Annotated in this window: 58 protein-coding genes (2 of these 58 cut by a window edge); 22 read left to right on the top strand and 36 right to left on the bottom strand. The window is 55.9% G+C overall.

The annotated features are described in order from the left end of the window. Together tatC and OCA8868_RS03650 are read left to right on the top strand one after the other, a co-directional pair. A protein-coding gene (tatC, locus tag OCA8868_RS03655) for a twin-arginine translocase subunit TatC (protein WP_093995152.1) crosses the window boundary here: on the top strand, window positions 1-198 show its 3' end. The gene continues 735 nt to the left of window position 1, outside the view; 198 of the gene's 933 nt are visible here — the last part of the coding sequence; the start codon falls outside the window, past its left edge; its stop codon occupies window positions 196-198. Next, a complete protein-coding gene (locus OCA8868_RS03650; RefSeq protein ID WP_093995151.1) occupies window positions 195-1,034 on the top strand; it encodes an ATP-binding protein in 840 nt (279 codons plus the stop codon). The genes tatC and OCA8868_RS03650 overlap by 4 nt, the downstream gene beginning before the upstream one ends. Before the next feature lie 50 nt (window positions 1,035-1,084). On the opposite strand, the gene OCA8868_RS03645 is transcribed toward OCA8868_RS03650, so the two are convergent. From OCA8868_RS03645 to pyrC, 20 genes are all read right to left on the bottom strand, one after another. Further along, the gene (locus OCA8868_RS03645; RefSeq protein ID WP_093995150.1) at window positions 1,085-2,299 is read right to left on the bottom strand and encodes a peptidoglycan DD-metalloendopeptidase family protein; all 1,215 of its coding nucleotides are present in this window, start codon (window positions 2,297-2,299) and stop codon (window positions 1,085-1,087) included. Between the two features lie 60 nt (window positions 2,300-2,359). Further along, window positions 2,360-3,001, bottom strand: coding sequence for a protein-L-isoaspartate(D-aspartate) O-methyltransferase (locus OCA8868_RS03640; RefSeq protein WP_093995520.1), 642 nt, complete (start codon window positions 2,999-3,001; stop codon window positions 2,360-2,362). A 5-nt stretch (window positions 3,002-3,006) separates the two neighbouring features. Next, window positions 3,007-3,792 carry a 5'/3'-nucleotidase SurE gene (gene surE / locus OCA8868_RS03635; protein WP_093995149.1) on the bottom strand — a complete coding sequence of 262 codons (786 nt, stop codon included), beginning with the start codon at window positions 3,790-3,792 and terminating at the stop codon, window positions 3,007-3,009. A gap of 102 nt (window positions 3,793-3,894) precedes the next feature. After that, complete coding sequence (locus tag OCA8868_RS03630; RefSeq protein ID WP_093995148.1) at window positions 3,895-4,533, bottom strand: SDR family NAD(P)-dependent oxidoreductase; 639 nt, start codon at window positions 4,531-4,533, stop codon at window positions 3,895-3,897. A 48-nt stretch (window positions 4,534-4,581) separates the two neighbouring features. Next, window positions 4,582-4,842: a hypothetical protein gene (locus OCA8868_RS03625; RefSeq protein ID WP_093995147.1), complete on the bottom strand. Its 261-nt coding sequence runs from the start codon at window positions 4,840-4,842 to the stop codon at window positions 4,582-4,584. Between the two features lie 179 nt (window positions 4,843-5,021). Next, complete coding sequence (gene purF / locus OCA8868_RS03620) at window positions 5,022-6,479, bottom strand: amidophosphoribosyltransferase (protein ID WP_093995519.1); 1,458 nt, start codon at window positions 6,477-6,479, stop codon at window positions 5,022-5,024. A 121-nt stretch (window positions 6,480-6,600) separates the two neighbouring features. Then, window positions 6,601-7,095, bottom strand: a complete 495-nt coding sequence (locus tag OCA8868_RS03615) for a hypothetical protein (protein WP_093995146.1) — start codon at window positions 7,093-7,095, stop codon at window positions 6,601-6,603. A 20-nt stretch (window positions 7,096-7,115) separates the two neighbouring features. Beyond that, a complete protein-coding gene (locus OCA8868_RS03610; RefSeq protein WP_093995145.1) occupies window positions 7,116-7,706 on the bottom strand; it encodes a CvpA family protein in 591 nt (196 codons plus the stop codon). A 30-nt stretch (window positions 7,707-7,736) separates the two neighbouring features. Further along, a complete protein-coding gene (gene radA, locus OCA8868_RS03605) occupies window positions 7,737-9,104 on the bottom strand; it encodes a DNA repair protein RadA (protein WP_093995144.1) in 1,368 nt (455 codons plus the stop codon). A 49-nt stretch (window positions 9,105-9,153) separates the two neighbouring features. Beyond that, window positions 9,154-10,095, bottom strand: coding sequence for an alpha/beta hydrolase (locus tag OCA8868_RS03600; RefSeq protein ID WP_093995143.1), 942 nt, complete (start codon window positions 10,093-10,095; stop codon window positions 9,154-9,156). Further along, the gene (locus tag OCA8868_RS03595) at window positions 10,092-10,544 is read right to left on the bottom strand and encodes a paraquat-inducible protein A (protein ID WP_093995518.1); all 453 of its coding nucleotides are present in this window, start codon (window positions 10,542-10,544) and stop codon (window positions 10,092-10,094) included. The genes OCA8868_RS03600 and OCA8868_RS03595 overlap by 4 nt, the downstream gene beginning before the upstream one ends. Window positions 10,545-10,600: 56 nt before the next feature. Then, the gene (locus OCA8868_RS03590; RefSeq protein ID WP_093995142.1) at window positions 10,601-11,227 is read right to left on the bottom strand and encodes a hypothetical protein; all 627 of its coding nucleotides are present in this window, start codon (window positions 11,225-11,227) and stop codon (window positions 10,601-10,603) included. Between the two features lie 3 nt (window positions 11,228-11,230). After that, window positions 11,231-11,989, bottom strand: coding sequence for a DNA repair protein (locus OCA8868_RS03585; protein ID WP_093995517.1), 759 nt, complete (start codon window positions 11,987-11,989; stop codon window positions 11,231-11,233). 341 nt (window positions 11,990-12,330) lie between these two features. Beyond that, window positions 12,331-12,537, bottom strand: coding sequence for a hypothetical protein (locus OCA8868_RS03580; RefSeq protein ID WP_093995141.1), 207 nt, complete (start codon window positions 12,535-12,537; stop codon window positions 12,331-12,333). An 18-nt stretch (window positions 12,538-12,555) separates the two neighbouring features. Continuing rightward, complete coding sequence (locus tag OCA8868_RS03575) at window positions 12,556-13,302, bottom strand: ABC transporter ATP-binding protein (RefSeq protein WP_093995140.1); 747 nt, start codon at window positions 13,300-13,302, stop codon at window positions 12,556-12,558. After that, entirely contained in the window at window positions 13,299-14,075 is a 777-nt protein-coding gene (locus OCA8868_RS03570) for an MlaE family ABC transporter permease (RefSeq protein ID WP_093995139.1), read from the bottom strand. Before OCA8868_RS03570 ends, OCA8868_RS03575 begins: the two co-directional genes overlap by 4 nt. Beyond that, window positions 14,072-15,109 (bottom strand): alanine racemase, encoded by a 1,038-nt coding sequence (gene alr / locus OCA8868_RS03565; RefSeq protein ID WP_093995138.1) that lies wholly within the window; start codon window positions 15,107-15,109, stop codon window positions 14,072-14,074. Before alr ends, OCA8868_RS03570 begins: the two co-directional genes overlap by 4 nt. Before the next feature lie 42 nt (window positions 15,110-15,151). Beyond that, window positions 15,152-16,639, bottom strand: a complete 1,488-nt coding sequence (locus OCA8868_RS03560) for a replicative DNA helicase (RefSeq protein WP_093995137.1) — start codon at window positions 16,637-16,639, stop codon at window positions 15,152-15,154. 190 nt (window positions 16,640-16,829) lie between these two features. Then, the gene (locus OCA8868_RS03555) at window positions 16,830-17,504 is read right to left on the bottom strand and encodes an orotate phosphoribosyltransferase (RefSeq protein ID WP_093995136.1); all 675 of its coding nucleotides are present in this window, start codon (window positions 17,502-17,504) and stop codon (window positions 16,830-16,832) included. A 52-nt stretch (window positions 17,505-17,556) separates the two neighbouring features. After that, window positions 17,557-18,606 (bottom strand): dihydroorotase, encoded by a 1,050-nt coding sequence (gene pyrC / locus OCA8868_RS03550; RefSeq protein ID WP_093995516.1) that lies wholly within the window; start codon window positions 18,604-18,606, stop codon window positions 17,557-17,559. Between the two features lie 106 nt (window positions 18,607-18,712). Between pyrC and OCA8868_RS03545 the strand changes: the two genes are divergently transcribed. Then, the gene (locus OCA8868_RS03545; protein ID WP_093995135.1) at window positions 18,713-18,994 is read left to right on the top strand and encodes a hypothetical protein; all 282 of its coding nucleotides are present in this window, start codon (window positions 18,713-18,715) and stop codon (window positions 18,992-18,994) included. Here OCA8868_RS03545 and OCA8868_RS03540 read toward each other — a convergent pair. Further along, window positions 18,991-19,929, bottom strand: coding sequence for a hypothetical protein (locus OCA8868_RS03540; protein WP_093995134.1), 939 nt, complete (start codon window positions 19,927-19,929; stop codon window positions 18,991-18,993). The genes OCA8868_RS03545 and OCA8868_RS03540 overlap by 4 nt on opposite strands. Before the next feature lie 100 nt (window positions 19,930-20,029). Further along, a complete protein-coding gene (locus OCA8868_RS03535) occupies window positions 20,030-21,250 on the bottom strand; it encodes an acyl-CoA dehydrogenase (protein ID WP_093995133.1) in 1,221 nt (406 codons plus the stop codon). Between the two features lie 237 nt (window positions 21,251-21,487). Between OCA8868_RS03535 and OCA8868_RS03530 the strand changes: the two genes are divergently transcribed. Next, a complete protein-coding gene (locus tag OCA8868_RS03530) occupies window positions 21,488-23,305 on the top strand; it encodes an ABCB family ABC transporter ATP-binding protein/permease (RefSeq protein ID WP_093995132.1) in 1,818 nt (605 codons plus the stop codon). A 359-nt stretch (window positions 23,306-23,664) separates the two neighbouring features. On the opposite strand, the gene OCA8868_RS16465 is transcribed toward OCA8868_RS03530, so the two are convergent. The 3 genes from OCA8868_RS16465 to OCA8868_RS03510 all read right to left on the bottom strand — a co-directional run bounded on the left by OCA8868_RS16465 (window position 23,665) and on the right by OCA8868_RS03510 (window position 29,101). Then, window positions 23,665-24,069, bottom strand: a complete 405-nt coding sequence (locus tag OCA8868_RS16465; RefSeq protein WP_143849484.1) for a hypothetical protein — start codon at window positions 24,067-24,069, stop codon at window positions 23,665-23,667. Window positions 24,070-24,134: 65 nt separating this feature from the next. Further along, the gene (locus OCA8868_RS03515) at window positions 24,135-27,893 is read right to left on the bottom strand and encodes an efflux RND transporter permease subunit (protein ID WP_093995129.1); all 3,759 of its coding nucleotides are present in this window, start codon (window positions 27,891-27,893) and stop codon (window positions 24,135-24,137) included. Continuing rightward, complete coding sequence (locus OCA8868_RS03510) at window positions 27,890-29,101, bottom strand: efflux RND transporter periplasmic adaptor subunit (protein ID WP_093995128.1); 1,212 nt, start codon at window positions 29,099-29,101, stop codon at window positions 27,890-27,892. The genes OCA8868_RS03515 and OCA8868_RS03510 overlap by 4 nt, the downstream gene beginning before the upstream one ends. A gap of 247 nt (window positions 29,102-29,348) precedes the next feature. Here OCA8868_RS03510 and OCA8868_RS03505 point away from each other — a divergent pair, with 247 nt between their 5' ends. The 4 genes from OCA8868_RS03505 to OCA8868_RS03490 all read left to right on the top strand — a co-directional run bounded on the left by OCA8868_RS03505 (window position 29,349) and on the right by OCA8868_RS03490 (window position 34,249). After that, complete coding sequence (locus OCA8868_RS03505) at window positions 29,349-30,041, top strand: tetratricopeptide repeat protein (protein ID WP_093995127.1); 693 nt, start codon at window positions 29,349-29,351, stop codon at window positions 30,039-30,041. A gap of 34 nt (window positions 30,042-30,075) precedes the next feature. Then, the gene (locus OCA8868_RS03500) at window positions 30,076-31,404 is read left to right on the top strand and encodes a PQQ-like beta-propeller repeat protein (protein WP_245848014.1); all 1,329 of its coding nucleotides are present in this window, start codon (window positions 30,076-30,078) and stop codon (window positions 31,402-31,404) included. A 49-nt stretch (window positions 31,405-31,453) separates the two neighbouring features. After that, complete coding sequence (der, locus tag OCA8868_RS03495; protein WP_093995126.1) at window positions 31,454-32,935, top strand: ribosome biogenesis GTPase Der; 1,482 nt, start codon at window positions 31,454-31,456, stop codon at window positions 32,933-32,935. Window positions 32,936-33,007: 72 nt separating this feature from the next. Continuing rightward, window positions 33,008-34,249, top strand: coding sequence for a phospholipase effector Tle1 domain-containing protein (locus tag OCA8868_RS03490; RefSeq protein WP_093995125.1), 1,242 nt, complete (start codon window positions 33,008-33,010; stop codon window positions 34,247-34,249). On the opposite strand, the gene serS is transcribed toward OCA8868_RS03490, so the two are convergent. Next, the gene (gene serS / locus OCA8868_RS03485; RefSeq protein ID WP_093995514.1) at window positions 34,246-35,538 is read right to left on the bottom strand and encodes a serine--tRNA ligase; all 1,293 of its coding nucleotides are present in this window, start codon (window positions 35,536-35,538) and stop codon (window positions 34,246-34,248) included. The two genes, OCA8868_RS03490 and serS, sit on opposite strands and share 4 nt — an antisense overlap. Before the next feature lie 226 nt (window positions 35,539-35,764). Between serS and yajC the strand changes: the two genes are divergently transcribed. The 9 genes from yajC (at window position 35,765) to OCA8868_RS03440 (ending at window position 42,670) form a co-directional block, all read left to right on the top strand. Further along, entirely contained in the window at window positions 35,765-36,046 is a 282-nt protein-coding gene (gene yajC / locus OCA8868_RS03480) for a preprotein translocase subunit YajC (RefSeq protein ID WP_093995124.1), read from the top strand. Next, window positions 36,043-36,816 carry a preprotein translocase subunit SecD gene (locus OCA8868_RS03475; RefSeq protein ID WP_093995123.1) on the top strand — a complete coding sequence of 258 codons (774 nt, stop codon included), beginning with the start codon at window positions 36,043-36,045 and terminating at the stop codon, window positions 36,814-36,816. Before yajC ends, OCA8868_RS03475 begins: the two co-directional genes overlap by 4 nt. A 105-nt stretch (window positions 36,817-36,921) precedes the next feature. Next, complete coding sequence (gene secD / locus OCA8868_RS03470) at window positions 36,922-39,561, top strand: protein translocase subunit SecD (protein WP_093995122.1); 2,640 nt, start codon at window positions 36,922-36,924, stop codon at window positions 39,559-39,561. Between the two features lie 12 nt (window positions 39,562-39,573). Next, entirely contained in the window at window positions 39,574-39,927 is a 354-nt protein-coding gene (locus OCA8868_RS03465; protein WP_093995121.1) for an Mth938-like domain-containing protein, read from the top strand. Window positions 39,928-39,948: 21 nt separating this feature from the next. Next, window positions 39,949-40,566: a heme ABC exporter ATP-binding protein CcmA gene (gene ccmA / locus OCA8868_RS03460; RefSeq protein ID WP_093995120.1), complete on the top strand. Its 618-nt coding sequence runs from the start codon at window positions 39,949-39,951 to the stop codon at window positions 40,564-40,566. Beyond that, complete coding sequence (gene ccmB / locus OCA8868_RS03455) at window positions 40,563-41,219, top strand: heme exporter protein CcmB (RefSeq protein ID WP_093995119.1); 657 nt, start codon at window positions 40,563-40,565, stop codon at window positions 41,217-41,219. Before ccmA ends, ccmB begins: the two co-directional genes overlap by 4 nt. Before the next feature lie 41 nt (window positions 41,220-41,260). Then, entirely contained in the window at window positions 41,261-41,989 is a 729-nt protein-coding gene (locus tag OCA8868_RS03450; protein WP_093995118.1) for a heme ABC transporter permease, read from the top strand. Next, a complete protein-coding gene (gene ccmD, locus OCA8868_RS03445; protein WP_093995117.1) occupies window positions 41,986-42,147 on the top strand; it encodes a heme exporter protein CcmD in 162 nt (53 codons plus the stop codon). The genes OCA8868_RS03450 and ccmD overlap by 4 nt, the downstream gene beginning before the upstream one ends. Next, the gene (locus OCA8868_RS03440; RefSeq protein ID WP_093995116.1) at window positions 42,140-42,670 is read left to right on the top strand and encodes a DsbE family thiol:disulfide interchange protein; all 531 of its coding nucleotides are present in this window, start codon (window positions 42,140-42,142) and stop codon (window positions 42,668-42,670) included. The genes ccmD and OCA8868_RS03440 overlap by 8 nt, the downstream gene beginning before the upstream one ends. Here the strand turns inward: OCA8868_RS03440 and OCA8868_RS03435 are convergent. After that, complete coding sequence (locus OCA8868_RS03435) at window positions 42,667-43,455, bottom strand: arginine deiminase-related protein (protein ID WP_093995115.1); 789 nt, start codon at window positions 43,453-43,455, stop codon at window positions 42,667-42,669. The genes OCA8868_RS03440 and OCA8868_RS03435 overlap by 4 nt on opposite strands. A 129-nt stretch (window positions 43,456-43,584) precedes the next feature. Continuing rightward, window positions 43,585-46,272, bottom strand: coding sequence for an aconitate hydratase AcnA (gene acnA, locus OCA8868_RS03430; RefSeq protein ID WP_093995114.1), 2,688 nt, complete (start codon window positions 46,270-46,272; stop codon window positions 43,585-43,587). Between the two features lie 129 nt (window positions 46,273-46,401). Between acnA and OCA8868_RS03425 the strand changes: the two genes are divergently transcribed. After that, entirely contained in the window at window positions 46,402-47,106 is a 705-nt protein-coding gene (locus OCA8868_RS03425; protein ID WP_093995113.1) for a DUF1223 domain-containing protein, read from the top strand. Here the strand turns inward: OCA8868_RS03425 and nthA are convergent. The 5 genes from nthA to OCA8868_RS03400 form a co-directional block, all read right to left on the bottom strand. Further along, on the bottom strand, window positions 47,103-47,744 hold the full coding sequence (nthA, locus tag OCA8868_RS03420; protein ID WP_093995112.1) for a nitrile hydratase subunit alpha: 642 nt from the start codon (window positions 47,742-47,744) through the stop codon (window positions 47,103-47,105). The genes OCA8868_RS03425 and nthA overlap by 4 nt on opposite strands. Continuing rightward, window positions 47,734-48,006 carry an SH3-like domain-containing protein gene (locus tag OCA8868_RS16850; protein WP_093995111.1) on the bottom strand — a complete coding sequence of 91 codons (273 nt, stop codon included), beginning with the start codon at window positions 48,004-48,006 and terminating at the stop codon, window positions 47,734-47,736. The genes nthA and OCA8868_RS16850 overlap by 11 nt, the downstream gene beginning before the upstream one ends. Further along, window positions 48,003-48,365 (bottom strand): SH3-like domain-containing protein, encoded by a 363-nt coding sequence (locus OCA8868_RS16845; RefSeq protein WP_281253583.1) that lies wholly within the window; start codon window positions 48,363-48,365, stop codon window positions 48,003-48,005. Before OCA8868_RS16845 ends, OCA8868_RS16850 begins: the two co-directional genes overlap by 4 nt. 39 nt (window positions 48,366-48,404) lie before the next feature. Further along, window positions 48,405-49,442 carry a FliG C-terminal domain-containing protein gene (locus OCA8868_RS03405; RefSeq protein ID WP_093995110.1) on the bottom strand — a complete coding sequence of 346 codons (1,038 nt, stop codon included), beginning with the start codon at window positions 49,440-49,442 and terminating at the stop codon, window positions 48,405-48,407. A 188-nt stretch (window positions 49,443-49,630) separates the two neighbouring features. Beyond that, the gene (locus OCA8868_RS03400; protein ID WP_179214760.1) at window positions 49,631-50,113 is read right to left on the bottom strand and encodes an autoinducer binding domain-containing protein; all 483 of its coding nucleotides are present in this window, start codon (window positions 50,111-50,113) and stop codon (window positions 49,631-49,633) included. Window positions 50,114-50,253: 140 nt separating this feature from the next. On the opposite strand from OCA8868_RS03400, the gene OCA8868_RS03395 reads away from it, so the two are divergent. Continuing rightward, window positions 50,254-50,862, top strand: a complete 609-nt coding sequence (locus OCA8868_RS03395) for a helix-turn-helix transcriptional regulator (protein WP_093995512.1) — start codon at window positions 50,254-50,256, stop codon at window positions 50,860-50,862. Between the two features lie 139 nt (window positions 50,863-51,001). Then, window positions 51,002-51,628: an acyl-homoserine-lactone synthase gene (locus OCA8868_RS03390; protein WP_093995108.1), complete on the top strand. Its 627-nt coding sequence runs from the start codon at window positions 51,002-51,004 to the stop codon at window positions 51,626-51,628. 59 nt (window positions 51,629-51,687) lie between these two features. Here OCA8868_RS03390 and purB read toward each other — a convergent pair whose 3' ends face one another. Further along, window positions 51,688-52,989 (bottom strand): adenylosuccinate lyase, encoded by a 1,302-nt coding sequence (gene purB, locus OCA8868_RS03385; RefSeq protein WP_093995107.1) that lies wholly within the window; start codon window positions 52,987-52,989, stop codon window positions 51,688-51,690. Between the two features lie 146 nt (window positions 52,990-53,135). Beyond that, window positions 53,136-53,702, bottom strand: a complete 567-nt coding sequence (locus tag OCA8868_RS03380; RefSeq protein WP_093995106.1) for an outer membrane protein — start codon at window positions 53,700-53,702, stop codon at window positions 53,136-53,138. Between the two features lie 136 nt (window positions 53,703-53,838). Between OCA8868_RS03380 and OCA8868_RS03375 the strand changes: the two genes are divergently transcribed. Both OCA8868_RS03375 and OCA8868_RS03370 read left to right on the top strand, forming a co-directional pair. Next, entirely contained in the window at window positions 53,839-54,258 is a 420-nt protein-coding gene (locus OCA8868_RS03375; RefSeq protein ID WP_093995105.1) for a DUF6314 family protein, read from the top strand. An 84-nt stretch (window positions 54,259-54,342) separates the two neighbouring features. Next, on the top strand, window positions 54,343-54,948 hold the full coding sequence (locus OCA8868_RS03370; RefSeq protein WP_093995511.1) for a biotin transporter BioY: 606 nt from the start codon (window positions 54,343-54,345) through the stop codon (window positions 54,946-54,948). Window positions 54,949-55,105: 157 nt separating this feature from the next. On the opposite strand, the gene OCA8868_RS03365 is transcribed toward OCA8868_RS03370, so the two are convergent. Next, window positions 55,106-56,299: the 3' portion of a bifunctional alpha/beta hydrolase/OsmC family protein gene (locus OCA8868_RS03365; protein WP_093995104.1), read on the bottom strand. 15 nt of this gene lie beyond the right edge of the window; only the last 1,194 of its 1,209 coding nucleotides appear in the window; its start codon lies beyond the right edge, outside the window; it ends in the stop codon at window positions 55,106-55,108.

Below are 56,299 nucleotides of genomic sequence, written 5' to 3'. Positions count from 1 at the left end.
GCCGCACTTGTAACGCCGCCAGATATCATCACGCAGATGATTTTGTTTGTAGTCGTCTACGGTCTTTACGAAGTTTCGATTTTCTTGGTCACACGGGTTGAAAAAACACGTGAAGCGAAATTACGGGCCGAAGGTCTTTGGTTCGAGGACGAAGAAGAAGGCGAAGACATCGATGAAGACGATGAGGCCAACACGTGAACGATGAAGCCTTAGGACGCATTGCAGAAGCGCTGGAGCGATTGGCCCCAGCGCCGGCTGCCGCCCCGGATTTCACTGCTTCGGCCTATGTTTGGCACGCTGACCCAGACAGTCTACAGCCCGTTGAAACCGTGAACCGCGTTGATCTCTCCTTGCTTGTTGGCATCAACCGATCTCGCGACACGCTGCACGCCAACACCGTACAATTTGCCAAAGGTTTACCCGCCAACAACGCGCTTCTTTGGGGTGCGCGGGGTATGGGAAAGTCTTCGCTTGTCAAAGCGATACATGGCGATGTTCAGGCGATGCAGAAGGACCTGAAGATCGTCGAAGTACAACGTGAAGACCTGCCAAGCATTGGTCGATGTCTTGCCTTGCTACGTGGCCGCCCTGAGCGGTTTATCATGTTCTGCGACGACCTCAGCTTTGGCCATGACGACGCCCATTACAAATCGCTGAAAGCGGTTTTGGATGGCGGGATCGAAGGGCGCCCCGAAAACGTCGTGCTTTATGCCACGTCCAATCGCCGCCACCTGATGCCCCGCGATATGATTGAAAACGAACGTTCAACCGCAATCAGCCCGTCTGAGGCTGTTGAGGAAAAGGTATCGCTATCAGATCGCTTCGGGCTGTGGCTTGGTTTCCACCCCTGTGATCAAGACGAATACCTCACGATGATCCGCGGCTATTGCGATGCCCATAGTGTGAAGATTGACGATGAAACTTTGCGTGCGGAAGCCATTGAGTGGCAAGCGACGCGCGGGAGCAGGTCCGGTCGCGTCGCTTGGCAGTATTTCGTTGACCTAGCTGGTCGTAAAGGCGTGTCGCTCGGGTAGCGATTTCTTAAGAGGAAATCAGTCGATATCTTTTAAAGATTTCGTCCCCGTTACGGCAGGTAGTCTGCTGGATCGACGCTTTCCAACCCATCACGTACTTCAAAGTGTAGGAAGCTTGGTGAACCTTCCGCGACAGAGGCCATGCCCCGCCCCTGAGTAACGGTATCGTCCTTGGACACGGTCAGATTGCTGACATTCACGTAGACCGTCAGGATGTTTCCTGTGTGGCGCACAACGATAATCTGCGCGCCGTTGGTGTTCTGGGTGATCGCAGCAACTGTTCCCGCAGCAGCGGCTTTAACGGTTGTGCCGGCGGGCACCCCGATGTCGATGCCTTCATTGCGGCCCGCATTGTACTCACGGATGATCGATCCGTTTACCGGCAGGATGAAGGGTGCGCTCGTGGCTGGGGACGGGGTCGTCACTTCACCGATATCCGGCGCTGGAGGGGCTTCCGGTGCGGTTTCGGGCGTTTGGGGCGTCACATCAACGGGTGGAAGAGGCACAACCGCGCTTGGCGGGGTGGGTGTTTCCGAACCTGCACCGGGGGCTTCGACCACGGGCGCGGCGGCGGCGGGGCTCGGTGGCGTCGCGCCTGCGACGGGGATCAGCAACTGCTGGCCTTCGCGCACGGTCAGTTCGCTTCCCAATCCGTTCCATTCCGCCAAAGCGGCGACGGGCACATCGTATAGACGCGCAATCTGGAAGGCTGTTTCGCCACGCGCGACGCGGTGCAGGCCTGGCTCGCGGCCCGTTTGTGGGGCTGGCGTTATGGCGGCAGGTGTCGTCGTTTGCTCACCTGCGCGGTCAATCGCGTCAGAGGCCAGCGTGGTGACGTTCACTTCTGGCGGCTGGATTGGCCCCGTTGTGATCGCGCCTGTCGCTGGCGATGGCTCAGCAACGCGGGCAGGGAGGGCGACAATTTCATCGCGGCGTAATGGGACATCAGCGTCGACGCCGTTGAAGGCGGCGAGTTCGTTTGCATCAAGGTTCAAACGGCCAGCGATCTGGCGCACCGTTTCACCACGCTCAGCCACAACCACTTGATAATTTGGGTAGGAAATAACGCCGCGATCATCAGGACGTGGGCGCGCGGCTAAATTGCGGGCCGCTTCGGTCGTATCAAAGCCGCCGCCCAAGTTGCGCAAGTCCCAGTCAAAATCTTGACTGCGGATGTTGCCGTCTTCATCGCATGCAGCGAGCGCCAGTAGCGCGACCGATACGAACATTACACGCCGTGAATTTGGAAAACGCGGGTTGCCCATGTCTTGCTCCTCAAATGTGTCAGGTCTTTTGCCCAACTTTTGCAGCCTTATAACGCCGTTTTAGTCTTTTCCCAAGCCCTCAAGCAGGGGAACGAAGCGCACTGGGCGTAATTCCTCGTATTCAAAGCCTGTTTCGGATCGTGTGACGCGGATAAGCGTCTGAACGGAGTCCGATTGTCCAACTGGTAAAACCATAATGCCACCCACCTTAAGCTGCGCCAAAAGCGGGCCCGGCGGGTCCTCGGCGGCGGCGGTGACAAGGATGCGATCAAACGGGGCTTGGTCTGGCAACCCGTGTGAACCGTCCGCGGTGAACGCGGTTAGGTTTGTGATATCAAGGGTTTGGAACACTGCTCGTGCTTCATTCATCAGCGTTTTGTGACGATCAACCGTATAGACCCGCCGCGCAAGGTGGCTGAGGATGACGGCCTGATAGCCCGATCCTGTCCCCACTTCGAGAACCTTGTCGCGTGGGTTCACCTGCAAGGCCTGCGTCATCAACCCGACCACAGACGGCTGGCTGATGGTTTGGCCGCAAGCAATCGGCAGCGGCATGTCTTCATAGGCGCGATCGGCGAAATGGCCCGTTACGAACATTGCACGATCGGTTTTTTCCATTGCCGTCAAGACGCGTGCATCCGTTACACCCTTGGAACGCAGGGCGAATAGAAACTGCATTTGGTGTTCTGCACGGGTGGTCATTGCGTTCATTTCAATCGCTCCGTCAGGTCAGAAAGCATGTCATGCGCAGTTAGGTCGGCCCGCATCGGCGTGACTGACGTGTAACCATCAAGGTTGGCAGTGACGTCAGTACCCGCACCTGTGGGTTCATCCTGTGGTCCACCTGTGACCCAAAGAAAGCGGCGGCCATTTGGGGCGACATCCGGTTTCATGCCAAAGCGTGTGTTTTCGCGAAACCCTTGGGACGCCACGCGCATTCCTTTGATGTCCGCTGCTGCTACAGGCGGGAAATTGACGTTGTAAAAGACTTTATAGGCGTCTGTGGTCCAGATGCCCTTGTCGAGAATAGCACGCACAGTTGCCGCGCCATGTTTTGCAGCCGCCTCAAACGGATCATCAAGATCGCGGTTTTCTGGGCCAAAAAACTGGCTCAGTGCGATGCCCTTCACGCCCTGAATGGCAGCTTCAATAATCGCACCGATGGTGCCGGAATAAAGCGTGTTATCAGCCGCGTTGTTCCCGCGGTTTACACCGGACAGAACCAAATCAGGTTTTGCGTCTTTCATCACGTCATAGAGTGCAGCAAGCACGCAATCGGCAGGGGACCCTTCGGCGGCGTAGCGACGGTCCGACAGTTTGGCGATCATCGTGGGGGCTGCGTAGCTGATGCAATGGCCGACGCCGGATTGTTCAAACGCTGGCGCGACAGTCCAAACTTCGCCCTCTGGGCCGGCGACCTCATGTGCAATGGCTGCAAGTGTCGCAAGGCCCGGGGCGTTGATACCGTCATCGTTTGTAATGAGAATACGCATGAATTGCCCCTTTTTATGTCTTGTTATGACAGGGGGCAGAGTCCGGCAATGGCCCAACGTGAGAAGGAGGCAAGCGCCCCGCAAGGCGTTGCATCAAAGACTCTAGGAGAGGATTTCGGGCAAAAGGCGCGCGGCCTCGGATTTTGGGTCCGCCAATGGGTCACGGTCTTCACCTGGGAAGAAACGTGCGCGGGTCGCTGTTGGCATCGGATTTGGGGATAAAATTTGAACCCGTGGGCCTGTTTTGGCCGTTTCGACTTCCCATGATCGCGCCAGTGCGATTTGCGCTGCTTTCGTTGCGCCGTAGCTGCCGTAAAAGGCCTCACCGCCGCGTGCATCTTCAAAGAACACAGCCTTGCCGTTTTCTCCCAGCAAGGGGGCGACATAGGAAATCATCCGCGACGTCGATGTAACGTTGATGTCCGTGGATTTGTTGAAATCTTTAGGATTGATGTGGCTTGCAGGGGTCAATGGTGCCGCGTGAATGGCCGCGTGGGCCCACAAATCAAGGCTGCCCCAGCGATCATAGATCGAGCGGCACAGCTGCTGCATCGCCGCGTCCACGGTGATGTCCATCGGCGCGAGTGTCGTATCGCCACCCTTGGCTTTGATCCGGTCATCAAGGTCTTCTAGCGCACCAGTCGTGCGTGCAACTGCAATGATGTGGTGAGTAGGGGCAAGGGCTTCAGCCAATGCCGCGCCAAGACCGCGCGATGCGCCTGTGATAAGAGCTGTTTTCATGGCGTCTCATTAGGCGTGAAGGCGGGGCTTGGCAATCCCGCAGCGCGTTTAGGCGGGCAAAGTCAGGCGGCGAATGGTCGCGTCCTCATCGCGCAGCAGCACGTAGGTATCCGTGATCGCGATGACTTCGCCAAGTGGGGTCACATCTGCGACGGATGCGGTGACGATTGTCCCGTCGGGGCTGCGCAGCAAGGCACGCGGGCCGTCGCCGCCGCCAAACAATCCCAGAAGTTGGGGTTTGGACAAATCAATGGCGTCGACATGTGTCGCGCTAAGTGCGGTTTCAGGACTGGTTGTTTCGGTCGACATGTTTCTGGCCTTTATTAACAGGAGGCGCAGGTAATGCTGCATTGCAGCAATGTCGAGCTTGGCGGCTTTACGTCGGCGTAAACTAGCCGATGAGCTGGCAGTTAGATGCAAAGCGTGCGCAACAACCCAGAGGTATCGCGGGACGCTCAACTGTAAGATTTACTATAAAGAGTAACGGGTTACTCAGCAGCGGTGTTCATCTCAAAGCCCTGTTCGACCATGTCGGCAGGTTTAACCGGATATTCACCGCTAAAGCACGCATCGCAATACGCGGGCGCTTTGGGGTCACGGCCATTTGCCTCGCCCACTGCGCGATAGAGCCCGTCAAGCGAGATGAACTTGAGAGAATCAACACCCAAATGGGAGCGCATTTCTTCTTCGGTCATTGTCGCGGCGAGAAGCTTTTCCCGCTGTGGCGTGTCGACGCCGTAAAAACAAGGCCACGCCGTAGGGGGCGATGCGATGCGGAAGTGAACTTCGGCAGCGCCTGCTTCAAGGATCATTTCCTTGATCTTGCGCGAGGTCGTGCCGCGGACAACGCTGTCATCCACAAGGATGATACGTTTGCCCTTCACCAGGGCGCGGTTCACGTTCAGCTTAAGGCGAACACCCATGTTGCGGATGCTTTCGGATGGCTCAATGAATGTGCGGCCCATGTATTGATTGCGGATTATGCCCATCGCGTAGGGAATGCCCGATTCAAGGCTATACCCAATCGCCGCTGGGGTGCCGGAATCCGGTACGGGGCAAACAAGATCGGCGTCTACTGGATTTTCTTTAGCCAGCTCGCGGCCAATGTTTTCACGGGTCTCATAGACAGAACGGCCGCCGAGAATTGAATCTGGGCGGCTGAAATAGACGTGTTCGAAAATGCAGAAGCGAGACTTGGCGCGGCGGAACGGGAAATGCGATTCAACGCCCTTTTCTGATGCGACAACCATTTCGCCCGGTTCAATCTCGCGGATAAACGTGGCGTTGATGATGTCCAGCGCACAGGTTTCCGAGGCCAGAACCCAACCATCGCCAAGCTGCCCAAGAACCAGTGGACGTACGCCCAATGGGTCACGACAGCCAATAAGTTTGGTTCGGGTCATGGCAACGACGGAAAACGCGCCTTCGACTTTGCGTAGGGCTTCTTCCATACGATCCGGAATCTTTTTGCCCATGGAACGCGCCATTAGGTGAATGATGCATTCACTGTCAGAAGAGCTTTGAAAAATGGAACCGCGTTCGACCAGTTCTTTGCGAAGTGCAAGCGCGTTGGTGATGTTGCCGTTGTGCGCAATCGCGGCGCCGCCCATGGAGAACTCACCAAAGAAGGGCTGCACGTCGCGGATCTGTGTCGCCCCCTTAGAACCCGCTGTGGAGTAGCGCACGTGGCCAATTCCGATCGGGCCGGGCAGGGTGGCCATGGTTTCAGCGTCCGTAAAGTTATCGCGGACATATCCAAAACGGCGCGCTGAACTGAACCCGTGGGCGAAATCGTGGGTAACGATACCGCCCGCTTCTTGACCGCGGTGTTGCAGGGCGTGAAGGCCAAGGGCAACGACAGAGGCTGCGTTTTCAACCCCCACGGCGCCGAAGACACCACATTCTTCCTTTAATTTATCGTCATCAAAGGGATGGGCAGGGGGCATTTGGTCGCGAAGGCTCATGGGCTTGCTAATTGGCACGGGGGGCAGCTCCGAATCCGAGGGTCTAGCGTTGAGGGGGGTTTAACCCTTTGTCGTGAAAGTGTCACGCAATCATGGCGACAGTTTACTTGTTATCTGTTGGCGGCGGCAGAGGGCGACACCGAAGGCTGAGTGCCATGGGGATGCGAATGACGCAAACATAGGCCGCAACGCCAGCCGCACTGAGCATAAAACTCTGCCCGAACAAGACAGTGACGGTATATCGCTTATCAATCGGGGCAAACAGAACTTCGCGAAAAGTGATCTCGATGCTTTGGAACAGCGCGAGAAACAGAAAACTGGCCTCAACAAATGCTGCAACACAGGTTGTACCCAATACGCCAATGAGCGCGAACACGATATGTTCCTTGCTGCTGAACTTTTCCGGCTTTGCTGTAATCAGCTTTTTCAAAATGAGGTTTGAGAAAAATAACGGCGCGAGGGCCGCTGCGGGCAAAACATACCGAGGATAACTGCTAAATTCAAAAGCGCGGCCTGCAGCCATAAACACCATAGCAGCACCATAGAGGCCCGCGCAGATCGCGATAAAAAGAAGGCTATATTTGACGTCACGCGACATAATAGTGGGCTTTCTTGGCCTTAGTTCTCGGCAGGTGCGGCTTCGACGTCCTCAACAGGCTCACCGCATTCACCGACAAGTTGTTCATACTGCGTTGTGATCCAGCCAAGCGCGGCTTCAGGGTCGCGCTCTTCGATGCTGCCCGTCATTTTTGAAAACACAGCAATCGCGCGGCTGTTTTCGACCATCGGGATGTTCTGGCTTTGCAGCACGGTGGAATAGACAAAGAACGCCACGGCAACCAACAAAATACCGCGCAGCGCACCAAACAAGAACCCAAGGCCTTGGTCCAATCCGCCTAGAACGGAGCGTTGGATCAGGGATGAAAACAGTGGTGTGAAGATTGAGACAATCACGAGGACCACAGCGAACACGGCAGCAAAGGCCGCGATCACGCTGAGTTCACAGCTGTCCCCGATGAAATCGCCGACAACGGGGATCTGTTTGACCAGTGGTTTCACCTGATCCGCAAAGATAAATGCCATGACCGTTGCAACGATCCAACCCATGATGGCCAGTGCTTCGCGCACGAACCCGCGGGAGTAGGCCAGCAGTGCTGACAGAATAATAACAATGGCGACCACGCCGTCGATGATGGTGAAATCGCCCATGTGTTTGTCGCCTTGTCTTGCTCTGCGGGGTTATCGTTCCCCGAATACCTGTTCCACGAAGCTGTGCAAGTCGCGCATCTCGCGCATGCTTACACCGCTGTCCCCGCCACGTTTCGCACGAACCGGAGTGATTGCGGAGGTAAAACCAAGTTTTGACGCTTCTTTCAACCGATTTTCCGTCTGAGGTGCGGCCCGCAGGCCACCTGAGAGGCTTAATTCGCCAAAAACAACACAATCTTTGGGCAGGGCTGCATCTTCGCGGGCGGAAATCAGCGCAGCGGCAACGGCCAAATCGGCCGCAGGTTCGCTCACGCGCAGGCCTCCGGCGACGTTTAGATACACATCAAGGCCAGTAAACGGCACGCCCGCGCGGGATTCGAGGACAGCGAGGATCATCGCAAGGCGCGAGCCGTCCCAGCCAACAACTGTGCGGCGTGGTTGCGAATGGGGGGAGGGCGAGACCAACGCCTGAAACTCGCACAGCATGGGCCGCGACCCTTCGATGCCAGCAAACACCACCGACCCCGGCGCAGGGTCGCCGCGTTCAGAGAGGAACATCGCCGACGGGTTCTTGACCTCAGCCAGCCCTTTGCCGGTCATTTCAAACACACCGATTTCGTCGGCTGGGCCGAAACGGTTTTTGACAGCGCGCAGAATACGGAACTGGTGGCCACGCTCGCCCTCAAAATAGAGCACCGTATCGACCATATGTTCCACAACGCGCGGCCCTGCGATGGTGCCTTCTTTGGTGACATGACCCACAAGAACCACGGCGATGCCATTTTGCTTGGCAAATGTCGTCAGCTCATGCGCGGCGGAACGCACTTGGGACACAGACCCCGGGGCCGCCTCGACCGTGTCGAGCCACATGGTTTGAATGGAATCGATGATCACGAAGTCGGGCTTTTCCGCCTCAAGCGTCGTGAGGATATCGCGCAGGTTTGTTTCACTGGCGAGTTTCACAGGGCTTTCCGTTAGGCCAAGCCGCCGCGCGCGCATTTGCACTTGAGAGGCGGATTCCTCGCCTGAAATGTAAAGAACCTTCAGCCCGTTGCGGGCAAACCGTGCGGCCGCTTGCAATAGCAGTGTCGATTTCCCGATGCCCGGATCTCCACCCACCAAAATAGCGGAGGCTTTCACCAATCCGCCGCCCAAGGTGCGATCCAGCTCACCCACGCCAGACAGCGTGCGCGGCGGTTCGGGTTCAAGGGTTGCAAGATCGGTGAGGTTGATCTGCTTGCCACGTCCGCCGCCCATCGCCTTTTTGGACTTAGGGCCGCCAGTCAGGGGCTTTACTTCTTCAATGGTGTTCCATGCTTCGCAACTGTCACAGCGCCCTGACCATTTGGTTGTGGACGCATTGCACGCGGTGCAGGTGAAGGTGATATCTTTTGCCATGTTCACGTTTTATTCTATTTTAAATGTAACGCAAGTGGGCAGGTCTACGTCAGCTGCCGATGTTATTGCGCAGAAAGTCCAACACGGTGGGCGAGGTCAGCGCGACAAGGTGGTTGTCCTCTGCGTCGCGCACGTCCGTTAGGTCAACAACGCGAAAGCCCAAGGCCTCGTAGCGGTTAATATCATCCACATCCGCGCCAACACGATTTCGGGTTTGCGCCAGTCGCGCTGACAAGAACAGCGCAGGGTCGCGGCCTGACACAACGAGCAAAGAACTATTGGGAAGCGGTGAAATATCGTTCACCTGCGTCGTGAAAACGTCAGGCGCAATATCGGGCTGCAAAAGGATCAGGCTGTCCAGCACGACGGGTTGGTTTTTCAGGCGCATCCGCACCAAGGCTTCCATCGCCAGCATGCACCCGAGCGAATGGGCCACCAAGGTTATGGACCCAGCCCAAATGCGCCCTAAATGAATGAACAGGTCTTCGAGTGCGGATCGTGATTGCAAGGCACTGTCACGATCAAACAGATAGCCGCTTGCTGTGGTCGCGGAAGGCCACACGAATGACAGTTGCGGCCCTCGCATGCCGGTGTCCTGCACCATCTGCGCTTGTCGATAGACGGCTTCGGCGGATGTGTTGTTGAACCCATGCACCCAAATCACCAGCGGTTCCGCGCCAGCAGGCCCAAGTGCGCGTTTCAAGTCTTGGTCAGATGTCACCTGACGTTGACGCGACAGGGCAAAGGCGTTGTCACCCTCAACAGGCACTTCACCGGGAATACGGTTGCGTGGTACGGCGACATCAAGGTCATAAAAATTCAGACCGTCGATATGTTCCTTGCTGTCAAAAGACGCGCGGTTGGTCGCCATTAGGATCGGCTGATTATCAAAGACCGTTCCGATGATCGGCGCCGTGAAAAGTCCGCGGGCCTCACAACCAGACATCAGCGCCACTGAGCTGGTCGCCATGAAGGTGCGGCGGTTCATCATGCTGTCGTCGCCTTGATGTGGCGGGCTGTGAATATGGACACAAGGATTGATGCCAGAACGCAGCCCGTAAACAAATAGAGCCCCCAGCCGCCTTCAACGGTCACACGTCCGGCGCCTTTTACGACAACCACGTAAAGCGCGATTAAGAAGATGTCTGCCATTGCCAGCTTGCCCAAGTACCCGAGCACGGGAAGGACCTTGGCCTTCAACAGGTCAAAATGCACCAAGGCCAATCCGATGGTTTTCAGGTAAGGTGCGAAGATCGCGAAGGCGGTGACGATCAGGGCAAGGAACACATCGCTCCCCCAAAGGCTTTGCAGACCGGAAATGACCGAGATTTCGTCCATCCCGAAAATCGGCAGCAACGCTGCGCGCAAAAGCGGGGCAAACCACGCGATTGGAAACAGGATCAGCAGGGCGAGGTTGGCGATACGTAAAACGTTGAGCATGAAGCGTCCTTTGTCGTTACGCACTGTTTGAACGCCTCGTCGATTGCTCGCAAGGCTTAGTCGTCCGCGCAGGGAATCCGGTCCGCTGTTTGTGTCCCAAGCACACGGTCAAGCAGCCCCGCGCCATCGCGCACAGCTTGTTCTGCGCCATCAGAAATACGCTCATCAGCCTGCGCGCAAAGCTTTTCAGCGAGCGATGCTTCGTGGCGTTGGGACGTTACCCCGCTGAAGATCGCGCCAATCACCAAGGCCAAGAAGATAAGCGCGACGATGCCCGCACCGTGACGGGTCGGCGGGGACGTGACGGGGCCAGTCGTATGTGCCGGGGCGAGCTCGTCTGGTTTGAAGGCATGCATGGTCGGGTCGGGGTCGTAATAGTTGACGTCCCATTCGCTCATCGTGAAACCGACGAGGCAGGCAATCAGTGCAAATATGATAACGGGCCACTCGTAAAGCAGCGTCAGCCACGGTGTTGCAAGGGCAGGCACGGCTGCGCGTACAACCCCAAGTGTCAGATAGACGACCATCACTACCGTTAGGGCAACACCCCAGTTGCGCACGGTTTCCGCGTGGTTGGCGATCCATGTTTTGGAAAACCCGAACCCGATCAGGCGCATAACTACGCGCATCACGCCGATGACGAAGCGGATGAAAAGTGCCGCGAGGTCCGCTAAAACGTCCACGCTTTATTCAGCGGCAGGTTTTTGTGGCAGCGGAACAATCTCGGCGCTTTCTTTGCCGAGGGTGTAGCCCAGAGACGGCAAGGTTGCCTCAAGCTGTTCTTCAAGTTGGGACAATTGGGACGCCACAACGCTTTCTTCAAGCTCAACCTGCTGGGACCATTTGCGGATGTCGCGCAGGTTGTGGTGGGCTTCAACGATCAGCTGTTGCTGGCGTTCCGCTTCTTCCTGACGCTGGCGTAGGAAGGTTTTGGCGCGGCGGACCTTTTCATCATTGTAGATATCGGACAGCTCGCGGGACTGATGGGACATTTGCGCGGCAACTTCCAAAACGGATGGTTCAAGGCTGTCCAGATCAGGGTGATCGCGAAGATAGGCGAGGCGTTCGCGTACTGCGTCAAATTCGGATGACATCGTGAAAACACCGGCGCGGTCAGCGGTATGACACAGGTGGTATGCGCGGGCGACGTCTTCCATGCTCAGTTTGAAGTTCCGGTGCGACCGTTCAAGCGACATGATGCGGCCTGCGCTGGGCATAAAGAAGAACAGGGATGCAAGGATAATGGTCACAACGATCTGTGTGTACATTCCAGCAAGCGGCACGAAGAAATCGCCGAAGGTTGCGGTGAACGTGAGCCACGGTGCAAACCCAAGTGCGCAGGCAAGCGTATAAACGAGGGCAGATAGCCCGATCACAAGTATCAGAACCATTGAGATAGAATGCAGTACACGGTGGCCACTTGCCACCAAAGACGAATTCGACACGTTCACCCCCAGGCTGTGATGTCTTTACTAAAATGTTAACCATATCTTAGGCGGAAAGCTGCCTACGACCCAAGGGGAAAAACCGAAAATTTACTGCAAGGTCAGGAAAACCGGAACAATAACAGGATATTGCGGGCATTGTGTTCGAAGCGTTCTGGATATTCCGGTGATCCCCACAACGATAGAAGATCATGATGATGTAGGAGGCTTATGAAATGGCCATATATTCTGTGTCGGGCACAGGACCTAGCTAAAACACGGTCTGAAATGGCCAGTTCCCGATTCGCGCGTCGGATGAATTGAGCTTTCAGGGTTCGCTTTGGTTGGCATGGTGTGGTCGATCAAAGGCCGAAATTCGTTCTTGAAAGCTCAAGCCCCAAGATGCCAGCAATAACGATCAAAATGATCCCCACAATCAGTACAAAACCCATCCAGCCGTATTCCCCAGGGGTCTTTCTTCGCCAAACTCCGATCGCGCCGATCAGAACCAGCAGAAGACCTAAGGGACCACCAATGTAGACCGCAGCGAGTGCAAGAATAAGCTCCATTATCGGCCTCCGTTTTCCTTAGCGCACGGCTTCAATCGGGCCTTCAGCGCGGCCATGGATAAATTGGTCAACATAAGGGTCGGTTGACGCATCCATGTCTGCAACTGGTCCAGTCCAGCGGATTTTACCCGCATGCAGCATCGCGATTTTGTCGGCGATGGCGCGCACGGATGTCATGTCATGGGTGATTGTTATGGCGGTTGCGCCCATCTCGGTCACGATCTCACGGATGAGGTCGTTGATGACGCCGGACATGATCGGATCAAGGCCCGTTGTCGGTTCGTCAAAGAAGATGATCTCAGGTTCAGCGGCGATGGCACGGGCAAGGCCGACGCGTTTTTGCATGCCACCGGACAGTTCAGCCGGAAGGCGGTCTGCAACATCAGCGGACAGCCCGACACGGCGCAGTTTTTCAATTGCGATGTCGCGGGCCTCGTCCTTGGGCTTCTTCAATGATCCGCGCAGCAAACGGAACGCGACGTTCTGCCAAACGGGCAAGCTGTCAAACAGTGCAGCCCCCTGAAACAACATGCCAAAACGGGCGAGGAACGCGTCGCGGTCGCCTTTGTTCACGTCCTTGCCATCGACGGTAATCGTGCCGGTTTCTGGTGTAACAAGGCCCAGTATCGATTTGATCAGAATGGATTTTCCGGTGCCGGAGCCGCCGATCACAACCATGCTTTCGCCCTGAGGCACCGACAGGTTCACACCGCGCAAGACGTGGTTGGATCCAAATGATTTATGTACGTCTGTAAGCTCAATCATGCGGAGAAAAATGCCTCCGTCAGTAGGAAGTTTGCCGCCAATATCAGGATCGCGGCGGCGACCACGCTAGACTTGGTTGCGCGTCCAACGCCCATCGCGCCGCGGTCGGAATTCATGCCGTAGTAGCACCCCATGAGGGCTGCGATGAAGCCAAAGACCGCGCCTTTGACGAGGGATGAAATGATGTCGAGCGGTTCAAGGAAATCGGCGGTGTTTTGCAAGTAAGCGGACGCATTGAAACCCAAGCGTTCGGTGCCAACGATGTAGCCGCCATAAATGCCGATAATGTCGCCAACACCCACAAGAAGCGGCATCACCAAAGTTGCCGCCAAAACGCGCGGCAGGGTGAGGTATTTCATCGGGTGGGTCGACAGCGTGACAAGCGCGTCGATCTGTTCTGTGACTTTCATCGTCGCGATTTCCGCCGCGATTGAGGAGGTCACACGCGCCGCGATCATCAAGCCAACCAAAACGGGCCCAAGTTCGCGCACCATGCCGATGGCGACAATTTGCGGCACAACGGCCTCTGCCGAAAAACGCGCGCCGCCGGAATAGATTTGCAACGCCAATGCGCCGCCCGTGAAGAAGGCTGTTAGGCCAACAACAGGAAGCGAGAAATACCCGATTTGCAAAAGCGCGTTACCAAATTCACGGCCATAAAATGGCGGGCGCACCAAATGGCTGATTGTTTGCCCCGTGAACAAGGCCAAACGCCCGATCGCGGCCAGAAACCCCAAGACCGCCGCGCCAATTGAGGCCAGTAGCGTGCTCATCCGCCGGCGTACCGGCGTTGGTAGCGCGGGCCAAGCGAGGTGAGGATTTCATAGCCAATAGTGCCCGCACGTTCCGCCAAGGCGTCTACGGATTGATCCTGGTTCAGTACGGACAAGACGCCGGGAAGTTCTGGCAAATCGGTTACGTCAGCAGTGATCAGGTCCATTGAGACACGGCCCACCAGCGGCACTGACTGATCGCCGTGCCAAAGGCTTGCGCCACCAGACAAAGCGCGGATCAATCCGTCTGCATAACCGCCTGAAACAGTTGCGATTTTTGATGGGCGTTTTGCTGTCCATGCGTTGGCGTAGCCAACGGTTTCATCGATTCCTACGTCGCGGACTTGGATAACAGGCAAGTCCAGATAGGCCACTGGACGCGCATCCAAAAACGGCGCACCACCATACAGGCCAACACCCGGCCGCGTCATGTCGAAATGGTATTCTGGCCCAAGCAAGATACCACCAGTCGCCGCCAAAGATCGCGGAACTTCGATGCCATCGGTCATCAGGTGGAACTGCTCAAGCTGTTGGCGGTTCATCGCATGCTCAGGCTCATCCGCGCAGGCGAGGTGGGACATCACGAGACGGCAATTCTGCGACAAGGCAATTTCAGCAACCGAGGCCCATTCACCCATCTCAAGCCCGAGGCGGTTCATGCCCGTATCAAGTTGCACTCCAAACGGGTGGTCGGGCAGGGCCTCAAGGTGGCGGGTAAGTTGGCCGACGGTGTTGACCAGTGGGGTCAACATCATGTCGCCAATCATGTCGGTATCGCCGCGCATATGGCCGGCGAAGACGAAAATTTCCACATTGGGACCAACGGCTTGGCGCAATTCAGCGCCTTCTTGCGCCACTGCGACGAAAAAGCGTTTTACACCCGCCTTCATCAACGCGCGGCCCACTTTTGCGAGGCCTAGACCGTAACCATCTGCCTTAACCACGGCAGCGGTTTCCACGCCTGTCATACCATCAAGCGCCCGCCAGTTGCTGGTCAGCGCATCTAAATCAACTGTTAAAAAACCTGTACTCATGGCCCGTTCATGCCAGCCCGCGCGAGGGGGGGCAAGTGGGGTTTAGAATTCCTGATCGCCGTTCTGCTGCCACGGTTTCACAAGATTGCCAAAGCGGGTGAATTCCGGCGTGAACGATAGCTCGACCGTGCCAATCGGACCGTGACGTTGCTTGCCAATAATGACTTCGGCCTTGCCGTGCAGTTCTTCCATCTTTGCGACCCAACCGGCCATCGCTTCCATGTTGCTGTCATCGGGCTTTTCACGCTCGGTATAGTATTCGCCGCGATATACGAACATCACGACGTCGGCGTCTTGCTCAATCGATCCAGATTCGCGCAAGTCACTGAGTTGTGGGCGTTTATCTTCTCGGTTTTCCACCTGACGCGACAGCTGGGACAGGGCGATAACGGGGATTTGCAGTTCTTTCGCGATGGCTTTTAGGCCCATCGAAATCTCGCCGATTTCCTGCACACGGTTTTCAGACGTACCGCGCACCAGCTGCAAATAGTCCACGATCAGCAGGTCCAAACCATGGGTCCGTTTCAAACGACGCGCACGCGCAGACAACTGGCTAATTGGAATGGCGGCAGTGTCGTCGATATAAAGCGGGCAGGCTTCAAGCTGCTTGGCGGCATCCACGAAACGGCGGAATTCGCCCTCGGTCATGTCACCTTGGCGGATTTTGTGGCTGGAAATTTCGGACGCTTCGGCAAGGATACGGCCCGCCAATTGTTCCGCCGACATCTCTAGTGAAAAGAACCCGACAACGCCACCGTCAACAGAACCTTCGGTGCCATCCGCCAGCTTGCCCTTCTTGTAGGCCTTGGCGACATTGTAGGCGATGTTGGTCGCAAGTGATGTCTTCCCCATTGACGGGCGACCTGCGAGGATCAGAAGGTCAGACTTGTGTAACCCACCGAGTTTATTGTCCAAATCGATCAGGTCAGTCGCGACACCCGCCAAACCACCATCACGCTGATAGGCGGAGTTCGCGACATTTACCGCATCTGTGACGGCCTTCAGGAAGGACTGAAATCCGCCCTCAGTGGAACCCTGTTCGGCCAGTTTATAAAGCGCCTGTTCTGCCTCAACGATCTGTTCTTTGGGCTCGCTTTCGACATCAACCTTGCCAGCTTTGGCTGCGATGTCCTGTCCGACTGTAATCAACTGGCGGCGCACCGCGAGGTCATAGATCATCTGGGCGTAGTCGCGTGCGGCAAAGGCGGAAATCGCAGCACCAGCAAGACGCGCAAGGTAGGCTGGTCCACCGAGTTCTTTCAGCCCTTCGTCATCCTCAAGAAACGCCTTCAGCGTCACAGGGGAGGCGAGGTTATTTTTGGCGATACGCGCAGCAGCCGTTTCAAAAATCCGTGCATGGACGGGATCGTAGAAATGGTCTGGCCCGACGATCGCGGACACACGGTCAAAAATGTCGTTGTTGGTTAGGATCGCACCCAGAAGCTGCTGTTCAGCCTCGATAGAGTGGGGGGCGGAATCGACATTGGCTTCGAGTGTGCCTGTCGCGTTAAATGTCGTAATCTCGTTCATATACCTGTCCCCTCAACCCGCGAACCACCGCTCGGCTGTCATACAAAACACGCAGAGCTTGCGCAAATTGTATAAAGCTGTGGATAGGCTGTGTGAGGGGATAATGGCACAAAATGCAGCCCGCGCAAAGCGCAGACCGCAAGATATTGTGCTTAGATGTCTCGAATTTCTGTTAACTCTTTTGCAAGAATTAAGCGTGCGCGGCCGACCATGCTGCCGGATCGCGCAGGTAGGCTTCGACTTCGGTTAAAGTTGCTGCATCAAAAGATTCGGATGCTTTGGCTTCTGCTAGAACGTCCCACCACGTGCACAGGTGCAGCAATTGCACACCATGATCGGCGAGATTTTGTTCCACGCCCTCAAAGATGCCGTAGAAGAAAATCACGGCCGTTGCGTTGCACGTGGCACCAGTTTCACGGATCGCATCTACGAAGGACAGCTTTGAGCCGCCGTCGGTGGTGAGGTCTTCGACCAAAAGCACGCGTTGGCCCTCCGACATCACACCTTCGATGCGTGCATTGCGGCCATAACCCTTCGGTTTCTTGCGAACATATGTCATCGGCAAGGCGAGACGTTCGGCCATCAGTGCGCCGAACGGGATGCCAGCGGTTTCGCCACCGGCGACATTATCAAACGCCTCAAAACCACATTCGCGCATGGTTGTGACGGCTAGAAAGTCCATCAACGTGCTGCGGATGCGTGGAAACGAAATCAGCTTGCGGCAATCCACATAGGTCGGGGCCTTTTTGCCGTTCGAATGGGTGAACGGGTCAGCGGAATTGAAATCAATCGCGCCGATCTCAATCAACATGCGTGCTGTTAGGCGGGCGATTTCCGCTTTGTCAGGAAACGAGGTGGGGATCATCTGTCTTGTCTCTTTTTTGTTGCGAAAGCCCGTCTAAGGGGCATTGAATTGGTTATTCGACGCGCCAATGTAGTGGGAAACCCGGATCAAACACTGTTACGGGGCCATCTGCCGTTTCAACGCAGGCCGGATATTCAACTGGATCACCTTTGATCAACGTGACCGTGTCCTCATTCGGTTCTAGCCCGTAATAGCGCGGCCCTGCGAGGGACGTGAAGTTTTCCAATTTGTCTATTTTTCCAGCCGCATCAAAGACTTCTGCGAGGCAAGATAGGGTGTTTATTGCTGTGAAGCACCCAGCGCATCCGCATGGCAAAAGCTTATTTGCGTCCGTGTGCGGGGCTGAATCCGTGCCAAGGAAAAACCGCTTGTCGCCAGAAATCGCAGCCTGAACCAGCGCGATGCGGTGCTTTTCGCGTTTAGCAACGGGCAGGCAGTAATAGTGCGGTTTTATGCCGCCCGCGAGGATGTGGTTGCGGTTGATAATCAGATGGTGCGTCGTGATCGTTGCCGCGAGGTTTGAGCGGCTGTCGCGCACATAATCCACCGCGTTCTCGGTCGTCACATGTTCCATGATGACCTTCAGATCGGGAACTTTCTTGCGGATCGGTTTCAGGACCCTGTCGATAAACACGGCCTCGCGGTCAAAGATATCAACGTTCGGATCCGTGACTTCGCCATGAACGCATAGGGGCAGACCCATGTCGGCCATGCGTTCCAACACAGGGCGGACTTTATCAAAGTCGGACACACCGGAGGCAGAGTTGGTCGTGGCGCCAGCTGGGTAAAGCTTAACTGCTGTGATGATACCATCACGGTGCGCGATTTCCAGATCGTTGGCGTCGGTGTCTTCCGTTAGATAACATGTCATCAACGGGCGGAAAGGGGTGCCTTCGGGCAGGGCGGACATGATCCGTTCGCGGTAGGCTGCGGCCTGCGCACCTGTTACAACAGGGGGCACAAGGTTTGGCATAATAATCGCACGGCCAAAATGGGCGGCGGTGTGGGGCGCTACGGCCTGCATCATCGCACCATCACGAAGATGAAGGTGCCAGTCATCTGGTCGAACGATTGTGAGGCGGTCTGGGCTTTGCTTGGGCATACTGCCCATTACACCGCGAAGGGGGAACTGACCAGAGGGTTCCCCTTGCCAAACTTCCAAGGGTTTGAAACAGCGGTGCCAATACCGCCACATAAGGGAGTTTTACATGTTCGGTTTTTTGATTGCAGTTCTTGCGGGCGCCGCGACGCCAATGATCGAAGCACCATTGGCGCGCCCAGTGGCACGCATGATGGGTGAGGGGTTTGATGTAAAGGATACGGAAATGCGAGCACTGGCATTTATGATCGCAATGATCATTGCTGGTATTTTGTGCGCAGTTTTCAGCTCTGGTTCGGCACTCGGCCTCGCGGTGGGTGGCTCCGTTGGATATTTCGCAATGCGTCTTCTGCGCACAGCTCAACGTATGATCGAAGACAAACGCAGTTAATCGCTCACGCCACGCGCCTCGAGTTCAGCAAGTTTCTTTTTGAACGCGGGGCGTTTGTTGATTGCATCCACATTGCGGCATAAGCGCATGAGCAATCGTTCGTGCCGATCATCTGCATCCAACCTATGCATTAGGGTGCGCAGGTATGGACCGTAGCTTTGACGCGCCCGCCAGAGCGTGGCAAAGCTGCCCTGATCCAACTCACTGTCCATCGCGAGCTCGATTATCTCGGGCAATACGTCCATTGCGTTTAACGCGCGATCAGCATTTGGACCAAGATAGGGGCAGGCAAAATGCGTCGTGTTTTCACCCCGAAAGAGTGAAGCATGCATTGCGTCTTCAATGACGGACGGATCATGCACAATAGAAACGGTTTCCGCAGTTTCCACCATCATCGGTGCATAGCCAAAGCGGGTTTTAAAATCTAAACGGCGGGTTTCCGGATGACGCTGATCCCAACGGGCAAGCGCCGGATCAAGCGTGGCCTGCGGCTGGATTGCCAAAACCTGTGCATCAGGTGCTGCAACCGAATAGGCCGCCGCGGCGTATCCCGCTGCGCCTGAACCATAAAACAGGATCTGATCGAAATCATCGAAGAACCCATCATCGATCAGACGGTCAAAGTAGCCAAACACCGCCGGGTGACGAAACCAGTCTGTTCGAGCATCAGCCAATAACGTCAGGCTAGACCATCCGTGGCTTTGCACGAATCCCCAGCCCAATGGCGCGTGACCGTCATTGTGTTTACGCACATTCGGGGCCGTTTCGAAGGTCACAAGAAGTGTGTGGCCTGCGTCTATCAACACAGCAGAATGGTTTGGCCCTACAGGTTCAAAGTATCCGAAATCTTCGGCGATTGTATCGACCTGATCTAGCCAAGCAGAGCGGTCCAGCTCGTTAAGGTCATAGTCAAACGTGGTGGCAGTATCTTTCATTCACTCGTCTCGTTCAAAAGGTAATCCCACTCACCGCGTTCAGCGCTAAGGACGCAATGAGGCACAATTTGGCAAGGGATGAGGCGAATGTAGGAAACCATTAAAAGAATGCCTGCAATCCAGTCTGCGCACGCCCAAGGATCAGCGCGTGGACATCATGCGTGCCCTCATAGGTGTTCACAGTCTCCAGGTTCACCATGTGGCGCATAATCTGGAATTCATCCGAAATGCCGTTGCCGCCGTGCATATCACGGGACGCGCGCGCGATATCGAGGGCTTTGCCGCAGTTGTTGCGTTTCATCAGGCTGATCATCTCAGGTGCGGCTTTGCCCGCATCCATTAAACGGCCAAGCTGCAAGGCCGACTGAAGTCCGAGCGTGATCTCGGTCTGCATATCGGCCAGTTTTTTCTGGAACAGCTGGGTTTGCGCCAATGGCTTGTTGAATTGCTTGCGATCCAGCCCGTAGGTGCGGGCGGCATGCCAACAGAATTCGGCCGCGCCCATGACACCCCAAGCGATGCCGTACCGCGCGCGGTTCAAGCAACCGAACGGCCCTTTTAGACCTTGGACGTTTGGCAGTAGCGCGTCTTCTCCGACCTCAACGCCATCCATCACGATCTCGCCTGTGACAGACGCACGCAGCGAAAGTTTGCCAGCAATCTTTGGCGCGGTCAGGCCTTTCATTCCTTTTTCAAGGATAAAGCCGCGAATTTTTCCATCGTGTTCTTCGGACTTGGCCCAAACCACGAACACATCCGCGATGGGTGCGTTCGAGATCCACATCTTTGAACCGCTGATTTTATATCCATTCGCCGTCTTAACCGCTCGGGTTTTCATGCCTGCGGGGTCGGACCCAGCATCAGGCTCGGTCAATCCGAAACAGCCAATCAATTCACCGGATGCCAAGCCGGGAAGGTATTTTTTACGTTGCTCTTCAGAGCCATAGGCGTGGATCGGGTACATCACCAGTGAGGATTGAACTGACATCATGGAACGATATCCGCTGTCGACACGCTCAATTTCACGCGCGACCAGGCCGTATGTTACGTATCCAGCACCCAATCCGCCGTATTCTTCTGGGATCGTAAGGCCGAGCAATCCAGCATCACCCATCTCACGAAAGATTCCGGCGTCAGCAGTTTCGTCGCGATACGCATCGCGGACCTTAGGTTGAAGCGTGCTCTGAGCAAACGTAGAAGCCGCGTCGCGCAGCATGCGCTCGTCCTCGGTTAGCTGATCTTCAAGACGCAAGGCATCCGTCCAATCAAACTCTGATAACTCAGGGCCGTGCCCCGTTCGTATCGCTGACGACTCGTTCATTTTAGACCCCACATAATTTCTCAGTCAGCTTAGCGTGCCGATTGGCGGCGAACAATGCGTGCCATGATCGGACTACCATTCGAGCGGAATATTGAAACAATCCTTGGCTCAGTTGGGGGTCATTTCCTTTGTGCAAACAATCGGTTCTGTGAAAGGCGCAACTCTGTGGCCTGCAGAGGCTGGCAATGCCCACGTTCAACCACTAAGTAAACAATCCTGTTCGAAAGAAAGCACCTTATGCGCGGCCTGACCAAGACTTCCGAAAACCTCGATGGTACGAAAATCCAAGGTTGGAAGGTCATTAAGCGTGTCGTTCCATACCTTTGGCCAGATGATCAGCTTTGGGTGAAGCAACGGGTTGTTGCGGCGCTGTCGGTGCTGTTCTTGGCAAAGCTAATCGCGGTCGGCACGCCACTAATATACAAAGGCGCGGTTGATGCGCTGGCTGGTGAAGGGTCTGCTTCGATGCTGGCGATCGGAGCGGTGGGCCTGACGTTGGCCTATGGCTTCGCCCGTTTGATGAATGTCGGCTTTCAACAGTTGCGTGATGTGATCTTTGCCAAGGTGGGGCAGAGGGCGCTACGGGCGCTGGCGCTTGAGACTTTCACCCATATTCACCGCCTGTCCATGCGCTATCATATCACGCGCAAAACCGGCGGGCTGAGCCGGATTATTGAACGTGGTGTTAAGGGCGTGGAATTCTTGCTCCGCTTCTTGCTGTTCTCTATCGGACCCTTGCTGATTGAGCTCGTGATGATCGCTGTGGTTTTGTTTTTCCTGTTTGATGTCTGGTACTTGGCTGTCGTAGTCGGCACCATCGCACTCTACATTTGGTTCACGTTCACTGTCACTGAATGGCGCGTCAAAATCCGCAAAGTAATGAACGACCAGGACACGGATGCGAACCAAAAGGCCATTGATAGCCTGCTGAATTTTGAGACGGTAAAATACTTTGGCGCAGAAAAGCGCGAGGCTGATCGGTATGATGGCGCGATGGAGCAGTATGTGGCTGCGGCGCTTAAAACGTCTTACTCGTTGGCATTCCTGAACTTTGGTCAATCTGTATTGATCACGGGTGGTTTGGTTGCCGTGATGGTAATGGCCGCGATGGGGGTTGAAAGTGGGGCATTGACGGTTGGCGACTTCGTTATGGTCAACGCCTATATGATACAGATCACCATGCCGCTTAACTTTTTGGGCACGGTTTACCGTGAAATTCGTCAGGCCTTGGTAGATATGGGGGCAATGTTCGATTTGTTAGAGCAACCAAGCGAAGTTACCGACAAACCGGACGCAAATGTTCTAAATGTGCAAGGCGGCGAGGTGGTTTTTGACGGTGTTTTCTTTGGCTATGACGCCGAACGCCCGATCCTGCGCGGTGTGGATTTGCCGATCCCAGCGGGGCAGACGGTTGCGATTGTTGGATCATCGGGTTCGGGGAAATCCACCATCGGGCGGTTGTTGTTCCGCTTTTATGACGTGGGCGACGGCGCGATCCGCATTGACGGGCAAGACATCCGCGATGTGACCCAAGTCAGCCTGCACGAACAGATCGGCGTGGTGCCGCAAGACACGGTGCTGTTTAACGACACGATCCGCTACAACATCGCCTACGGGCGCGAAGGTGCGAGCTTTGAAGACATCGTCGCCGCAGCAAAAGCCGCCAAAATCCACGACTTCATCGAAAGCCTTCCCGATGGATATGAAACCACCGTGGGCGAGCGCGGGCTAAAGCTGTCTGGCGGCGAAAAGCAGCGGGTCGGCATCGCGCGTACGCTGCTAAAGGACCCGCCAATCCTGATTTTGGATGAAGCGACCAGCGCACTTGATACTGAAACCGAAATGGAAATTCAGAACGAGCTCAAGGCGATGGGGCAGGGGCGCACGGTTCTAACAATCGCGCACCGTCTGTCCACTATCGCGGATGCTGACCGCATTGTGGTGCTTGAGAACGGCGTGGTTGTGGAACAGGGAACGCATGACGCGCTGCTGAGCAGTGATGGGCGATATGCTCATTTGTGGAACCGCCAGCAACAAGATGAAGACGCGGCTTAGTTGGGACAGACGCCGTTAGGCAAGAAAGCGGTCCAGACTGCTGTTTGTTAGCTGTTTCTGTTGGCGTCTAATACCCAAAGCCTTCGAGAGAGTTTCATAGCCTAGGGTTTGTGGCACAGCCATTGCCACGGAACTTAACTACTGATTGCCGACGACAGGCATCAAATGAAAGTGTTCCACACCAGGGACTTCATCCAATGCGCGCTTTAGCCTGTCCGAAAAAAATAATACTTGAGTCAAATAGGGGTCACACCAAAGATCGACATCTTGCCTTATTTTGGGCAGCACCTTGATCGGCATTTCTTTATAGCTTTTCGATCGCAGACGTGCCTGCCTTGCAGGAAACCGAGGATGCGGCTTCATCCAGCCTTCTTCGATACCCTTACTGCGATCAGCCGTTTCGCGAGGTTCCTGAATAACGATGGCCCAGTACGGTTCCACCGGAATTGGCTGTCCTTCGAAATCACAAAGAATGGTTTTGTGGAAAACGATTGACCGATATCAAACTGCTCGATGACCGCCTTAAATGGCTCGGTGACACAGCGATGTGCAAGAGAAATGACTGGGGGCAGCGGCAAGCTATCACTCAGTTTTGTGGCGCCGGTAAAATTGTACTGGTCCGCTATCAGTTCTGGGTTGACCTTCCTGCCCAAGGAACACTCGACGATGGCATCGCGATACTCTTGCAGGCGAAAATGCTTAGGTAGAAACGACTGATTTGTCCGAACATCACTCACATTCGTCGCCCAAATCTGTTCACTCATCGCTTAGCGCCCATCTTTTCCAGCGTTTCATTAACGTTCCCAAATCCACCATTTTTAAACTGCATTTATTCGGCTGCTTTCATCGGCACTTCGACTGGGGAACTTAGAACGGTGTAGGGTTCGTCACCCCAGATAATCTCAGGCGCTTTAACCCGCTTGGCCTCGCGTGACAGCGCCCAGTCTTGTGCAGCGCGGCTGGAATTACCCATCGAAAGCTTTGACAATAGTTGCGCGCCCCAGCGGGCATAGGTTGTGACCCAGACCCGCAGCGCCAGCATGGAAGGCGTGAATACCAATGTCAGAACAGTTGCGATACCAAGACCGAACACAACAGCCGTCGCCAGTTGTTTCCACCAAAGCGACGTCGGGCTGTCGATGGAAAAGCCACCGCCAATGAAGTCGAGGCTGAGGCCGAACATCATGGGGGCAAGGCCGGCCATTGTGGTGATCGTCGTCAGCAACACGGGGCGAATGCGATCTTCGGCGGTGCGGGTAATGGCCTCGGTGCGGGGCATGTAGCGCTCATATTCTTGGTAGGTGTCGATCAGCACGATGTTGTTGTTCACAACGATCCCCGCCAAGGCGACGATGCCTGTCCCCGTCATGATGATCGAGAACGCCTGATCCATAACTAACATTCCGATCAGCACGCCTGTGGTGGACAGGATAACCGCCAGCAGCACGAGGACAGAGTTATAGACCGAGTTGAACTGCGCCAGCAGGATGATGAACATCAGCCCCAACGCGCCCGCAAAGGCTTGCATGAGGAACGCACCGGATTCAGCTTGGTCTTCTTGGTCACCCGTCCATTCAAAGTTTACAGACGCCGGAAGCGGATTGGTGTCGAGCCATTCTGTGAGACGCTCAATGCGTTCATTCCCGTTCACCGCAACTGGCGTCGTATCGCCATCAATGATCGCGTTTTGAACGTCGACGATTGTGGCCGCATCATGAAGTTCAATCAGTTCGAAAATGGAACCGTCTGATGCTTCAACAGTGCGGGCCGCATCAACTGTCGCTTCACCGTCTTGCACTTCACGGAAAAGGCCAAGCACAGAAAGATCGTCGCCTTCTCCGATTGTGAACTTCGTCAAGTCTGCCTCAACATCCGCCTTCACATCAAAGTAACGGTTCTGGTCGATCCGGTCGATCTGCGCCAGTTCGGGCACAGGCGTGCGGGTGATGAAGTTGGACAGGGGCACAAGGCCAGAGGTGGTACGAACACGCAGAGAGTCGAGCGTCGACAGCACGCGGTCCGATTCAGGCAATCGCACGCGGATTTCGATTTCCTCGTCCGAGGTATCAACCCGCATCGTGTCCAGTAAAATACCGCGCGTTACAAGCTGAACCATGCCGCCAACCGTGGCGACATTGGCGCCGTAGCGCCCCGCTTTTTCAACATCGACGGTGATTTCCCAATCAATGCCGGGCAGGGGGCGGCTGTCTTCGATTAGTGTCAGACCTGTTGTGCTTTCAAACTGCGCCCGCACGGTTGCGGCCGCCGCCTGTAGGTCGTCCCAATTGCCGCTCGTTAACCGCAAATGAACGGGCTTTGCGGCACCCGGACCACGTGACAGGTTCAGGATCTCAGTACGAATGCCGGGGATTGTGTTAAGCTCGCTTTGAAGGCGTTCCATTACCAAATCACCGTCCAAAGTCGCCAAATCGATGTCGTTGGCACGTGCGAATGCTGGGCGGTCTTCCCACGGAACAAGCTCAAGTTGCAGCTGGCCGATGGTGTCCTTCGGGCTTTCGCCGCCGCCTGTGTTCTGGTTCAGCCCACCGGCGCCTGCGAAGGCAAAGACGGACTGGATGCCCGGCTCGGCAAGGGCCATTGCCTCGGCTTGTGCAACGAGCGCGTCCTTTTCAGAAATGCTCAGGTTGCCGCGCGCTTGGACGTAAACAATGGCCTGTTCCGGTTCGGATTCAACAAAGAACTCAACGCCATTGTTGTTAGCCCCAAAGATGCCAAATACCGTCATGACGATAAAAATGATCCCAGCAATCGACACGATCGGCATGATCGGATTACCCGCAATGAAATGGATCACGTGGCCAAAGATGGAGCGACGATAGCCCGCTTTGATGTTTTTGGCAGGGCGTTCGATCTTGGCGGCACCTACGGTAATGGACACTGCAATAGCGCCAAGCAGGAATAGGATCATCCCGGGGAGGGATGCAAAGAAGCCACCATCATTGACCTGCGCGCCGGACAGGTAACCGGGGTTCAATGTCAGCATCGCGCCGATAAACACCGTCATGATCGCGGGGAAGATGAGGGCAACATTTACCACCCAAGGCAAGCGGGCCTTGAGGAAGTCTGATGTGTTGCCGAATGCGCGGCTCATCCGGCCTGTGACGCCGCCTAAGACGGGCAAGTAGATCAACGCCACAACAAGGGATGCAGAGAGAACGAAGATAATTGTAACCGGCAACATGCCCATGAATTGCCCTGGAATGCCGGGCCAGAACAGCATCGGCAGGAAGGCGCATAGTGTTGTCGCGGTGGACGATACGATGGGCCAGAACATGCGCTTGGCGGCATCCGTGTAGGCTTCCATCGGGCCTGCGCCCTCTTTCATACGTTTGTCGGCAAATTCGACCACAACAATCGCGCCATCCACCAACATGCCCACAGCAAGGATCAGGCCAAACATCACGATGTTGGAAATGGTGATTTCCATGACGGCAAGGAAGGCGAAACACAGCAGGAACGATGTCGGGATCGCAAAACCAACCAGCAGCGCTGGGCGCGTGCCAAGGGCCGCAAGAACCACGATCATCACCAGCGCAATCGCGGTCAGAACGGACCCTTCCAGCTGGCGCACCATGGAATCCACGTTGCGGGATTGGTCGTTAGACACGCCAACTTGCACGGAATCGCGCAGATCTTGCGGCCATGCGGCAAGTTCTGCGTCAATCACTTCACGGACTTCTTGCGCCGTATCGATCAGGTTAAAGCCACGGCGTTTGACCACTTGTAGGGCAACCGTGGTGGTCCCATTAAAACGTGCGGTGCTGCGGCGGTCTTCGAATGTCAGGCGAATTTCGGCAAGGTCGCCAAGGGTGATCACGCTGTCGCCGTTGGTTTTGACGGGCAGGGTGTAGATGTCGCGCGGCTCATCAAAGCTGGACGGGATTTTGACAGCGAAGGAGCCTTGCTCGGTTTCGACTTCACCGGCTGCAATCAGAAGGTTGTTTTGCGTCACGACATCGATCAACTCGCCGGCGGTGACATTGTAGGCCTCCAGCTTGAGCGGATCGATGATCACTTCGATCATCTCATCGCGCTGGCCCGTCAGGGATGCCTCTAGGACGCCGTCAATACCTTCAACCACTTCCTGCAAGTCTTCAGCTACACGAATAAGCGTGCGTTCTGGAACGTTGCCCGTCAGGTTGACGATAACGATCGGGAACTCGGAAAAGTTGATTTCATTGACAGAATAGTTGTCCGCGCCGGCGGGGAACTGCCCTTCGGCAGCGTTCATCGCATCACGGATGTCGGCCATTGTGTCGGTTTTGTTCCAACCGAAATCAAATTCAAGCGCAACGCCCGCGTAGCCTTCGGAGGCCGTGGCGGTCATGTTTTCAAGACCATCTAGGTCCTGCAACTCGGCTTCCATCGGTTTAACAAGAAGCGTCTCGGAATCCTCAGCAGAAATGCCTGGGAAGGGCACCGAGACGAAGACAATCGGAATTTCGATATCCGGCTCGCCCTCTTTGGGCAGGCCAAAATAAGCCATGCTGCCTGCCAGAAGCGACAGGATAATAAAGGCAATGACCATCCGCGCACGCGCGGCGGCGACGTCGATGATTTGTATCATCCGTCAGCCTCCTGCATCGTCGGCACGACGGGAACGCCGTCTGTTACATATTCTTGGCCCACAACGATGACATCGACCGTTTCAGGCAGGCCGGTTACCCAGATGCCGTCGACAGTATCTCGCATGACGCTGACCGGCAGGAAGCGTGCAACGTTGCCGTCACCGACAGCACGAATGCCGATGTTTCCTTCGTCATCCAGCGTCAATGAGGACGCGGGCAGCAGGTGTGCTGTGCGTCCATCAGACGCGACAAGAATTTCTGCCGTTTGTCCGTCACTGATATGAAGGTCCGCATTCGGAACGCGTACTTCAACGCGGAATGTGCGGGTTAGCTCATCCGCAGATCGCGACAGGAACGTCACTTCACCAACGACTTCTTCACCCGATGCAAGGCGGGCACCCGCCATTGCGCCAACTGTGATCTTGCTGACGTCTGTTTCTGGAACAAAGCCGACCAGTTTGATCGGGTCGAGTTGGATAATTGTGGCGCAGGGCGCACCCGGCTGCATCAATGAACCAATTTCTGCTGTGTCGCTTTCCAGCAGGCCCGCGAAGGGGGCGGAAATGTTCAGCCGTTCAATTTCACGTTCAGCCGCGGCAACACCTGCTTGTGCGGCCTCAATCCCAGCCTGTGCAGATGCAACTTGTGTTGAAGCGCGTTGCACGCCTGCATTCGCGGCCTCTAGCGCGGCTTCTGCTGACACAAGGCGCGTTTCGGATGCGAATCCATCTTCGCTGAGTTCGCGGGCGACGTTCACGTTGATTTCAGCCTCGCGAACGCGGGCACTTGCTTCGATGACTGTCGCTTGTGCCTCAGGGACGCGACCCTGCGCTTCGGCCAGTCGTGCGCGTGCTTCGGCGAGGGTTGCTGCCCGTGTTCCAGGGTCGAGCTGGCAAAGAAGCGCACCTTCTTCAACAAATGCGCCTTTACGGATGGGTTCTGACACCACAAGCCCTGACGTTTCAGACGCAACGGTCACCTGACGCGCCGCTTCGGTGCGACCGCGCAGAATAACGGCGCTATCCGCTGTTTCGGCAACAGACTTCATGGCGACCACACTGATCGGATTTATGACATCTTCTTCGACTCCAGCGTCAGACGCGCTTGGGTCAACTTGCGCAAAGACCATCAATGCCTCTCTCTCAAACACGAGGGCATAGAGCGCGACTGATACAACAATCGCAGTTAACAGGGGCATGAAACGCATTGGGCTCTTTCGCAGTATCTAGGGGGCTCGTGGTGGCTGATTTATGGCCTGACTTGTCTGAACTAACCAGTTCAGATTAGTAAAATAGTGACCTACCGGCAAGTCCAAAATGTTAAAGGTTGTTACTTTTGCGGTAAGTCTCCTGAATTGCCCGTTTTTCCGTACGAATTAGGCATCGTTTTCGCCCGCCTCTTGTCCCCCCTTATCCCTTCACGATAAGAGGGGCGGGAAACTGCGTGAGGGCACTATGAGCAATTCAGAAAGCTTCATTGAAGAAGTCACCGAAGAGGTCCGCAAGGATCAGCTGTTTGGCTATATGCGCAAGTACGGCTGGATCGCTGTATTGGTTGTTTTGCTGATTGTTGGCGGTACAGCTTATTCCGAATACCGCAAGGCGCAGGTTACCAATGCTGCGCAAGCTGCCGGCGATGAAATCCTTGCGGCGCTTGAGATAGATGATGACGCAGAACGCGCGGCTGCCCTGCAAGCGATTGAGGCCACAGGTCCAGCTGCAGCAATTACTGGTCTTTTGACGGCATCAAACCTAACCGAAACGGGTGACATTGCAGGGGCGGCTGCGGCGTTAGAAGCCGTTGCTCTGGATGAAGAAGCACCGCAAGTTTATCGAGACTTGGCCGCGCTGAAATCGGTGATGGTGCAAGGCGATACACTGCCGATTGAAGAGCGTCGCGCGGTTCTGACAGGACTGGCTGCCGCTGGTGCGCCGTTCCGTTTGGTGGCGCAAGAACAGATCGCATTGCTTAGCGTTGAAGCTGGCGACATAGACGCTGCAACAACGCAATTCCTTGCCATCGCACAAGATGCGGAAACCACACGCGGCTTACGCGTTCGCGCTTTCAGCATGATTGAAGCAATGGGCGGTGACATTGAAGAACTTCTCGGCAATAGTGCCGCAACTGACGACGCGCAAGACAACTAAGAACCCCACCAAGGGGCCCGAAAAGGGGAATGATGTGACACGCAAGATTGTATCAGGCTTAAAGACGAAAACGCTTATCGCGTTGGCCCTAACGACCGCTTTGGTCGCGTGCGGCGAGAAGGACGTTATTTTGCCGGGCGAACGGCTTGATATTCGTGGTGATGCAGCAGAAGTGACTGCCTTTGTAAATGAAGCGCGCCCGATCTCATTGCCTGCTGCTTCTTTGAACACATCTTGGACGCACCGGAATGGCAGCCCGACGCACCGCATTGCGCATCCGACACTGGGTACCGCGCTTTCGCCGGTCTTTGCTGCAAACATCGGGGCAGGCGACAGCCGCCGTCTTCGTATTACGGCTGACCCTGTTGTGACAACGAATGCGATCTATACGCTTGATGCGCAAAGTCAGGTCGTTGCAACGTCCCCATCCGGCGCGCCACTTTGGGCACGCAGTGTTATTCCGGCATCTGACAATCCGCGCGATGCATCCGGTGGTGGCTTGGCCGTTACTGGAAATGTTTTGCTGGCGACCACTGGCTTTGGTGAAGTCGTAGCGCTTGATGCAGCGTCTGGTGGCGAGCTTTGGCGTCAGGATCTTGATGCGCCGGGAACATCCGCACCCACCATCCAAGGCGATCTGGCCTATGTCGTGGCCCGTGATGGCCGTGCTTGGGCGCTTGATCTGGACACAGGCCGCATCCGCTGGACACAAAGCGGAACACCGCCGACGTCTAACTTTTCTGGCGGTGCGGGCGCCGCGGTGAACGGCGAGTTTGCGATTTTCCCATTCCCGACAGGCGAAGTCCTCGCGGCGTTTCCCGAGGGCGGCTTGCGTCGTTGGTCCACTGTTGTGACAGGCCAACGTCCGGGGCAGGCGGCATCGAACATTTCTGACATTGCTGGTGATCCGGTGATCGATGGTAACCGCGTTTATGTTGGCAACTTCTCTGGCCGTGTTGTGGCGCTGGAAATCGCCAACGGCGGCCGCATCTGGACCGCAACAGAAGGCGCCGTTGGCCCTGTCTGGCCTGCTGGTGGATCCGTGTTCATGGTCAATGACCTTGGTGAATTGCTGCGTTTGGACGCAGATGATGGCACCGCAATCTGGCGTGTTGAGCTTCCCGGCTTTGAAGAAAACCGCGAGCGCCGTCAAAAAACCCGTTTCGCGCACTATGGCCCGATCCTTGCGGGTGGTCGTTTGATTGTAGCGTCTTCGGATGGCTTGGTCCGCCAGTTTGACCCAACGTCGGGCACGCTGGTTGGCACCATCGAAATCCGTGGCGGCGCTGCGTCTAACCCTGTTGTCGCGAATGGCACGCTTTACGTTGTGTCCAAGCGCGGTGAATTGCTGGCTTTCCGTTAAGCCCTAAACGGTGTAGTGCGCGTCTCTAACCTTATAGAGTCGTAATCCCATGTCTTTCACACTCGCCATTGTCGGCCGCCCGAATGTTGGCAAATCCACTTTGTTCAACCGCCTTGTCGGTAAGAAACTCGCGCTGGTCGATGACCAGCCCGGTGTCACGCGCGATTTGCGCGAAGGCCCAGCGCGCCTTGGCGATCTGCGTTTTACGGTGATTGATACCGCTGGCCTGGAAGAGGCCACGGACGAATCCCTGCAAGGCCGCATGCGTCGCCTGACGGAACGCGCCGTGGAAATGGCCGATGTCTGCCTGTTCATGTATGACGCGCGCACGGGCATTATGCCTGCTGACGAAGTGTTTGCCGATATCCTGCGCAAGAAAAACGCCAACGTCATTTTGGCGGCGAACAAGTCCGAAGGCAAAGCCGCCGATGCGGGCGTGATCGAAGGTTTCAACCTTGGTCTTGGTGAACCCATCCGCTTGTCCGCTGAACACGGCGAAGGTCTGGGCGAAATGTATGATGTGCTGATGCCGTTGTCTGATGCGTTTGAAGAACGCGCTGCCGCGGATACGCCAGAAACCGACGTTGATGTGGACGACGACGATCCGGACGCGCCACGCATTCCAACCAAAGCCAAGCCGCTACAAATCGCCGTTGTTGGCCGCCCCAATGCGGGCAAATCCACGCTGATTAACCAGATCCTTGGCGAGGACCGTTTGCTGACGGGGCCAGAGGCGGGCATCACCCGTGATGCGATTTCCGTGCAAATGGAATGGGACGACGTGCCTGTGCGCATCTTTGACACCGCAGGCATGCGTAAACGCGCTAAGGTGCAGGAAAAGCTGGAAAAACTGTCAGTCAGTGACGGACTTCGTGCGGTGAAATTCGCCGAAGTTGTCGTCGTTTTGCTGGACGTGGAAATTCCGTTCGAACAACAGGATTTGCGTATCGCTGACCTTGCTGAACGCGAAGGCCGCGCTGTGGTTCTTGCCGTGAACAAGTGGGACGTTGAACCCGAAAAGCAGGCCAAGCTGAAAGAGCTGAAAGAAGAATTCACACGCTTGCTGCCACAGCTAAAGGGCGCACCGCTGATTACGGTGTCCGCCAAAACGGGTCGCGGAATTGACCGTCTGCAAGAGGCCATCATGCGTGCGCATGAGGTTTGGAACCGTCGCGTCACGACTGCAAACCTGAACCGTTGGCTTATGGGCATGACCGAAGCGCACCCCCCCCCCGCACCGGGTGGCCGTCGCATCAAAATGCGCTATGCCACGCAGGTCAAAACGCGCCCGCCGGGGTTTGTTGTGATGTGTTCCCACCCCGACATGCTGCCGGAAAGCTATTCGCGTTACCTCGTGAACGGGTTGCGCCTTGATTTCGATATGCCGGGGACGCCGATCCGTCTGCATTTCCGATCACAGGCAGATAAAAACCCGTATAAAAACAATACGAAGTCAACGCCATCTCGTTTGCGTAAGCACTTGGGCAAGGCCCCAGCTGATCAGAAAAAGCGGTTCCGCGGGAATTCCTAAAGTCAGGTTTAGCTGACTTGACGTGAGGGTAAGTGCGCTTCAGCCTCTGGGTAAGCTGAAGAGGACAAGCCCATGAAACGCATCGCTATTTTTATTGATGGCACTTGGAACAGACCAGACGCCGAGCATCCGACGAATGTTGTGCGCCTGTCGCGATGTGTTGCGTCCCATGCGGTTGGCGGAATGCCGCAAGTTGTGTTGTATTCACCCGGTGTTGGGTCTGGGCGCGGCAATAACTGGGCTGCACGACGGATGGATCGGCTGCTGGGCGGGGCGCTTGGTTGGGGGCTAACGGATATCATTGAGGAGGCCTACCGCAACCTCGTGTTTTTGTATGAACCCGGCGACGAGATCATGGTGTTCGGCTTTTCGCGGGGTGCCTTCGCGGCGCGGTCTTTGGTCGGGTTGATCCGGTCCTGCGGTATTCCTGCGCGTGATAAATTGGCTGAAATCCCAGAAGCGATGCGGCGCTATCGAAGTCGTGCACCGGAAACACACCCTGATCATCCTGAAAGTCTGGCATTTCGCGCGTCGTTCGCGCCGCGTGTCTATGTGAACGACACAGAAGCCAAATGGCGGCGCAAGAATGGCGCACCGATCAACGACGCCGTGCGCCTTGGCATCGCCTATTTGGGGGTTTGGGATACGGTTAGCGCCCTTGGTTTGCCTGCGTTTCTACCTTTTGCCGAACGGTTTAATGCGCAGTATCGGTTTCACGATGCAGTGCTGACCAGCATGGTTCTCGCGGCGCGACATGCGATTTCAATTGATGAACGCCGCAAGACATTCCCCAGCTACCCGTGGTCCAACATGTTGGATTTGAACGTTAGATATAACAGCGAGTTGATCCCGACCCACATGCAGCAATGGTTTCCGGGCAATCATGGCTCGGTTGGGGGTGGGGGCTCACGTGTTGGGTTAAGCTCGATTTCTCTCAATTGGATTGCGCTTGGTGCGCAGCAAGCGGGGCTGCGGTTGGACTGGTCCGAAATGGACCGCGTGGCGACGCATTTTGATGTGACCGAACGCTTGGACAACAAATTTGGACCGGTCGGTTTGTCAGGGGCGATGATGAGCGCGATCTCAAATGATCGCGAAGGGCCGTCTGGTTTGGACGAGCTTTCTATGGCCGCAATTGACCGCTGTAAGGCTGATACAGATTACGAACGCAATCCGTCTTTGCGCCAGATTTACCATGAAATTCATGGTGTTGATGACGTACAGCGTGACTCCATTCGTAAAGCGCGAAAATGGGCAGATGGCGGGCACACCCATCTGCCTGATGAAATTTTGCGACCGCGTGAGTGGCTTTAGCTAAGTGAGCCGTCTGCGTTGATGGTCGTTTCGCCACCCATATAGCCGTGCAAGACCTTCGGAAGTGCTACTGAACCGTCCGCTTGCTGGCCGTTTTCCAACACCGCGATCAGGCAGCGCCCAACGGCTAGGCCGGAGCCGTTCAGCGTGTGAACGAACTGCGGTTTGCCACCCTCAGTCGGCTTGAAACGGGCGTTCATGCGGCGGGCCTGAAAATCACCTGTGGTAGAGACCGAACTGATCTCACGGTAGGCGTTCTGACCGGGCAACCATGCTTCGATGTCAAAAGTGCGACGCGCGCCAAAGCCCATGTCGCCAGTGCACAGCAGAACGGTTCTGTAAGGAATTTCAAGGCGTTCCAGCAAATCCTCGGCGCAACGCAGCATGCGTTTTTGCTCAGCGTCAGACTGATCTGGATGGGTCACGGAGACCATCTCGACCTTTTCGAACTGGTGCTGGCGCAACATGCCGGACGTATCACGGCCCGCGCTGCCAGCCTCGGAGCGGAAGCATAGCGAATGCGCGGTGTAGCGACGGGGTAGGTAGGATTCGTCGATTACGTGGTTCGCTGCGATGTAGGTCAGCGGGATTTCAGAGGTGGAAATCAGCCACATGCCCTCAGTCGTCTGGTAGCTGTCTTCGGCGAATTTCGGCAGCTTGTCGGTGCCATACATCGCGTCGTCGCGTACGAGGACGGGCGGGTTCACTTCGGTCAAGCCGTTCTCAAGTGTATGAATATCCAACATAAATTGGGATAGCGCACGGTGCACGCGGGCCACGGCGCCGGACATCAGAACAAAGCGGCTGCCGGAAATTTTTGCAGCTGTTTCAAAGTCCATACCGGGCTTAACGCCTTCGATTTCGAAGTGCTCAACAGGTTTGAAATCAAATTCGCGCGGGGTGCCCCAGGTGGAGATTTCAGCGTTGTCGTTTTCATCCGCGCCCATTGGTACATCGTCCGCAGGCAGGTTCGGGATCACGGCAAGACGGTCCGTCAGGGCGGCATCTTGCGCCTTGGCTTCGTCGTTCAAGGCTGCAATTTCTGCTTTCTTTTCAGAGACTAGCGCGCGCAGGCGTTCGAATTCTGCCTCATCACCACGCCCCTTAGCTGCACCAACTTCTTTGGCGGCTTTGTTGGCTTCGGCTTGCGCAGCCTCGGCGGCACCGATCTTGGCGCGGCGGGCCTCGTCCATGGCCAAAAGCTCCGACGACAGGGGCGCATCACCGCGGCGGGAAAGCGCCGCGTCAAAAGCGGCGGGGTTCTCTCGGATGGCGCGAATGTCGTGCATGGTTTTGGTCCTTGTTGCTAATTTGGTGCCGACCATATGGCGCAATTTTACCCCTTTGGGAAGCATATGGGTTGGGTATGGGTCCGGTATGGTTCTGGTATGGCAATTTGCACGTCAGAACCCCATATGAAATTGGCGCGACTGCGTTGCGAATCCTGCGATGCAAACGTAGTGTGCGCCAAATTGCGAGGGGGGTGCCTTCGCGTGCAATTAAGGAAAAGACCTCATGGAAGCTTTTGGCCAATTTATCCCGCTCATTCTGATCTTCGGTATCATGTATTTCTTGCTGATCCGTCCACAGCAGCAAAAGCTAAAGCAACATGCTGCGATGGTCGAAGCGCTGCGTCGTGGTGATCAGGTTGTGACGGCTGGTGGTCTGATCGGCAAAGTGTCCAAGGTTAAGGACGACGGCGAAGTTGAAGTTGAACTGGCGGCCGACGTGAAAGTGCGTGTTGTGAAGTCCACAATCGCACAGGTTCTCAATAAGACTGAGCCAGCAGACAAATGATCCGAAGCGCGCTCATAGCCCTTGGGCTGAGCGCGGGCGCGGTTGACGCCCAAGGCATGGTGCCAACGGCGCCTGTGCTGGAGTCCTGTGGCGGCACCCGATTGGTGCTGTCTGCGGCTGGCGCGCCGAGCGAAGAAAACCTTGATCGCGCATCTGATGTCGTGAGTGCGCGGATTGGTGGACTTTACGGCGGGGTGTTTGACTACACCGAGGTCGTTGATGACCAGATTTTGGTGTCACTGCCTGCGGGGATGCCGGTCGATCGTGACGGACTTTCCCAACTGCTTGAAAAAATCGACTTTCGGTTCTTGCAGGTTGTCGAGCGGGTGTCGTTGGACAAAACAGTTGATGCCCCTGATGGGTTCGCTGTTTTGCCACAGATGGATGATCCGATTCTGGGGTACATCGTTGAGAACGACCCCGTACTGGATGGAACTTCGGTTTTATCCGCGCAGGCGACGTTCGATCAGATGGGTCAACCTGCCGTTTCATTCCGATTTTCCGAAGAGGGCGGCAAAAGGTTTGGCGAATACACCGCCGAGCACATTGGTGAACCCTTCGCGATTGCACTGCGCGATGAAGTGATCACTGCGCCGACAATTCAGTCCGCGATTTGGGGTGGTTCTGGAATAGTTACCGGTAGTTTTGCGAACGAAGAAGCAGAGCGCCTTGCCGCGTTGATGCAAGGCGGCGTTTTGCCATTTGACCTTGATGTTCTCTCAGAAGAGAGCGTTGACGGGTCCGACCCGAGTGCGGATTTCTGCCCCTAGGCTGCGCATAGCCTTTGAATTTCACGCCTGAATATCAGTGCGTAACCCCATAATATAATGAATAAAATCCCGCAACGCGGTTGAGAGAAAAGACAGGACACCCTCATGTTGAAGATTGACCTTTGGAAACGCATCGCGATTTGGATGGTTGTTGCAATTGGTATCATCGTGGCCATTCCCAATGGGTTCTACGGTAAGGTTGAAACCTCTAATGATGCTGAGGCGATCTTGGCGGTTGAGGGGGCGACGAGCACGCCCGAGCTTGAGGCGGATGCGGCTTTGTGGCCGTCATTTATGCCGGATAACTTGGTGAACTTGGGCCTTGATCTGCGTGGCGGCGCGCAGCTGTTGGCCGAAGTGAAGGTTGAACAGGTGTACGAGTCGCGGATGCGGTCCATGTGGCCTGAGGTGCGCGATGTGCTGGCCGCGCAGCGTAATGTTGTCGGGTTCGTGACCGACGAAAGCAACGTCGAGGGTGAGCTGCGGGTGCGCATTTCGCAGCCCGACGGCATGGCGCGCGCGCTGGAATTGGTGCGCGGTTTGGCGCAGCCTGTTGTAAGTGTCACCACCGTTGGTGAGACTGATATCGAAGTTGTGCAGCTGTCTGACACGGACCTTATGGTTTCACTGTCTGAGGCCGAAAAGGTTGCCACGGATGACCGCACAGTGCGCCAAGCGCTTGAAATCGTACGCCGCCGGATCGACGAAGTCGGCACGCGTGAGCCGTCTATTCAGCGGCAGGGTGAAAGCCGTATTTTGATCCAAGTGCCCGGTGTCGGGTCCGCACAGGAAGTTAAAGACATCATTGGCACGACCGCGCAGCTTGGGTTCCATCCGGTTGTCGGGTCAACCGGCGATCCAGACGCGAGTGCTGGTGCGGGCAATATGTTGATCCCGAGCTTGGACCAAGAGGGTCTTTACTACATCGTTGAACGCTCGCCTGTTGTGACGGGGGAGGAGCTTGTCGATAGCCAGCCAACGTTTGACGAAAATAACCGTCCAGCGGTGACGTTCCGGTTTAACCCATCGGGTGCACGTCAGTTTGGCGATTATACCCGCGATAACATCGGATCGCCCTTTGCGATTGTTTTGGACAACGAAGTCGTAAGCGCGCCGAACATCGCTGCGCATATTTCGGGCGGGTCTGGGATTATCACGGGGCGCTTTACGATTGAGGAATCTACCAACCTCGCCGTGTTGCTGCGGGCAGGTGCGTTGCCTGCCGAGCTTGATTTTCTTCAAGAACAGACGGTTGGGCCTGACCTTGGGCAAGACAGCATTAACGCGGGTGCGATTGCCTGTGTCGTCGCGTTTGCACTGGTGTTGATTTATATGGTCCTCAGCTACGGATTGTTGGGTGTGTTTGCGAACGTTGCCTTGTTGGTGAACGTCGCACTGATCTTTGCATTGTTGTCGTTGATTGGCGGCACGCTGACCTTGCCAGGTATTGCGGGGATCGTTTTGACGATTGGTATGGCGGTGGATGCCAACGTGTTGATCTTTGAGCGTATCCGCGAGGAAAGTCGCACAGCCAAAGGGCCAGCTCGCGCGATTGAACTTGGGTATGAAAAGGCGCTGTCGGCAATTATCGATGCCAACATCACCACCTTCATCACTGCTGCCATTCTGTTTGCGATGGGGGCAGGGCCGGTACGTGGCTTTGCGATTACCCTTGGCCTCGGAATTATCACATCCGTGTTCACGGCGATCTTTGTGACCCGCTTGTTGGTCGTGATCTGGTTTGAGCGCAAACGCCCAAAACAGATTTTTGCGGGCAAGTATCTGCGTCTTGTAAAGTCCGAAACGGCGTTTGATTTCTTCAAACGCGGCAAGTTGTGGCTTGGGCTGTCGGGCATCATGGTCGTTGTGGCCTTCGTGTCTTTCATGGCGCAGGGGTTAAACTTCGGTATCGACTTCAAAGGCGGCACAACGCTGCGTACGGAAAGCACGCAAACGATTGATGTGGCTGAATACCGTGCGGCCGTTGACACGCTGGACTTGGGCGAGGTGACCATCACCGAGGTCTTTGATCCGACCTTTGGCGAAGACAAGAACGTCGCCACAGTCGCGATCCAAGCCCAAGATGGCGAAGAAGCCGTGACCAATGACACCATCCGAGCGGTGGAAGCAGCGTTGCAGACCATCGATCCAAATATGACATTCCCAGCGGTTGAATCCGTAGGCCCGACCGTGTCCGGTGAGCTGATCCAAAGCGCGATCATTGCTGTTGTTTTGGCGATTGGGGCGGTGTTGGCCTACATCTGGATGCGGTTTGAATGGCAGTTTGCATTGGGCGCAGTTGCCGCCTTGATGCACGATGTTTTGCTGACCATCGGTATCTTCTCGGCGCTGCAAATTCGCTTTGATTTGGCGATTATCGCGGCCTTGCTAACCATTGTGGGCTACTCGCTCAACGATACGGTGGTTGTGTTTGACCGTGTGCGTGAAAACCTGCGCAAGTATAAGGCCAAGGATCTGAAAGAGGTGTTGAACCTGTCCATCAATGAAACGCTTAGCCGGACGTTCATGACATCTTTCACCACGCTGTTGGCGCTGATTTCGCTCTATGTGTTGGGTGGTGATGTGATCCGCGGGTTCGTGTTTGCGATGATCTGGGGTGTTATCATCGGGACATATTCCTCCATCTTCGTGGCCTCCGCGACATTGCTGGTCTTGGGCGTGAAACGGGACTGGTCTAAGGACGCCAAAAAGGTCGGCGGGCAATTCGCCGACATTGATGCCTAAAGGAGCTTACCGATGCGATTGAACGAGGTTGTCTATACGGATGCCAAGCCGGTTGATGGGTACGGGGCCGGTTTCTTTCGCATCGGTGGTGAGGTCTATGAGGGCGCATTACTGGCGCTGCCGTCGGGCATCACGCCTTGGGGCGGGTTTGACGACGCGCAAACCTTGATCGATGCTGCCGCTGACATTGATGTTGTCTTTGTTGGGACGGGCGCCGAGATCGCGCATATCCCGTCTGAGCTGCGCAAAACCCTTGAGGACGCGGGCCTTGGCGTTGAGGTGATGGCGTCGCCTACGGCCTGTCGGACCTACAACATCGTTTTGTCCGAAGGGCGGCGCGTCGGTTTGGCGCTTTTGCCGGTTTAGGGGTTAGGCTAGCGTAGTGATATGGAATTGAAGGTTTCAGACTTATCGGTTGCGCGGGGCGGCGTGCCAGTGCTTTCCGGCGTGTCCTTTGACGTGGCCGAGGGCCAAGCGCTGGTGTTGCGCGGGGCGAATGGCATTGGCAAGACAACCTTGCTGCGCACCTTGGCGGGCTTGCAGCCTGCGTTGTCGGGCAACGTGGATTTCCCCGAAGACACAGGCGCCTATGCCAGCCATACGGACGGGATCAAAACCCAGCTGACAGTGACCGAGAACCTTGCGTTCTGGGCGGACGTGCATGGCGCAGACCTGCCGGACCGCGTGTTCAAAACCTTTGATCTGGAAGACCTACGCACGCGTTTAGCGGGCACATTGTCGGCGGGGCAAAAACGCCGCGTCGGGCTGGCGCGCCTTGGGGTTATTGGCCGCAAGGTGCTGTTTCTGGATGAACCCACCGTCAGCCTTGATGCGTTTTCGGTTAAAATGTTCGCAAGCTGGCTGCGCGATGAACATTTGGCGCAGGGCGGCATTGCGGTGATCGCCACGCATATTGATTTGGGTCTGGACCTGCCCGAGCTTGAACTTGCGCCGTTTCGCGCCGCCGCAGATGCGGGCGGTGGGTCTGACGAGGCGTTTTTATGATCGCTTTGCTGCGCCGTGACCTCGCGCTGGCGGTGCGGGCAGGGGGCGGCTTTGGCCTTGGGTTGGCGTTCTTTTTGATTGTTGTCGTGCTGGTGCCGTTCGGTGTGGGGCCTGAGGCCGAGCTGCTGACGCGCATCGCACCGGGCATTCTATGGGTCGCGGCGCTATTGGCGGCGCTGCTGTCGCTGGACCGTATCTTTGCGTTGGATTTCGAGGACGGATCATTGCCGTTGTTGGCGACATCGCCGCTGCCGTTGGAAGGCGTTGCATTGGTTAAGGGCATCGCCCATTGGGTCACCACGGGGCTTCCGTTGACCTTGGCTGCGCCTGTTCTTGGGTTTCTATTGAACCTTGCCCCAAGCGCCTATCTGTGGCTGCTCTTGTCCCTCGCGCTCGGAACGCCTGCGCTGTCGATGATCGGCACGTTCGGGGCCGCGCTGACTGTGGGGTTGCGCCGTGGCGGGCTGTTGATGTCTTTGCTCGTGCTGCCGCTTTACATTCCGACGCTGATCTTCGGGGCAGAGGCTGTGCGACGTGGCGCGGATGGGCTGGACCCAAGCACCTCGCTTCTCATGCTCGCGGGTATCACGCTGGGAAGCTTTGCCTTGCTGCCCTTTGCCGCATCGCTTGCGCTGCGGGTCAACCTTAGGTGAGTGGTATTGTTCATGCGCAAACAGCAGGGTAGCTAACGGATATGTCGATCTGGGAATACGCCAATCCAAAGAAGTTCATCGCGACCACGACGCCACTGGTACCGTGGGTGATGGGCCTTGCGATTGCTTGTTTGGTTGTCGGGCTGGTGTGGGGTTTTTTCTTCACGCCGGATGATTTCCGTCAGGGATCAACCGTTAAGATTATATACCTGCATGTCCCGTCCGCGCTGATGGCGATTAACGCGTGGTTCATGATGTTGATTACCTCGCTTATCTGGCTGGTGCGCCGTCATCATGTCAGCGCATTGGCTGCGCGCGCTGCTGCGCCCATCGGCATCGTGATGACGCTTATCGCTTTGATAACAGGCGCTATTTGGGGTCAGCCCATGTGGGGAACATGGTGGGCATGGGATCCGCGCCTGACATCCTTTCTGATCCTGTTCCTGTTTTACCTTGGCTACATCGCCCTGTGGGAAGCGATTGAGGACCCTGATACCGCAGCTGACCTCACCTCAGTTCTGTGCATCGTCGGATCTGTTTTCGCGGTGCTATCGCGCTACGCCGTTAACTTTTGGAACCAAGGTCTGCACCAAGGTACCAGCGTCCCCGTCGCCACGGGGGAGCGCACAGTTTCTGACGTGTTCTTTGTTCCGCTGGTGATCTGCATGGTGGGCTTTGGCGTGCTGTTCCTCGGCCTTGTGCTGATCCGTACACAAACTGAAATCCGCGCCCGCCGTATGAAAGCGCTTGAAGCAAGGATGCGGTCATGATGCCTGATCTTGGAAATTATGCGGCCGAAGTTCTGACGGCTTATGCGCTGTCGGTGGGGCTGTTGGTCGGGCTTCTTGTCCTGTCGCTGCGCCGATCCCGCAAGGTGAGCGCGCAATTGGCCGAGGTAGAGGCCCGCAAGGATCGCGCCGATGTCTAAGCTGATGATGGTCCCCGTTGTGATGTTCGCTGCCATCGGCGGCGTATTCGCGGCGGGTATGTTTTTCGGGCAGGGCGACGAACTGCCGTCCGCGCTGATCGGCAAACAAGCCCCTGAAGTGGAGGTTTCCGAAATCGAAGGCTTGGCTCCTTTTACCGATGCGATGCTGCGCGACGGCGAGGTTAAGATCGTGAATTTCTGGGCCAGTTGGTGCGCGCCATGCCGCATCGAACACCCCAACTTGGAACAACTGGCGGACGAAGGCATCCCGATCTACGGCGTTAACTACAAGGACTTTGACGCCAACGCCGTGGCGTTCCTTAGCGACCTTGGCGACCCGTACACCGCCGTCGGCGCGGACCCGAGCGGGTTTCACGCCGTTAATTGGGGGGTCTATGGGGTGCCAGAGACCTTCCTAATAGACGGGGACGGCACCATTCTGTTGCGCATGGCGTCACCTGTGACACAGCGCGAGCTGGCCAACCGTTTGCGCCCTGCGATTGACGCGGCACTGGCGAACTAGCGACTATAGCGCAGCGACATACAGCTGAGGCCGCCATCTACCAGCGCGGCCTGAGAGGTATTCAGCACCTTCAACGAATACCCCGCCTGATTGAGCTTTTCTTCAGTCTTCGGATGACCTGCCGACAGGAAAACAAACTCATTCACGCGGATCGCATTGGCGGCGGCTTCTTCGCCTACGACCGTTTCAATAACGTTCAGCCCCTTGAACGCACCGGACGCGGCAAGGGCAGGCGTGGCCAAAACTGTCCCTTCATCCAGAAGCGAACTTTCGGTTTTGAAATGTAGGATTTCCGGCGGTGTTTGCAGAACCTCGAGCGCGTAACCCAACCCCTCAACGATGGGGCGCAGGTCCTCGGCGCCTTGCACATTGGTGCGCGCCGACAATCCCAGTAATACGCGGTCATCCGTGCAGAGAATATCACCGCCATCCACATAACCTTCGGTCTGCAAGTCTATGACATCGTTCATATGTTCCAATAGCGAAGGGCGTAGCGCCGCCGCTTCGCCAAGGCGCGTTTCGGCACCGGGACGCAAAATGATTGCCGTGCCTTTCAACACCAGCGCAGGGTCTTCGATAAACACTGAATCCGGAAACGCCTCATCCGCAGGCAGAAGCGTCACATCGCATCCGGCGTCGCGTAGGGCAGATACATAAGCGCCGTGTTCCGCCGCAAATACCATCGGGTCCGGATCCCCTTGATCTGCTGCCCGCAGCCCGTCAGTTACAGAACGCGCAGGCAAACGGCACAGCGCGTGGGTGAATTCATAAGACCGATGTGACATGGCGACTCTCCTTGTTGTTTGCTTTTGTTTCGAAAATATCCCGGGGAGTCGAGCTTGCTCGACGGGGCAGAGCCCCTAAACAAGAAAGCCGCGCCCGATAGGGCGCGACAATTGGGGTATTAGGTGCGATCAAGATGCTTTCGCAAGGTTGCGCAAAACGTAGTGCAGCACGCCGCCATGTTCGATGTATTCGATCTCGATCGCGGTATCGATGCGGCACTTGAGGGTGATGTTTTTCATTGTCCCGTCCGCCATTGTGATCGTCGCTGGCACGTCTTGCAGCGGTGTCACCGCGTCCAGACCGAAAATCGACACCGTTTCTTCGCCGGTCAACCCTAGGGTTTTGCGGCTATCGCCCCCTGTGAATTCAAACGGAATAACGCCCATGCCAACGAGATTTGAGCGGTGGATACGCTCGAAGCTTTCGGCGATCACGGCTTTGACGCCCAGAAGGTTGGTTCCCTTCGCGGCCCAATCGCGCGACGATCCTGCGCCGTATTGTTCACCGCCGAAAATGACGGTTGGCGTGTCGGCTGCTTGATAGGCCATTGCCGCGTCAAAGATCGACGTTTGTTTGCCATCCGGCCCTTTGGTGTAGCCGCCTTCAACCCCGTCGAGCATTTCGTTCTTGATGCGGATGTTGGCGAAGGTGCCACGCATCATGACCTCGTGGTTGCCACGACGCGACCCGTAGGAATTAAATTCGCGCACGGGCACCTGACGTTCGATCAGGTATTGCCCCGCCGGAGAACTATCCGCGAAAGACCCCGCGGGTGAGATATGGTCGGTGGTGATCATGTCGCCCAAAACCGCCAGTACTTTGGCATCTTTGATATTTGAGATGACGCCGGGGTCTTTGGACATGCCTTGGAAGTAGGGCGGGTTCTGGATGTAGGTGGAGTGGGCCGGCCAGTCGTAGGTTTCGGCGTCTGTGGTTTGCACGCTTTGCCATTTTTCGTCGCCCTTAAACACCTCCGCGTATTTGGATTGGAATGCTTCGCGGGTCACGGTTTTTTCCACCAATGCGGCGATTTCTGCGGTCGAAGGCCAGATGTCCTTTAGGTAGACGTCTTTGCCGTCCGGTGTTCGGGCGATAGGATCTGTTGCCAGATTGATGTCCATCGTTCCTGCCAGCGCATAGGCCACGACGAGCGGTGGTGACGCGAGGTAGTTGGCACGCACGTCTGGGGAAATGCGCCCCTCAAAATTGCGGTTGCCGGATAGGACAGAGGTTGCGACCAGATCACCCTCGGCTATGGCATCTGACAATTCTTTCTGGATCGGGCCGGAGTTGCCGATACAGGTCGTGCAGCCGTAGCCGACCAAGTTGAACCCGATTTTGTCGAGTTCTTCCTGCAGGCCCGCGGCCTCAAGATAGGCGGACACCACTTGGGAACCGGGCGCGAGGGATGTTTTGACCCAAGGCTTGCGGTTCAGACCCAAGGCCGCAGCCTTTTGCGCGACTAGGCCCGCGCCGATCATCACGTAGGGGTTGGATGTGTTTGTGCAGGACGTAATCGACGCGATCACGACCTTGCCGCTTTCCAATGTGTAGTCTTCGCCAGCAACGACGACCTCTTTGCCGAATGGTCGCTTGAATGTGTCTTCCATTTCTTTGCGGAAGGCATCCTTGGCGCCTGTCAGTGCGACGAAGTCCTGCGGGCGTTTCGGGCCGGAAATCGCAGGGACGATGGTACCCATGTCGAGTTCAAGCGTGGAGGTGTAAACTGGGTTGTAGTCCGCGCCGCGCCAGAATCCGTTTTCTTTGGCGTAGGCTTCGACCAGCGCGATGCGGTCTTCGTCGCGGCCCGTGTTGCGCAGGTAGCGTAGGGTTTCATTGTCGATCGGGAAGAAGCCACAGGTGGCGCCGTATTCCGGTGCCATGTTTGCGATTGTCGCACGATCGGCAAGCGGTAGGGTGTCCAAGCCATCACCGTAAAACTCGACGAATTTGGATACAACGCCGTGGGCGCGCAGCATTTCAACGACCTTCAGAACAAGATCCGTGCCTGTGGAGCCTTCCATCATTTCACCCGTCAGCTTGAAGCCGACGACTTCGGGGATCAGCATGGAAATCGGCTGGCCCAGCATTGATGCCTCGGCCTCAATCCCGCCAACGCCCCAACCCAGAACGGCGACGCCGTTAACCATTGTGGTGTGGCTGTCTGTGCCAACAAGCGTGTCGGGGTAGGCGACTTCAACGCCGTCTTGATCGACATCTGTCCAAACAGTTTGGGACAGGTATTCGAGGTTCACCTGATGGCAAATACCGGTGCCGGGCGGCACAACGCGGAAATTGGAAAACGCGGACTGGCCCCATTTCAGGAAGGTATACCGTTCAAGGTTGCGTTCATATTCGCGGTCCACGTTCATCTGGAACGCGCGCGGGTTGCCAAATTCGTCGATCATCACGGAGTGATCGATCACGAGGTCTACGGGGTTCAGCGGGTTGATCTGTTGGGCATCCCCGCCAAGCGCGACAATCCCGTCGCGCATCGCCGCCAAATCGACAACCGCCGGAACGCCAGTGAAATCCTGCATCAACACGCGGGCAGGGCGGTAGGCGATCTCGCGCGGGTTCTTTCCGCCGTTTGCACCCCATTCAGCGAAGGCTTTGATGTCGTCTACGGAGACCGTTTTGCCATCTTCAAAACGCAGCATGTTTTCCAGCACCACTTTCAGCGCGGCGGGCAATTTGGAAAAGTCACCAAGGCCAGCTTCAGTGGCAGCCGGAATGGAATAATAGGCGAGCGATTGTTGCCCCACCTTCAGGGTTTTTCGTGTCTTGGCGCTGTCGTGTCCTACGGTGATTGGCATTTGAGGCTCTCCGTTAAAATGGGGACGTGTCTGTTGCTATTATGCGATTGTAACAGTCCCATCGCAAACGCTTGATTGGTCAGGGGCGTCCGGCTGGGTTAGGGAAAGGTAACTTTGACAGGAATCCTCATGCGCCAGACCATCACTGCAACTTTATCCGCCCTCGCTACTTGTTTCACAATGGCGTCCCCCGCTGTTGCGGATGGCCCGACGGTTATTGAACTTTATACATCGCAAGGGTGTTCCAGCTGCCCGCCAGCGGATGAGATTTTGCATGAATTGGCAGGGCAGTCGGACGTGATCGCGTTGGCGCTTCATGTTGATTATTGGGATTACATCGGCTGGGCTGATATTTTCGCGGATCCTGCGCACACGCGCCGCCAGCAGAATTATGCGCGCGTTGCAGGTGCAAGCTCTATCTACACGCCGCAGATGGTGATCGGTGGGGCGGATCATGTGATTGGCACGAAGCCGATGGATGTGGCGAACCTGATCAGAACCCATAGTGCGCGCCCAACGGGAACGCGTATTTCACTGCAACGTTCGGGGAACCAGCTGCAGATTTCGGGGCAAACTGCGCGTGCGTTGCGCAATGGAACTGTTGTTCAAGTCATCCGTTATAGCCCTGAAGAAACCGTAGACGTGCGCCGTGGTGAAAACGCAGGACGCACATTGACCTACTCGAATATTGTGACCCAATGGAGCGAGGTTGGTGAGTGGAGTGGTTCTGGCGACCTGAACATGAATGTCAGGATTTCTGGAAATTCGCCCGTCGTCGTGATCGTGCAAGAACCTGGGCCGGGTGCTGTAATGGCGTCGGCCGTTCTGCGCTAAGGCGTTTTTGCGACCCCTGTGCCGATCATGCTGTCACGCGTTACAAGGGCGGCGAGTTCATCTTCTGACATGTTTTCAGTCCCTTGTGGGCGTTTGGGAATGACGATGTAGCGCATATCAGCGGTGCTGTCGTGAACGCGTACTGTCGTGTTTTCGGGCAAAGTCACACCAAATTCAGCCAAAACAGATCGCGGTTCGCGAACGGTGCGGCTGCGATAGGCGCGGGATTTGTACCAGTCGGGCGGCAGGCCCAGCAGGTTGCGCGGGTAGCAGGAACACAGGGTGCAAACGATCATGTTGTGAGTGTCGTCGGTGTTTTCGACGGCGATCAATTTGAGTGGGCCAATGTCAAAACCCATCTCACGCGTCGCGGCAGAGGCGTCTTTCATCAGGGCTGCGTGGTATTCTGGATCGCTCCATGCGCGTGCAACAACCTTTGCGCCATTGCTGGGAGTGCGCGCGTCCATCGTTTCGATTTGATCGGCAACCTCGGCAGGCGTGGTAATGCCCTTTTCCACCAAAAGCTCACGCACGGCGATTTCCATGGTTTGCCAATAGCTTAGGTCCGTGTCGTCATCTGCGCGGTATGGGTGGCCGGACGGGCTGAGGTGGTCATGGTCGTGATGGTCATGTGGCATCGGCAGGCTCCAACCAATGTTCGTAGATTTCGGCATCTAGCGTGTCGTCTGGATTTTCGGCGATCGCGCCCCAGACTTCGGCCATTGTGAATCGCACACGGTGCAGCGTCTTGGCAGTGGCGGGCCTTCCATAGGCGAGGTCTTCGGGATTTGGGAATTCCCCAAGCGAGCGTTCAATCGTTCCGATCTTGCCGCGCAGGTATATCGGTGTTCTGACATGGCCGGGGGGCATCATGGGTTTGACGCGGACAACCTGGGTCATGATCCTGCGCTCGCATCACCGTAGGTTTTTCCTCGGGCGCTGACTTCAGCCATTTTTTCCGCGAGATCGGCAGTGGTATAGGCGCCGCCTTCGATTAGGTTTTGATTGATAGATGCGATCCAGCGTTCGTAATATGTCATCTTTTCAAAGGCGTCTTCGCCCATGTCTTCAAGAACGCGGCGCAGCCCGTCTACTGTGAAATAGCCTTTGGCAGAGCCAATGATCATCAGGGCATCAACGCGTTTTTCCCAAAGGGAAAAGTCATGGTCTTCGCCAGGTGCGTCCATGTCCGGAATGGGGCCAGCGGTGTCACCGCCCATATCATGCCAACGGCGTGCGGGGTTTTTTGGATCTAACATAGGGCGATGCTAGGCCCGTGTTTAGGGTGACGCCAGCCTTTATTCTTCGTCGTCTTCAACAACCAGCACGATTGTTCCGGCATCAGCGGCCGCACGAATGGCGGTGACGACTGCCGTTTGGGCATTTTCACCGTCGGATGGTTTGATTTTACCCACTTCACCCATTTCTTCGCGCAGATTGTCCGCCATGCGTGTCGACATGTTTTCGAGTAGGTGGTTGGCAGAAACGGCCAATTCGCCGCCAGTTTCGGTGGCCGACGCAAGCGCACGCACGAGGTCCGCTTGGTCAATATCACGCAGGATTTTCGGCACGTCAGGCATTGCGAGGCGCGCTGGAATGTCAGCGAAGGTAAAGATCGCTTTACGGACGCCTTCGCCGAAGGTGGGGTCTTCGGACAAAAGACCATCAAGAACTTGGTCGCGGGTCGCTGCGGGAGTTGAGTTAAGGATCGCGCCAATGCGGGATTCAGCGCTGTCTGTGAACGCAGGCAGGGTCGCGCCGCAATAGTTGCTCGCGAGGCCCGCGCCAATACGGGCAATGGCTTCTGCTTTGACGTTTGTGGTACGCGACATAGCAAAGGCTATGTAGCGGGCGCGTTCACCTGGCATGAGACCCAATAGGGTGGCGGCCTTGGGTGTTGGTAGTTTTGAGAGCAGGATGGCGCAGATTTCAGGGCTTTCAGCCTCAGTGATCGGCAGGATATCTTCTGGCGAAAGTTCGAGCACGATGTTCCACGGATCGCTTCCCGCTTGCGCTGCAGCTTCTTCACGCAGGCGGGCGACCGTGCCCGCAGAAATGCGCCCGTCGAGGGACTTAAGCGCGGCTTCAAAACTGCCCGGTGCGGTGAGTGCGACATCAGAAAGTTCGCGGGCGAATTCCTGTGCGACGCTGTTCAGCGTGGCTTTATCGATGATGTTAAGCGCGCCAAGTTCGCGGGTAAGTCGCGCCTGTGCTGCTTCGGGAAGTTGGGAAAGCGGCAGATCCCCACCTTCGCTTAACAAAAGCTGCACGACCATAGCGGCCTTGCGGGATCGGGGTAGTTCATTGACTGCGGTGGGGGACGTTGAGCCGGACATAAACGCTCCTGTAAGGGTGAACCCTTGCTTAAGCGCTTAAGGTGAAGAGGGGATTAATGGCACTGCCTTCGCGGCCGCGAATTTAAATCCAGAGCAAACATCGGAATCGCGGTTTGCTGACTTGAGAGCCTCAAGAGGGAATCAGACATCTAGCGCCCGACGTTCGCATGTCGCCGTAAAGTTGTGGACTACCGCGTTAGCTTCGCAGCGTGCTTCACCAATTCGTCGCGCATTTTTGCGTCCATACCCTCACTCGACGCGGTCAAATCGTGGAGCATTTGCGTGCACTGGGCCAATTCAGAGATTTCAGCGTCTGTATATTCGCGGTCGGGGCGCGAAAAGCTGGCAATGCTTCGGCTGTTATCCGTTTCGACGGAGATCGCGACACCGTAAGCCATGCCAAAGGTAACTGATTGCCCTAAAACGTTCTGGTCATCTTGATCGCTCAACTCGGACCAACGAATTGATCCTGTATCAGAGAAGCCCCAACGCACCGTCGGATCAACCATTACGAAACCTTTTTCGGAGTAAATGTCAGTCCATTCTTTCGGGTAAGTTTGCAAAAGGAGGTCAGGCGACGTCAGCCGAATGTGGAACGCAATTGCAAAGCCGGCCTCAGCGAGTTTTTGCACGCTTTCCAGAAGCGATTTAACTTTGCTAATATCTACCATCTTTTCCCCAACTCGCTTTGTGGTTGCCTGTCCCATCGCACTATGAATATGGTGAAGCGTCGAGCTACTTGTTATCTTATGCTATGTTGGGTCGTATTGACAGGATTGTTTCTCCTAGGTCTCCGTTGAAAGGGCCACGCTTGTTAGAGCTAAATTCCCCGGAAGATGTCAGTGAGATAGCCAAGTCCGGCTATTACATTGCACTGCGTGTTGGATTTGCTTTTCCACTAGAAGAAGTGAACGCACTTCCGGCCCCTTGGGTAGATCATTACACGACTCATCGTTTCATGCTGCATGATCCGGTTATTCGCTGGAACTACGCGAACACGGGCGCAATTGCATGGAGCGACATTGATCTGCCGGATCCAATGCGCGTTTTCCAACAGGCACAAACGTTTGGGTTGCGGTATGGCGTGGCGGTTGCGTGTTTTGACGGCAACCGTGAAGGCCAGCGATCGTTTGGGACATTTGCACGCGCTGACCGCGAGTTTGAACGCGATGAGATGAATGCTCTGCACGCTTATGTCTTGAAGTTGCACCGCGCCAAAGCGCCGCCAACGAATCTGACCAAGGCTGAGCTTGAGGCGTTGAGAATGGTGAAAGAGGGGCTGCGACTAAAGCAAATTGCCCATTCACTTGGCGTTTCGGAAGGGGCAGTTAAGCAGCGCCTAAAGAATGCGAAAACCAAGCTTGGCGCGCAGACCTCTGCACAAGCCGCTGCTATGGTTGGAGAATTTGGTCTGATTTGAACCTTTTGAATTTGTTAACAAAAGGTTAATTTTTATATCCCTTTCCGAAGGGTGAACATATTCAGCCTGCCGATCCGATTATTAGTTAACAATAGAATGATCTCGGCGCTAAATGGACTCTCCAAAAAGGAGAGTATCAATGAAAAACATCACGTTTGAATTGTCGAACGTCCACCTTCATGGACCGGCGTTTTTTGACTACCTGAGCTTGCGAAAGCAGTTCTTTGTTGACGAGTTGCACTGGCAAATTCCGCATAATGCAGATGTGGAAATGGACCAGTATGACAACCCGATGGCACGCTATTCGCTTGTGCTTGATGACAATGGCAAAGTCATTGCTGGCGCGCGGGGCATGTCCACCACGGCGCGTTGGGGTGATCATACCTACATGCTGAAAGACGCGATGACAGGGAAGTTGGGGACCATTCCCGACAACCTGTTGGATGAGGTAATCGAAAGCCCGAAAGTCTGGGAATGCACCCGTCTGGTCATGGCACCAGAGGTGAAATCCATGCGTGTGCGTCTTGAATGTCTTGATCTGATTGTGGGCGGTTTGATCGATATGGCCACCGCAGAAGGGGCCGAGCGGATGATGTCGCTGTCAAACCTGTGGGTGCTGCGTGCGCTTAAACGGTTGGGATACGGGGCGGAGTTCTTGGGCGCGCCGTATGAGAATGGCGATGACGGGCATAAATATGCGGTTATCGGTATTCCGGCACGCCAAAAGCAACCGACGGGGGATGTTCCACACATGACAGCCGCTTAGGCAAACGACCATCTATGGGCCTTGGGGGCCCATAGAGGTTTCTAAGAAAGACTAGATGCTTAGCCAAAGACGCGATTGAAAATCGTGTCGACGTGTTTGGTGTGGTAATCGAGGTTGAAGTTCTCGTTGATCGCATCAACGCCAAGGGCTGCGACAACATCTTTGTCAGCGAGAAGTTCTTCACGGAAATCAGTGCGTTCTTCCCAAACTTTCAACGCATTGCGTTGCACCATCGCGTAGGCATCTTCGCGTGATGTGCCTGCCTGTGTCAGCGCCAGAAGAACGCGTTGCGACATGACCAGACCCGGGAACTTGTTCATGTTGTCGAGCATGTTGTCAGGGAAGATCAACATCTTGTCGATCACACCTGTCAGGCGGTTCAGCGCGAAATCAAGGGTGACAGTCGCGTCTGGGCCAATGCCGCGTTCCACGGAGGAGTGCGAAATATCGCGCTCGTGCCAGAGGGCGACGTTTTCCATTGCAGGGATCACTGTCATGCGCACAAGACGCGCAAGACCTGTGAGGTTTTCTGTCAGCACAGGGTTCTTCTTGTGCGGCATCGCGCTTGAACCCTTTTGACCCATTGAGAAGAATTCCGCGCCTTCCAGCACCTCTGTGCGCTGCATGTGGCGGATTTCGGTGGCGACGTTTTCGATAGAAGACGCAATCACGCCGAGGGTCGCAAAAAACATTGCGTGACGGTCGCGCGGGATGACCTGCGTGCTGATCGGTTCAGGGGACAGGCCCAGTTTGGCGCAGACGTGTTCTTCGACGGCAGGGTCGATGTTGGCGAAAGTACCAACCGCACCGGAAATCGCGCCCGTGGCGACTTCTTCGCGGGCCAGTTTCAGGCGGGCGAGGTTACGATCCATTTCCGCGTAGAAACGCGCAAACGTCAGGCCCATTGTTGTCGGTTCCGCATGGATACCGTGGGAGCGGCCAACGCGGACGGTCATTTTGTGTTCCATCGCGCGTTTCTTCAGCGCGGCGAGCAGGGCGTCCATGTCTGTGATCAGAAGGTCAGCGGCACGTACGAGCTGGACGTTGAAACAGGTGTCGAGCACATCCGAGGACGTCATGCCTTGGTGAACGAAACGTGCCTCGTCCGAGCCAACGTGTTCTGCAAGGTGCGTGAGGAACGCGATAACGTCGTGTTTTGTGACGGCTTCGATTTCGTCAATACGGGCCACGTCAAATTCTACGTCTTTGGCTTTCCAGACCGCATCCGCGTTCTCGCGCGGGATGACACCGATATCGGCCATCGCGTCACAGGCGTGGGCTTCGATTTCATACCAAATGCGGAACTTTGTCGCTGGTTCCCAGATGTCGGTCATGGCGGGGCGGGCGTAGCGTGGGATCATTGGGGAGTGGCCTTTTGTGAGCTGCAAAATCGAATGAGGGCGTCATAAGCCCTGCGCTGCGTGGTCACAAGGGAGGGCGCCAAATGCGCGCGGCCTTTTCCCGTTTATAAGTGGCGGCACGCGCGAACCGGCGTGCCGCAGGTTGTTTAGAACCGAAAGCCGACGATGGCACTTGTCGAATTGTATTCAACTGATTCTGTTTGGATCAGACCTTCATCGAACCCTTCTTGGTATTTCACTTCCGTAAAGACAGTATACGACCCAAGCGTGTAACGCGCGCCGATCTGGGCCTGCCAGCCGGCAATTGTGTCTGTTCCAGAAAGCGCTGGGTTCGGATCCGAATAATCAAGCTTAATTCCACCAACCCCAAGGCCAGCATATAAATCAATGCCATTATAGTTTTGGACGTAGCGACCGTTGGCCATCAGGGACAAGGATTCCAGTGAAGACCCTGGACCCCAGGTGGAATAGTCTTGGTTGGTATACATCATATCAACACCCACTTCGAAGGGGCCGGGTACGTTCCAATAAGCGGCAGCGCCAAAGGGAATACCAGAATCCATGGACTGCAAGTTCGGAGAGGAGGGAGGCGTTGGCCCGTAGTTGAGGTCCTGACCACCAAAAGTCGCGCCGGTGTATATTTCATAAGACTGCGCTGAGGCCATGCCTGCACACAGACCAATCGCTGCGATTGGCGCCAAAAATTTGAACATATGTTGGTTTCCTGTTTAATAAAGGGGAGTTAACATGATTTACCCTAGGGAAATGGTGTGAGCCGTAAAGGTAGGGGATGTCTTACTTTCAAGCGGACTACTTGCGCGATACGCGCACTCATCTGGAGGCAAGGACGTGGCTCAGCGGCGGGAACTCAGCGCTTTTATTGGTAGATACTCGGTTTCGCGCCGGATCGATGACCGTCATGCGCAAATAGAAACTTTGTTTGACGGGCAGGCTGAGATTGCAGTGCAGGGCGACGGGGCGATTTATCGGGAAGTCGGTCATTTGATTGTGGGCGATCAACGATTTGAAGCCGAACGCCGTTATCTTTGGCATGAGGATGCAGAGCGCATTTTTGTCAGCTTTGAAGATGGTCGCGCATTTCATGATTTTGATCCAACCCTTGGCGGGCAGGCGAGTGAACACTTGTGCGGTGAAGATATGTATCGCGGTGCGTATGATTTTTCTGAATGGGCCCGTTGGTCGGTAACATGGAATGTTCAAGGACCGCGCAAAGATTATATGTCGACCACATCGTACGTTAAACGTTAGCGCGAACAATGGGCTTCGCACTTGCAGAAAGATTTCCGTTAGGGCATGTCTATGCCGACTATTTTGAAAAAAGGAGCCGTTACGATGGCCATAACGATGAATAACCAAGCCCTGGCGGAAGCCTTTGGCCCGAGCGAAGGCACAGCTCTTCGAATCAAGCAGGCTGTACTGGTTATACTTGGTATTGCGATGCTGACGATCGCTGCAAAGATTAAAGTTCCAATGTTTCCGTCGCCTGTTCCGATCACATTGGGCACGTTTGCGGTTCTGACGATTGGTGCGTCTTACGGTCCGCGTTTGGGTCTTGCGACGATCTTTGGCTACATGCTGATCGGTGCGCTGGGTTTTGATGTGTTTGCATCGTCTTCCGCTGACAAGAACGGCCTTGAATACATGATGGGCGGCACTGGCGGCTATTTGGTTGGCTACGTTTTGGCTGTTTTGTACCTCGGTTGGGCGGCACGCCGCGGCATGGATCGCACAATTGAAGGTATGGCTGGCGCATTGCTGATGGCGAATGTTCTGATCTACGTTCCAGGCGTATTCTGGTTGCACCAGTTCACATCCGGCTGGGAGCAGACAATGGAATGGGGCCTGACGCCTTATGTTATTGGCGATCTGATGAAGCTGGCACTGGCTGCACTTCTGATCCCAGCAGTTTGGAAGCTTGTCGGCAAAGCCCGCGGCTAAACCGACCCAACTGTTAGAAAATTGTGAGGCGTGCAGCAAAGGCTGCGCGCCTCACTCTTTTGTTGGTGTGTGTGGCTCGCGTGAGCCAATCGCGGGGGAGGGTGCGTTTGTTTTGATCGGCCCTTCGGGGAGGATATTTTTGAAACAAAGGCAAGGGTTACGCGAGTTCTGTATTGATGTGGTTGCTGCGTTCCAGGGTTTGGTGAACGGGGCAACGATCCGCGATTTCTAGCAGGCGTTGGCGTTGGGTGTCATCGAGGTTGCCGCTCAGTGTGATTGTCCGCGTGAAACTGTCGATCTTGGTTTTGGTTTCTGATCCCGCGTCTTGGCCGTGGACCTTATCGTGGGTGATATCGACGCTGACGGAGGTCAGGGGCCAGCCTTTGCGCCGTGCATACATGCGGATCGTCATTGAGGTGCACGCACCTAGGCCCGCTGAGAGCAATCCGTAAGGTGTGAGGCCTTTGTTGGTGCCGCCATATGCTGCGGGTTCGTCGGCGAGCAGGTGGTGTGGGCCGGATTGGACGTCTTGCAGGAACCCTTTTGGGTCAGCTTCGGACACGCGCAGCACGCCTTCGGGGGTGCCGATAGGCGGCGCTGGGCGGCGCAGGTCGATATAACGTTTGGCCCAAGTTGCGATGACATCTGCTGCGTATTCGGCGTCTTGGGCCTGTGAGAGCAGGTGGTCGGCGTTGTCGAGGGTGATGAAGCTTTTGGGGTGTTTGGCCGCGAGGAAGATTTCAGAGGCGTTGTCGATAGAAACCGTTGCGTCGCGAGGGCCGTGCAGCACCAAAAGGGCCGCGTTAAGTTTGGAAATGGCGGGTGTGAGTTCGCCTTTGGCAACGTCTTCTAGGAAATCGTTGGAGATGCGGAACGGGCGACCGCCCAAGCTGACTTCGGCAACGCCGTCGCGCATGATTTGGGGCAGGGCGTGGGCGAAGTTATGGGTGACGTGTTCGGGGTCAAACGGGGCACCGATGGTGACGACAGCGTTGATGTTGTCGAGTTCTGAGGCTGCTTTCAACACCGCAGCGCCGCCAAGGGAATGGCCGATCAAGAGCGATGGTGCCATGCCGCGTGCGTCAAGTTCTGCACTGGCCGCCACGAGGTCCTGCACATTTGTGGTGAAATTTGTGTTTTCAAATTCACCTTCGGAATGGCCTAACCCCGTGAAGTCAAAGCGCAGCACAGCAATGCCCATCGCAGAGAGGCGGCCCGCGATGCGGCGCGCAGCGGGGATGTCTTTGGAGCAGGTAAAGCAATGGGCGAAGAGGGCTGTTGCAAGGTGCGGGCCGTCGGGGAGGTCAAGGCGGGCGGACAGGTTTTGGCCGTCATGGCCGGGAAAAGTGAA

This window comes from Octadecabacter ascidiaceicola (assembly GCF_900185015.1).
GTDB lineage: Bacteria > Pseudomonadota > Alphaproteobacteria > Rhodobacterales > Rhodobacteraceae > Octadecabacter > Octadecabacter ascidiaceicola.
This window is presented reverse-complemented; position numbering and strand designations above follow the sequence as displayed.

Bases quoted from the DNA above. Each gene is read 5' to 3' on its own strand.
- purB (WP_093995107.1), bottom strand. From the start codon at position 52,989: ATGATCCCACGCTACGCCCGCCCCGCCATGACCGACATCTGGGAACCA.
- OCA8868_RS03435 (WP_093995115.1), bottom strand. From the start codon at position 43,455: ATGTCACATCGGTCTTATGAATTCACCCACGCGCTGTGCCGTTTGCCT.
- OCA8868_RS03545 (WP_093995135.1), top strand. From the start codon at position 18,713: ATGTTCGGTTTTTTGATTGCAGTTCTTGCGGGCGCCGCGACGCCAATG.
- OCA8868_RS03630 (WP_093995148.1), bottom strand. From the start codon at position 4,533: ATGAAAACAGCTCTTATCACAGGCGCATCGCGCGGTCTTGGCGCGGCA.
- OCA8868_RS03535 (WP_093995133.1), bottom strand. From the start codon at position 21,250: ATGAACGAGTCGTCAGCGATACGAACGGGGCACGGCCCTGAGTTATCA.
- OCA8868_RS03540 (WP_093995134.1), bottom strand. From the start codon at position 19,929: ATGAAAGATACTGCCACCACGTTTGACTATGACCTTAACGAGCTGGAC.
- OCA8868_RS03440 (WP_093995116.1), top strand. From the start codon at position 42,140: ATGTCTAAGCTGATGATGGTCCCCGTTGTGATGTTCGCTGCCATCGGC.
- OCA8868_RS03380 (WP_093995106.1), bottom strand. From the start codon at position 53,702: ATGTTCAAATTTTTGGCGCCAATCGCAGCGATTGGTCTGTGTGCAGGC.
- OCA8868_RS03645 (WP_093995150.1), bottom strand. From the start codon at position 2,299: ATGGGCAACCCGCGTTTTCCAAATTCACGGCGTGTAATGTTCGTATCG.
- OCA8868_RS03425 (WP_093995113.1), top strand. From the start codon at position 46,402: ATGCGCCAGACCATCACTGCAACTTTATCCGCCCTCGCTACTTGTTTC.
- OCA8868_RS03570 (WP_093995139.1), bottom strand. From the start codon at position 14,075: ATGAGCACGCTACTGGCCTCAATTGGCGCGGCGGTCTTGGGGTTTCTG.
- purF (WP_093995519.1), bottom strand. From the start codon at position 6,479: ATGCCCCCTGCCCATCCCTTTGATGACGATAAATTAAAGGAAGAATGT.
- OCA8868_RS03450 (WP_093995118.1), top strand. From the start codon at position 41,261: ATGTCGATCTGGGAATACGCCAATCCAAAGAAGTTCATCGCGACCACG.
- OCA8868_RS03560 (WP_093995137.1), bottom strand. From the start codon at position 16,639: ATGAACGAGATTACGACATTTAACGCGACAGGCACACTCGAAGCCAAT.
- yajC (WP_093995124.1), top strand. From the start codon at position 35,765: ATGGAAGCTTTTGGCCAATTTATCCCGCTCATTCTGATCTTCGGTATC.
- OCA8868_RS03465 (WP_093995121.1), top strand. From the start codon at position 39,574: ATGCGATTGAACGAGGTTGTCTATACGGATGCCAAGCCGGTTGATGGG.
- pyrC (WP_093995516.1), bottom strand. From the start codon at position 18,606: ATGCCCAAGCAAAGCCCAGACCGCCTCACAATCGTTCGACCAGATGAC.
- OCA8868_RS03510 (WP_093995128.1), bottom strand. From the start codon at position 29,101: ATGCGTTTCATGCCCCTGTTAACTGCGATTGTTGTATCAGTCGCGCTC.
- OCA8868_RS03575 (WP_093995140.1), bottom strand. From the start codon at position 13,302: ATGATTGAGCTTACAGACGTACATAAATCATTTGGATCCAACCACGTC.
- OCA8868_RS03555 (WP_093995136.1), bottom strand. From the start codon at position 17,504: ATGATCCCCACCTCGTTTCCTGACAAAGCGGAAATCGCCCGCCTAACA.
- surE (WP_093995149.1), bottom strand. From the start codon at position 3,792: ATGCGTATTCTCATTACAAACGATGACGGTATCAACGCCCCGGGCCTT.
- nthA (WP_093995112.1), bottom strand. From the start codon at position 47,744: ATGCCACATGACCATCACGACCATGACCACCTCAGCCCGTCCGGCCAC.
- OCA8868_RS16850 (WP_093995111.1), bottom strand. From the start codon at position 48,006: ATGACCCAGGTTGTCCGCGTCAAACCCATGATGCCCCCCGGCCATGTC.
- secD (WP_093995122.1), top strand. From the start codon at position 36,922: ATGTTGAAGATTGACCTTTGGAAACGCATCGCGATTTGGATGGTTGTT.
- ccmA (WP_093995120.1), top strand. From the start codon at position 39,949: ATGGAATTGAAGGTTTCAGACTTATCGGTTGCGCGGGGCGGCGTGCCA.
- OCA8868_RS03490 (WP_093995125.1), top strand. From the start codon at position 33,008: ATGAAACGCATCGCTATTTTTATTGATGGCACTTGGAACAGACCAGAC.
- ccmB (WP_093995119.1), top strand. From the start codon at position 40,563: ATGATCGCTTTGCTGCGCCGTGACCTCGCGCTGGCGGTGCGGGCAGGG.
- OCA8868_RS03475 (WP_093995123.1), top strand. From the start codon at position 36,043: ATGATCCGAAGCGCGCTCATAGCCCTTGGGCTGAGCGCGGGCGCGGTT.
- OCA8868_RS03400 (WP_179214760.1), bottom strand. From the start codon at position 50,113: ATGGTAGATATTAGCAAAGTTAAATCGCTTCTGGAAAGCGTGCAAAAA.
- OCA8868_RS03390 (WP_093995108.1), top strand. From the start codon at position 51,002: ATGAAAAACATCACGTTTGAATTGTCGAACGTCCACCTTCATGGACCG.
- OCA8868_RS03595 (WP_093995518.1), bottom strand. From the start codon at position 10,544: ATGCTCAACGTTTTACGTATCGCCAACCTCGCCCTGCTGATCCTGTTT.
- OCA8868_RS16465 (WP_143849484.1), bottom strand. From the start codon at position 24,069: ATGAGTGAACAGATTTGGGCGACGAATGTGAGTGATGTTCGGACAAAT.
- OCA8868_RS03505 (WP_093995127.1), top strand. From the start codon at position 29,349: ATGAGCAATTCAGAAAGCTTCATTGAAGAAGTCACCGAAGAGGTCCGC.
- OCA8868_RS03615 (WP_093995146.1), bottom strand. From the start codon at position 7,095: ATGTCGCGTGACGTCAAATATAGCCTTCTTTTTATCGCGATCTGCGCG.
- OCA8868_RS03640 (WP_093995520.1), bottom strand. From the start codon at position 3,001: ATGACCACCCGTGCAGAACACCAAATGCAGTTTCTATTCGCCCTGCGT.
- OCA8868_RS03530 (WP_093995132.1), top strand. From the start codon at position 21,488: ATGCGCGGCCTGACCAAGACTTCCGAAAACCTCGATGGTACGAAAATC.
- OCA8868_RS03515 (WP_093995129.1), bottom strand. From the start codon at position 27,893: ATGATACAAATCATCGACGTCGCCGCCGCGCGTGCGCGGATGGTCATT.
- OCA8868_RS03600 (WP_093995143.1), bottom strand. From the start codon at position 10,095: ATGATGAACCGCCGCACCTTCATGGCGACCAGCTCAGTGGCGCTGATG.
- OCA8868_RS03405 (WP_093995110.1), bottom strand. From the start codon at position 49,442: ATGTCCGGCTCAACGTCCCCCACCGCAGTCAATGAACTACCCCGATCC.
- OCA8868_RS16845 (WP_281253583.1), bottom strand. From the start codon at position 48,365: ATGTTAGATCCAAAAAACCCCGCACGCCGTTGGCATGATATGGGCGGT.
- OCA8868_RS03580 (WP_093995141.1), bottom strand. From the start codon at position 12,537: ATGGAGCTTATTCTTGCACTCGCTGCGGTCTACATTGGTGGTCCCTTA.
- radA (WP_093995144.1), bottom strand. From the start codon at position 9,104: ATGGCAAAAGATATCACCTTCACCTGCACCGCGTGCAATGCGTCCACA.
- OCA8868_RS03610 (WP_093995145.1), bottom strand. From the start codon at position 7,706: ATGGGCGATTTCACCATCATCGACGGCGTGGTCGCCATTGTTATTATT.
- OCA8868_RS03370 (WP_093995511.1), top strand. From the start codon at position 54,343: ATGGCCATAACGATGAATAACCAAGCCCTGGCGGAAGCCTTTGGCCCG.
- serS (WP_093995514.1), bottom strand. From the start codon at position 35,538: ATGCACGACATTCGCGCCATCCGAGAGAACCCCGCCGCTTTTGACGCG.
- ccmD (WP_093995117.1), top strand. From the start codon at position 41,986: ATGATGCCTGATCTTGGAAATTATGCGGCCGAAGTTCTGACGGCTTAT.
- OCA8868_RS03625 (WP_093995147.1), bottom strand. From the start codon at position 4,842: ATGTCGACCGAAACAACCAGTCCTGAAACCGCACTTAGCGCGACACAT.
- der (WP_093995126.1), top strand. From the start codon at position 31,454: ATGTCTTTCACACTCGCCATTGTCGGCCGCCCGAATGTTGGCAAATCC.
- acnA (WP_093995114.1), bottom strand. From the start codon at position 46,272: ATGCCAATCACCGTAGGACACGACAGCGCCAAGACACGAAAAACCCTG.
- alr (WP_093995138.1), bottom strand. From the start codon at position 15,109: ATGAGTACAGGTTTTTTAACAGTTGATTTAGATGCGCTGACCAGCAAC.